Source organism: Primorskyibacter flagellatus (assembly GCF_014638275.1).
Classification (GTDB): Bacteria; Pseudomonadota; Alphaproteobacteria; order Rhodobacterales; family Rhodobacteraceae; genus Pseudooceanicola; species Pseudooceanicola flagellatus_A.
On the sequence record NZ_BMFJ01000002.1, the window covers coordinates 56513 to 112478 of the forward strand.

At 66.2% G+C, this 55966-nt stretch carries 53 protein-coding genes and 1 tRNA gene (2 of these 54 cut by a window edge); 28 read left to right on the plus strand and 26 right to left on the minus strand.

What is annotated here, in order from left to right; translation table 11 throughout:
* The 5 genes from IEV87_RS14505 to IEV87_RS14525 all read left to right on the plus strand — a co-directional run.
* A protein-coding gene (locus IEV87_RS14505; RefSeq protein ID WP_188478510.1) for a hypothetical protein crosses the window boundary here: on the plus strand, positions 1 to 2326 show its 3' portion. 1439 nt of this gene lie to the left of the window's left edge; only the last 2326 of its 3765 coding nucleotides appear in the window; its start codon lies beyond the left edge, outside the window; the stop codon is at positions 2324 to 2326.
* Positions 2327 to 2469: 143 nt separating this feature from the next.
* Positions 2470 to 2688, plus strand: coding sequence for a hypothetical protein (locus IEV87_RS14510; protein ID WP_188478511.1), 219 nt, complete (start codon positions 2470 to 2472; stop codon positions 2686 to 2688).
* The gene (locus IEV87_RS14515) at positions 2685 to 3185 is read left to right on the plus strand and encodes a DUF2924 domain-containing protein (protein ID WP_188478512.1); all 501 of its coding nucleotides are present in this window, start codon (positions 2685 to 2687) and stop codon (positions 3183 to 3185) included. Before IEV87_RS14510 ends, IEV87_RS14515 begins: the two co-directional genes overlap by 4 nt.
* A complete protein-coding gene (locus IEV87_RS14520) occupies positions 3182 to 4504 on the plus strand; it encodes a recombinase family protein (RefSeq protein WP_188478513.1) in 1323 nt (440 codons plus the stop codon). The genes IEV87_RS14515 and IEV87_RS14520 overlap by 4 nt, the downstream gene beginning before the upstream one ends.
* Entirely contained in the window at positions 4504 to 4884 is a 381-nt protein-coding gene (locus IEV87_RS14525) for a hypothetical protein (protein ID WP_188478514.1), read from the plus strand. Before IEV87_RS14520 ends, IEV87_RS14525 begins: the two co-directional genes overlap by 1 nt.
* Positions 4885 to 4936: 52 nt before the next feature.
* Here IEV87_RS14525 and IEV87_RS14530 read toward each other — a convergent pair whose 3' ends face one another.
* The 4 genes from IEV87_RS14530 to IEV87_RS14545 form a co-directional block, all read right to left on the minus strand.
* The gene (locus tag IEV87_RS14530) at positions 4937 to 5458 is read right to left on the minus strand and encodes a hypothetical protein (RefSeq protein WP_188478515.1); all 522 of its coding nucleotides are present in this window, start codon (positions 5456 to 5458) and stop codon (positions 4937 to 4939) included.
* Between the two features lie 5 nt (positions 5459 to 5463).
* Complete coding sequence (locus IEV87_RS14535; protein ID WP_188478516.1) at positions 5464 to 6957, minus strand: tetratricopeptide repeat protein; 1494 nt, start codon at positions 6955 to 6957, stop codon at positions 5464 to 5466.
* 490 nt (positions 6958 to 7447) lie between these two features.
* A tRNA-Ser gene (locus IEV87_RS14540) sits at positions 7448 to 7537 on the minus strand.
* A 95-nt stretch (positions 7538 to 7632) separates the two neighbouring features.
* Positions 7633 to 8592, minus strand: coding sequence for a GDP-L-fucose synthase family protein (locus tag IEV87_RS14545; protein ID WP_188478517.1), 960 nt, complete (start codon positions 8590 to 8592; stop codon positions 7633 to 7635).
* A gap of 146 nt (positions 8593 to 8738) precedes the next feature.
* On the opposite strand from IEV87_RS14545, the gene IEV87_RS14550 reads away from it, so the two are divergent.
* On the plus strand, positions 8739 to 9467 hold the full coding sequence (locus IEV87_RS14550; protein WP_188478518.1) for a hypothetical protein: 729 nt from the start codon (positions 8739 to 8741) through the stop codon (positions 9465 to 9467).
* A 12-nt stretch (positions 9468 to 9479) separates the two neighbouring features.
* On the opposite strand, the gene ychF is transcribed toward IEV87_RS14550, so the two are convergent.
* Together ychF and IEV87_RS14560 are read right to left on the minus strand one after the other, a co-directional pair.
* Positions 9480 to 10577 (minus strand): redox-regulated ATPase YchF, encoded by a 1098-nt coding sequence (gene ychF, locus IEV87_RS14555; protein WP_188478519.1) that lies wholly within the window; start codon positions 10575 to 10577, stop codon positions 9480 to 9482.
* Positions 10578 to 10663: 86 nt separating this feature from the next.
* A complete protein-coding gene (locus IEV87_RS14560; protein ID WP_188478520.1) occupies positions 10664 to 11011 on the minus strand; it encodes an H-type lectin domain-containing protein in 348 nt (115 codons plus the stop codon).
* 292 nt (positions 11012 to 11303) lie between these two features.
* Here IEV87_RS14560 and IEV87_RS14565 point away from each other — a divergent pair, with 292 nt between their 5' ends.
* From IEV87_RS14565 to IEV87_RS14580, 4 genes are all read left to right on the plus strand, one after another.
* Positions 11304 to 12404, plus strand: coding sequence for a C4-dicarboxylate TRAP transporter substrate-binding protein (locus IEV87_RS14565; protein WP_188478521.1), 1101 nt, complete (start codon positions 11304 to 11306; stop codon positions 12402 to 12404).
* A 69-nt stretch (positions 12405 to 12473) separates the two neighbouring features.
* A complete protein-coding gene (locus IEV87_RS14570; protein ID WP_188478522.1) occupies positions 12474 to 13097 on the plus strand; it encodes a TRAP transporter small permease in 624 nt (207 codons plus the stop codon).
* 54 nt (positions 13098 to 13151) lie between these two features.
* Complete coding sequence (locus IEV87_RS14575) at positions 13152 to 14465, plus strand: TRAP transporter large permease (protein ID WP_188478523.1); 1314 nt, start codon at positions 13152 to 13154, stop codon at positions 14463 to 14465.
* A gap of 68 nt (positions 14466 to 14533) precedes the next feature.
* Positions 14534 to 15526: an enoyl-CoA hydratase-related protein gene (locus IEV87_RS14580; protein WP_188478524.1), complete on the plus strand. Its 993-nt coding sequence runs from the start codon at positions 14534 to 14536 to the stop codon at positions 15524 to 15526.
* A 110-nt stretch (positions 15527 to 15636) separates the two neighbouring features.
* On the opposite strand, the gene IEV87_RS14585 is transcribed toward IEV87_RS14580, so the two are convergent.
* Genes IEV87_RS14585 through IEV87_RS14605 form a run of 5 tightly spaced genes read right to left on the minus strand, consistent with a single transcriptional unit; the run spans position 15637 to position 20497 of the window.
* A complete protein-coding gene (locus IEV87_RS14585; RefSeq protein ID WP_188478525.1) occupies positions 15637 to 16056 on the minus strand; it encodes a F0F1 ATP synthase subunit epsilon in 420 nt (139 codons plus the stop codon).
* A gap of 11 nt (positions 16057 to 16067) precedes the next feature.
* Positions 16068 to 17492: a F0F1 ATP synthase subunit beta gene (atpD, locus tag IEV87_RS14590; protein ID WP_188478526.1), complete on the minus strand. Its 1425-nt coding sequence runs from the start codon at positions 17490 to 17492 to the stop codon at positions 16068 to 16070.
* 18 nt (positions 17493 to 17510) lie between these two features.
* Complete coding sequence (locus IEV87_RS14595; protein WP_188478527.1) at positions 17511 to 18386, minus strand: F0F1 ATP synthase subunit gamma; 876 nt, start codon at positions 18384 to 18386, stop codon at positions 17511 to 17513.
* 12 nt (positions 18387 to 18398) lie between these two features.
* A complete protein-coding gene (gene atpA, locus IEV87_RS14600; protein ID WP_188478528.1) occupies positions 18399 to 19937 on the minus strand; it encodes a F0F1 ATP synthase subunit alpha in 1539 nt (512 codons plus the stop codon).
* Positions 19937 to 20497, minus strand: coding sequence for a F0F1 ATP synthase subunit delta (locus tag IEV87_RS14605; RefSeq protein WP_188478529.1), 561 nt, complete (start codon positions 20495 to 20497; stop codon positions 19937 to 19939). The genes atpA and IEV87_RS14605 overlap by 1 nt, the downstream gene beginning before the upstream one ends.
* A 537-nt stretch (positions 20498 to 21034) precedes the next feature.
* Between IEV87_RS14605 and IEV87_RS14610 the strand changes: the two genes are divergently transcribed.
* Both IEV87_RS14610 and IEV87_RS14615 read left to right on the plus strand, forming a co-directional pair.
* Complete coding sequence (locus IEV87_RS14610; RefSeq protein ID WP_188478530.1) at positions 21035 to 22459, plus strand: calcium-binding protein; 1425 nt, start codon at positions 21035 to 21037, stop codon at positions 22457 to 22459.
* A 77-nt stretch (positions 22460 to 22536) separates the two neighbouring features.
* Positions 22537 to 22968, plus strand: coding sequence for a hypothetical protein (locus tag IEV87_RS14615; protein WP_188478531.1), 432 nt, complete (start codon positions 22537 to 22539; stop codon positions 22966 to 22968).
* A gap of 92 nt (positions 22969 to 23060) precedes the next feature.
* On the opposite strand, the gene IEV87_RS14620 is transcribed toward IEV87_RS14615, so the two are convergent.
* The gene (locus IEV87_RS14620) at positions 23061 to 23822 is read right to left on the minus strand and encodes a methyltransferase domain-containing protein (RefSeq protein WP_188478532.1); all 762 of its coding nucleotides are present in this window, start codon (positions 23820 to 23822) and stop codon (positions 23061 to 23063) included.
* Between the two features lie 62 nt (positions 23823 to 23884).
* Here IEV87_RS14620 and gloB point away from each other — a divergent pair, with 62 nt between their 5' ends.
* The 3 genes from gloB (at position 23885) to IEV87_RS14635 (ending at position 28337) form a co-directional block, all read left to right on the plus strand.
* Positions 23885 to 24646 carry a hydroxyacylglutathione hydrolase gene (gene gloB / locus IEV87_RS14625; RefSeq protein WP_188478533.1) on the plus strand — a complete coding sequence of 254 codons (762 nt, stop codon included), beginning with the start codon at positions 23885 to 23887 and terminating at the stop codon, positions 24644 to 24646.
* 168 nt (positions 24647 to 24814) lie between these two features.
* On the plus strand, positions 24815 to 27148 hold the full coding sequence (clpA, locus tag IEV87_RS14630) for an ATP-dependent Clp protease ATP-binding subunit ClpA (protein WP_188478534.1): 2334 nt from the start codon (positions 24815 to 24817) through the stop codon (positions 27146 to 27148).
* A gap of 208 nt (positions 27149 to 27356) precedes the next feature.
* Positions 27357 to 28337, plus strand: a complete 981-nt coding sequence (locus IEV87_RS14635; protein WP_188478535.1) for a M23 family metallopeptidase — start codon at positions 27357 to 27359, stop codon at positions 28335 to 28337.
* 257 nt (positions 28338 to 28594) lie between these two features.
* On the opposite strand, the gene IEV87_RS14640 is transcribed toward IEV87_RS14635, so the two are convergent.
* The 3 genes from IEV87_RS14640 to IEV87_RS14650 are packed head-to-tail and all read right to left on the minus strand — an operon-like array spanning position 28595 to position 32983.
* Complete coding sequence (locus IEV87_RS14640) at positions 28595 to 31132, minus strand: peptidoglycan -binding protein (protein WP_188478536.1); 2538 nt, start codon at positions 31130 to 31132, stop codon at positions 28595 to 28597.
* Positions 31133 to 31135: 3 nt separating this feature from the next.
* The gene (locus IEV87_RS14645; RefSeq protein ID WP_188478537.1) at positions 31136 to 32371 is read right to left on the minus strand and encodes a biopolymer transporter ExbB; all 1236 of its coding nucleotides are present in this window, start codon (positions 32369 to 32371) and stop codon (positions 31136 to 31138) included.
* Between the two features lie 54 nt (positions 32372 to 32425).
* Positions 32426 to 32983, minus strand: a complete 558-nt coding sequence (locus tag IEV87_RS14650; RefSeq protein WP_188478538.1) for a gamma-glutamylcyclotransferase — start codon at positions 32981 to 32983, stop codon at positions 32426 to 32428.
* A 64-nt stretch (positions 32984 to 33047) separates the two neighbouring features.
* Between IEV87_RS14650 and IEV87_RS14655 the strand changes: the two genes are divergently transcribed.
* Positions 33048 to 34034, plus strand: coding sequence for a DUF2125 domain-containing protein (locus IEV87_RS14655; RefSeq protein WP_188478539.1), 987 nt, complete (start codon positions 33048 to 33050; stop codon positions 34032 to 34034).
* Here the strand turns inward: IEV87_RS14655 and IEV87_RS14660 are convergent.
* Genes IEV87_RS14660 through hisC form a run of 3 tightly spaced genes read right to left on the minus strand, consistent with a single transcriptional unit; the run spans position 34031 to position 36959 of the window.
* On the minus strand, positions 34031 to 34954 hold the full coding sequence (locus IEV87_RS14660) for an extensin-like domain-containing protein (protein ID WP_188478540.1): 924 nt from the start codon (positions 34952 to 34954) through the stop codon (positions 34031 to 34033). The genes IEV87_RS14655 and IEV87_RS14660 overlap by 4 nt on opposite strands.
* A complete protein-coding gene (locus tag IEV87_RS14665; RefSeq protein WP_188478541.1) occupies positions 34951 to 35874 on the minus strand; it encodes a prephenate/arogenate dehydrogenase family protein in 924 nt (307 codons plus the stop codon). Before IEV87_RS14665 ends, IEV87_RS14660 begins: the two co-directional genes overlap by 4 nt.
* Entirely contained in the window at positions 35871 to 36959 is a 1089-nt protein-coding gene (gene hisC / locus IEV87_RS14670) for a histidinol-phosphate transaminase (RefSeq protein ID WP_188478542.1), read from the minus strand. The genes IEV87_RS14665 and hisC overlap by 4 nt, the downstream gene beginning before the upstream one ends.
* 176 nt (positions 36960 to 37135) lie before the next feature.
* On the opposite strand from hisC, the gene IEV87_RS14675 reads away from it, so the two are divergent.
* The 5 genes from IEV87_RS14675 (at position 37136) to IEV87_RS14695 (ending at position 40183) form a co-directional block, all read left to right on the plus strand.
* Positions 37136 to 37435, plus strand: coding sequence for a putative quinol monooxygenase (locus tag IEV87_RS14675; protein ID WP_188478543.1), 300 nt, complete (start codon positions 37136 to 37138; stop codon positions 37433 to 37435).
* Between the two features lie 39 nt (positions 37436 to 37474).
* Entirely contained in the window at positions 37475 to 37864 is a 390-nt protein-coding gene (locus IEV87_RS14680) for an MAPEG family protein (protein ID WP_188478544.1), read from the plus strand.
* Positions 37861 to 38607, plus strand: coding sequence for an AraC family transcriptional regulator (locus IEV87_RS14685; protein ID WP_229737646.1), 747 nt, complete (start codon positions 37861 to 37863; stop codon positions 38605 to 38607). Before IEV87_RS14680 ends, IEV87_RS14685 begins: the two co-directional genes overlap by 4 nt.
* 98 nt (positions 38608 to 38705) lie before the next feature.
* Positions 38706 to 39596, plus strand: a complete 891-nt coding sequence (locus IEV87_RS14690; RefSeq protein WP_188478545.1) for an SDR family NAD(P)-dependent oxidoreductase — start codon at positions 38706 to 38708, stop codon at positions 39594 to 39596.
* Positions 39593 to 40183, plus strand: a complete 591-nt coding sequence (locus tag IEV87_RS14695) for a TetR/AcrR family transcriptional regulator (RefSeq protein WP_188478546.1) — start codon at positions 39593 to 39595, stop codon at positions 40181 to 40183. Before IEV87_RS14690 ends, IEV87_RS14695 begins: the two co-directional genes overlap by 4 nt.
* Before the next feature lie 4 nt (positions 40184 to 40187).
* On the opposite strand, the gene IEV87_RS14700 is transcribed toward IEV87_RS14695, so the two are convergent.
* Positions 40188 to 41606 carry a homospermidine synthase gene (locus IEV87_RS14700; RefSeq protein ID WP_188478547.1) on the minus strand — a complete coding sequence of 473 codons (1419 nt, stop codon included), beginning with the start codon at positions 41604 to 41606 and terminating at the stop codon, positions 40188 to 40190.
* A 195-nt stretch (positions 41607 to 41801) separates the two neighbouring features.
* Here IEV87_RS14700 and IEV87_RS14705 point away from each other — a divergent pair, with 195 nt between their 5' ends.
* The 5 genes from IEV87_RS14705 to IEV87_RS14725 all read left to right on the plus strand — a co-directional run bounded on the left by IEV87_RS14705 (position 41802) and on the right by IEV87_RS14725 (position 45851).
* The gene (locus IEV87_RS14705; protein WP_188478548.1) at positions 41802 to 43031 is read left to right on the plus strand and encodes a putative DNA modification/repair radical SAM protein; all 1230 of its coding nucleotides are present in this window, start codon (positions 41802 to 41804) and stop codon (positions 43029 to 43031) included.
* Between the two features lie 36 nt (positions 43032 to 43067).
* The gene (locus IEV87_RS14710) at positions 43068 to 44522 is read left to right on the plus strand and encodes a UdgX family uracil-DNA binding protein (RefSeq protein ID WP_188478549.1); all 1455 of its coding nucleotides are present in this window, start codon (positions 43068 to 43070) and stop codon (positions 44520 to 44522) included.
* A 66-nt stretch (positions 44523 to 44588) separates the two neighbouring features.
* A complete protein-coding gene (locus IEV87_RS14715) occupies positions 44589 to 45101 on the plus strand; it encodes a hypothetical protein (protein WP_188478550.1) in 513 nt (170 codons plus the stop codon).
* 55 nt (positions 45102 to 45156) lie between these two features.
* The gene (locus tag IEV87_RS14720; protein ID WP_188478551.1) at positions 45157 to 45552 is read left to right on the plus strand and encodes a helix-turn-helix domain-containing protein; all 396 of its coding nucleotides are present in this window, start codon (positions 45157 to 45159) and stop codon (positions 45550 to 45552) included.
* The gene (locus IEV87_RS14725; protein WP_188478552.1) at positions 45549 to 45851 is read left to right on the plus strand and encodes a hypothetical protein; all 303 of its coding nucleotides are present in this window, start codon (positions 45549 to 45551) and stop codon (positions 45849 to 45851) included. The genes IEV87_RS14720 and IEV87_RS14725 overlap by 4 nt, the downstream gene beginning before the upstream one ends.
* A gap of 76 nt (positions 45852 to 45927) precedes the next feature.
* Here the strand turns inward: IEV87_RS14725 and rpsD are convergent, their stop codons facing one another.
* From rpsD to speB, 5 genes are all read right to left on the minus strand, one after another.
* Positions 45928 to 46548, minus strand: a complete 621-nt coding sequence (gene rpsD / locus IEV87_RS14730; protein WP_188478553.1) for a 30S ribosomal protein S4 — start codon at positions 46546 to 46548, stop codon at positions 45928 to 45930.
* A 264-nt stretch (positions 46549 to 46812) separates the two neighbouring features.
* Positions 46813 to 47850, minus strand: coding sequence for a Hint domain-containing protein (locus IEV87_RS14735; RefSeq protein WP_188478554.1), 1038 nt, complete (start codon positions 47848 to 47850; stop codon positions 46813 to 46815).
* Positions 47851 to 48312: 462 nt separating this feature from the next.
* Positions 48313 to 49233, minus strand: coding sequence for a lipid A-modifier LpxR family protein (locus IEV87_RS14740; protein ID WP_188478555.1), 921 nt, complete (start codon positions 49231 to 49233; stop codon positions 48313 to 48315).
* Positions 49234 to 49926: 693 nt separating this feature from the next.
* Positions 49927 to 50490, minus strand: coding sequence for a carboxymuconolactone decarboxylase family protein (locus tag IEV87_RS14745; RefSeq protein WP_188478556.1), 564 nt, complete (start codon positions 50488 to 50490; stop codon positions 49927 to 49929).
* Between the two features lie 103 nt (positions 50491 to 50593).
* A complete protein-coding gene (gene speB, locus IEV87_RS14750) occupies positions 50594 to 51550 on the minus strand; it encodes an agmatinase (RefSeq protein ID WP_188478557.1) in 957 nt (318 codons plus the stop codon).
* Between the two features lie 468 nt (positions 51551 to 52018).
* On the opposite strand from speB, the gene IEV87_RS14755 reads away from it, so the two are divergent.
* A complete protein-coding gene (locus IEV87_RS14755; RefSeq protein WP_188478558.1) occupies positions 52019 to 52987 on the plus strand; it encodes a DUF808 domain-containing protein in 969 nt (322 codons plus the stop codon).
* Positions 52988 to 53165: 178 nt separating this feature from the next.
* On the opposite strand, the gene IEV87_RS14760 is transcribed toward IEV87_RS14755, so the two are convergent.
* The gene (locus IEV87_RS14760) at positions 53166 to 54773 is read right to left on the minus strand and encodes an SDR family oxidoreductase (protein ID WP_188478559.1); all 1608 of its coding nucleotides are present in this window, start codon (positions 54771 to 54773) and stop codon (positions 53166 to 53168) included.
* A complete protein-coding gene (locus IEV87_RS14765; RefSeq protein ID WP_188479477.1) occupies positions 54770 to 55219 on the minus strand; it encodes a thiol-disulfide oxidoreductase DCC family protein in 450 nt (149 codons plus the stop codon). Before IEV87_RS14765 ends, IEV87_RS14760 begins: the two co-directional genes overlap by 4 nt.
* Positions 55220 to 55396: 177 nt before the next feature.
* On the opposite strand from IEV87_RS14765, the gene IEV87_RS14770 reads away from it, so the two are divergent.
* Positions 55397 to 55966: the 5' portion of a YeiH family protein gene (locus IEV87_RS14770; RefSeq protein WP_188478560.1), read on the plus strand. The gene runs 423 nt beyond the window's last position; only the first 570 of its 993 coding nucleotides appear in the window; the start codon lies at positions 55397 to 55399; its stop codon lies off the right edge, out of view.

A 55966-nucleotide genomic window follows, 5' to 3' on the forward strand; every position in this document is an offset into this window, starting at 1 on the left:
TCATGCTCTCGCCAACCGCCTCGCCCGAAAGGCGCTGAGATCAATCCCGTTCCGGAATATCGCCGACGGCTTTGCCGACAAACCGCGCCTTCGCCGGTCACTTGCTCGACGGCTCTCTTACCTTCACGATTGCGATGAGGCTCGACGCATTGTGAACCGATGGATGGAGACTGGCGGACCGGTGCATGGTACCGCGCCGGATCTCCAGGTGCTCGAGGCAGTGTGCCATTTGGTCCCTGAAGATGCGCTCCACGTTGTCAATGCAATGGCCGCCGCTATTGCGGCGGCGCCGGAAGAATTTCTTCACCTTGACAGTTTGACCCGAATGATCGCGCGGATTGCACATTCTGAGGTCATGTTCCCTCAGGCCTGCGAAACCCTCGTTTCACTTGCTATTACTTTTGACGAGCAACGAGCCTCCAATGCAGATGACGTGCTGAGCAGTCTTTTTGGCCTGTACCTCTCAGGGACGTTGGCAAAGACTGAAGCCCGCGTACAGGTGGCAAGCCAGTATCTTCTTGCGAACAATGCGAACCAGAATTCGCGGGGGGTCAGCATGCTCAAGTCGGCCTTACGAACAGGCCACTGGTCTTCTTCGATCCTCTCATTCGATGACGCTCGTCCGGATTCCTTTGGCTGGGAACCGCGTGGGGCTGAGGTTGTAGACTGGTTCTCCCGGTGGTTGGAATTGGCAGCGCACACTGCCTTGGCAGGGCCGGTAGAAGTACGAGACAGCGTTAGAAAAGCACTCTCCGACGAGATTGACGGAATCTGGCGGCGCGTACCGACTCTTCGCTCGAAAATCGATGCTATTGCGCGTCAGTTGCACGAAGAGGCACCTTGGGTGGAGGGGTGGCATGCGCTCCGGCGAATGCGATACCTGTTAAATAAGCGTGGCTCGGAGCTTTCTGCGGAAGACTCGGCGCTGCTGCAAAAGCTCATCGACGATATGGCCCCCACGGACCTTTCCGCCCGAGTCCGCGCCGAAACCGTACGTGGTTGGGACCTCGATTCCGAAGACGACGATCACAGGGCCGCTGAGGCTAGGCGCACCGAACGGTTGGAGCTCCTTGGACAAGAATTGGCAGCTTCCCCAGATGTGCTCCAAGCGATCGGGAGAGACCTGTTCGAGCACAAAGGCCGGCCCCTCTACTCTCTCGGCATCGGGTTGGTTCAGGGAAATCGCGAACCGAGACGGACGTGGGAAATCCTACGCGATTTGTATTTGAGCGATCCCGACAAACCGCAACAGGTTGGCTTTCTCTCTGGACTACTGCACCAGCTGGACGAGAGCAGCCCAGCAGTTGCGGAATCTATTAGGGCTGAGTGTCGCGTAACGCCTGGCCTCCGACGCATTTATTCAGTCTTTCTTCCCAAAGGCGTTCTTTCCGAGGATGAACTTGAAAACGTTGTTGAGATCGCTGGCGAAGCAGAAACCGCCGCGTGGCTACTACACGATATAGCTTGGCGTGAAGAGCGTGAACTGAATGACGAGCAGCGTGTTCGGCTTCTTCGATCACTGTCGGGAAGAGAGGGCGGGGCACTTCTTGTGGTGGATGCACTCAGAATGCTGGGGTTTGTCGAGAAGAGTTCACGCGACGCTTGGCCAGAGGAGCTCAACGCTACAGGGGTGGATGCGGTGATCGCCATCATCACAAATGAAGAAATCAACTCGAACATCGATCATGACATGGCTGAAGCACTGTCGTACTGCATGCGAGATGAGAGTTCCGCTCTTGCAGAGCGGTGTATGGATGCGATCATCGCGCGGGCAGCGCGGCGCTATGGAAGCACATATGATGTTGAGCGTACGCTTGCTGAGTTGGCACGCAAATCGCCTCAGATCTTTCTTTCTAGACTGTTCCCCGATGGAAAGGACGGACCTTCAATCCGCCTTCGTAGCGGCTTAGATCGGGACTGTCTGATCCATGTGCCAGTGAACCCACTGATCGAATGGTGCCGCGAAGATCCCATTCGCTGGTCCAAGGTTGCGCCAAACATCTCGCCATTTGCGCGAGCCTCTCAGGACAACGATGAAGTAAGCGAGATTTCACCCCAAGCTTTGGGGTTTCTCAACGCCGCGCCTTGCCCCGAGCAAGTCGTGGAGGCCTATCTCGAATACCTCGCGCCGATGAGCTGGTCTGGCAGCAGAGCGGATATCATGGAAAGCCGCTTGAAGAGTGTTGAAACGCTAGTTGGCCATCCCGCTCCCGAGGTCCGGCATACCATCGCTCGTCTAGCTCCGGGGATTCGCGCGAAAATTGGTCGTATCCGCGAGGCCGAGCAGGAGGAAGAGCGCGAGCGAGACCAACGATTCGAGTGGTGATCTTCATGGTGCGATCGTCTACGCATCGCGTCCGCTCAGCTTCCTTGGTCTTCGCTTGGTTACGACAACCTATTGTTTTAACTTGAATTCCCCCGCCGCGACCGGCGAACACAGAGCAAACCGCCTCAGGAGGTTCGCTCCCCATGCAAGACGACATCGCCTTCGCGCCGCCGGCTGAGACGCTCACCACCGATGAGCGGCTGGCGGAACTGGCCGCCATGCTCGCCAGCGCCATCGCGCGCACCAACCCGCGGGAAACGAACGAGAATTCTCCGCTCGACGGAGACAGTTCGCTGGACATTCTCGCCCTCAGACGCCGTCGTCGGAGACATGTGCAAAACCGAGTTGGAGACGACGTATGAGGAAAAACACAAGGAAATCAGCTGCAAAGGCTGCGCTCGCGCGCCAGGCTGAGGGGATCGACGTCCTGGCCGAACTGGCAGCGCTGAAGGCGATGACAGTGGCCGAGTTGCAGGGCAAGTGGCGGATGATGTTCGGCGAGCACGCCCCCAACGCCAGCCGGGGGAACCTGGAACTGCGGATCGGCTACCGCATCCAGGAACTGGCCCTTGGCGGGGTCAAGCCCGCCACGCGGCGCACGCTGGACGCGCTGGCGGCCGAGGTCGCATCCGGCGCGCCGGGTCCGCTGATCGCGGATCCCCGCCGTCCGATCCCCGGCACCAAGCTGGTGCGCGAATGGCAGGGCGAGGAACAGGTTGTCACCGTCCTGACCGATGGCTTCGAATGGCAGGGGCGGCGCTTCAAGTCGCTCTCGGCCGCTGTGCGCGCGATCACCGGCAGTCACTGGAACGGGTGGAAGTTCTTCGGGCTGGCCCATGGTGCGGAGGCCCGCCCATGAGCCGCACCAAGCCCGAACCCGTCCGCCGCCTGCGCTGCGCCATCTACACCCGCAAGTCGAGCGAGGAAGGGCTCGACATGGAGTTCAACAGCCTCGACGCCCAGCGCGAGGCCTGCGAGGCCTACATCGCCAGCCAGCGCGCGGAGGGATGGGTGGCGCTCCGCGACCGCTACGATGATGGCGGCTTCTCTGGTGGGACGCTGGACCGCCCGGCGCTGTCGCGGCTGATCGCCGACATCGAGGCCGGGCTGATCGACGTGGTCGTGGTTTACAAGATCGACCGTCTGAGCCGCGCGCTGATGGACTTCTCGAAGCTCGTCGAGATCTTCGACCGTCACGGCGTCACCTTCGTCTCGGTCACGCAGTCCTTCAACACCACGACGTCCATGGGCCGGTTGACGCTGAACATCCTGCTCAGCTTCGCCCAGTTCGAACGCGAGGTGATCGGCGAGCGGATCCGCGACAAGTTTGCGGCCTCGCGTCGGAAGGGGATGTGGATGGGCGGTCCGGTGCCGCTCGGCTACGTGGTGAAGGACCGGAAGCTGGTCATCGAGCCCGCCGAAGCCGAGCAGGTCGGGACGATCTTCCGCCTCTATGCGCGCTCAAGTTCCACGGCGCAGGTGCTGAAGGAACTGCATGCGCGCGGGATCCGCACGGAGCGCGGAGCGGTCTTTGACCGGGGTTACCTGCTGAAGTTCCTGCACAACAAGGTCTATCTCGGCCTCGCGGTGCACAAGGACGAGGTCTATCCCGGCGAGCACGCGGCCATCATCGACCAGAAGCTGTGGGACGAGGTCCACGCGGTCATCGCCAACAACCGCGTCGCCCGCGGGGCGGTGGCGCGGGCGGCGCAACCGGCGCTCCTGCGCGGGCTGATCTTCACCGAGACGGGCGCCGCCATGACGCCCCACCACACCAAGCGGAAGGGCAAGCGTTACTGCTACTACACGTCCATGGACGTGATCCGGAAACGCCCGGCGGCTGAGCTGCGCGGGCCGCAGCGCCTGCCGGGTGCGATGGTCGAGGAGGCGGTGATCGGCGAAATCCGCCGCATGCTGCGCACGCCGGAGGTGGCGGCGCGCACCGCACGGGCGGTCCGGAAGGAGCGGCCCGATCTCAACGAGACCACCGTCGTCGCCGCTCTGGCGCAGTTCGACGACCTGTGGAAGGCGCTCATCCCGGCCGAGCAGGCGCGCATCGTCCAGCTGCTGGTCGCGCGCGTCACGGTAAGCGAGGCGGGCCTCGCCATTGACCTGCGCCACGACGGTCTCGGCGCCATCGCCGCGCTGATGGCCCCGCCGAAGAAGGAGGTGGCCTGATGCGCGAGCCCGAGACCCTGCGCGTCCACATTCCGCTCGAACTGCGCCGCCGCGGCGGCCGCCCCCGGATCCTGCCGCCCAAGCACGTCGAGGCCGCAATGGGCCGCGGGCAGGATCCCCACCTGCTGCGCGCCGTCGGCCGCGCATGGGCATGGCGGCAGCGCATGGAGCGCGGCGAGGTTACAACCATCGCCGATCTCGCCGCCGAGGAGGGCCTGTCCGACCGCTACGTCAGCCGCCTCCTGCGCCTCGCATGGCTGGCGCCGGACGTGCTCGAGCGACTTGTCTTGCGTCGCGAGCCCTGCGCGATCAGCCTTTACGACCTCTGCTTCGTCGCGTCGCTCCCATGGGACGAGCAGCCGGGACGAGCTTTCGACTGAAACTTTCATGGAGAAGACCGGCCAAAACAGGTCACTCTTCGGCGTTGTGAACCTAGATCCCAAGACCTGACTTTATAGCAGCGGTCGCCACACCCGTTCCGATTTTTGAGGCAATGTCGAGCGCCCAATTTCCAGCGTTGCGAAGGTGCTCAAGCGCTTTGGGGCCATCGCCGGAGGCCGCGGCCGCCTGCGCGGCCGCGATTTCTCCGATGGCGACGTCATGTTCGAGCTCTGTCGCCTCTGACCGCAACGCCTTCCGCAACGTTTCGAGTTCTGATGCGAGTGAGGTCAGGTCAAGGCTACCTTCATTTTCTTGCCAGATCTGTTGAAAAGTATTTCCCGTAGCTGAAGCATTTGGCCCCATCGCTCCAACTTGACCTCCCTTATATTGGTCACCCACAACAACCTCCTGTTGTTCCGCCGATTGAAAGTAGACATTACCTTCGATTTTATGGATTACTTGAAGCGCTTTCGCCTGCTGTTCTTCGGATATATTTCCAAAATAACTATCCTGCTTCTTTTCGATGATCTGAAGCATCTTCATGAAGATATCGAATTCATCATGCTCCGGCATGAAGATCAGCCCGGCTCAGATGCTGATCTGGATGACAGATCGCTAATTTTTGCGGCTATAACGTCACGATCTGGAGCGCCTAATTCTTCAGATATATTGAACGCGCGCTCCAAGAGTCGTCTTGCTGCGTCTCGGTCTCCAGCTTTAATTGAGATATCTGCTAGTGCTCCCCACGTCCTGGCAAGCCCACGCCTGTCTCCCAAACTCTCTTGGATCTCAGCTGCCTGACGCAACATAGTCGCTGCTTCGGCGATGTCTCCCCGTGCTTCTGCAACCTTCGCAAGGTTGAACAGAGACGCCGCGCGTCCAGAGCGATCCCCCAACCTATCCTTGATCTCCATGGAGCGCCTGAGGCTTGCCTCTGCTTGATCAAGGTCGCCTCGATCGATGAGCAGTGAAGCGATGTTGTGGAGCGTCCTTGCATAGCCATACTGGTCGCCATGGCGCTCTGATATCTCTATCGCTTGGCGAAGCGCACTCTCCGCCTCATCTAAGCGACCACTATGCTCATAAACAGCAGCCAAGTTTGAGAGTGTCGAAGTGTATGTTGGATGATCCTGTCCCAGAAATTGCGCCTGAACTCCAAGCGCTTCTTGAAATAGACTTTCTGCTTTTTCCAAGTCTCCCATCTGGCTCGACAGGTACCCAAGATTCGAGAGACCACTAGCCAGAAGGGTTTTCGAGTCGACTTGCCTCGCAACCTCTATTGCCCTCCTATAGAAATCCTCAGCTCTCTGTAGCTCGCCTTGCGCTTCAAAAACATTTGCAAGATTTATGTAGACTGACGCCTCAGCCTCAGGGTCGTCACTTCTCTTTAATATCTCCGCAGCCTCTTCAAGATTTCTTCTTGCTTTTTCATAGGAGCCTACCTGCTGGTACGTCGTCCCAAGCAGGTTATACGCTTCGGCATGTAAAGTAGAAGGTTTGGAGGGGCGAAGAATCGCCAAGCTATTTTCAAGCAACCTAATCGCCTCCTCAAGGCGACCAGATTTTCTAGATTTTATCGCCCGGCTTATCTCTTTCCTCGCTATTTCCTCGCCTTCTTTCTGATCTATCTGGCCAGGTTGATTGATGGATGCGTCACTCCACCTCTGTTCACTACGAATAGTAACCAACGTGTTGTGGATAGACTTTCGTAGAGATTTTAAGCCTTCCGAAGAATCCTGGAACCGAATGATATGCATGTGAGAAAGGTCGGAAGGAACATTAGAGTAGTCATCGGTGACAATGATCGTGCGTTTGCCCATTCCCTGCGCGATACCAAGTTCGTACAGAACGTTGGGATTGCTTCCAGATATATCAGCTAGAATTAGATCAGCTTTTTTGATGGCCGACCAGATGGCGGAGGCAAGTTGTTCTCCGAGCTTGACGTCGTCAGCAGAAATCGCAAAAAATCCAGCGCCTTCGACCGCTGGCCTAAGAACAGTTTCGCTCAGCCTTCGGGCTGCTCCAGTGCGCGAAGCTAAAATGAAGCAGTATTGATGGTCTTCTCTCGGCATCGTGTCCGAACTCTTTTGGTCTTGGCGATTAACTAGGATGGCTTCACCGATCATTGTCGAACTGCGGCCATCTCGCAATGGCAATGCGAGATTTGGGGCGAGTGCCGGGTCTTGGCCCGGTAGAGACCTGGGGTTGGAGAACTCTCGGCATGAACCGTACAGGCAAGCCACCGCCACGACTACGCGCTGGCCTGTTCCCGCCCGCCGGCCTGCGCCTCCTGCATGTTCGGTCTCCGTTCCGCTCGATAGCGATGGAAACAGGGCGCGCAGTTTTGGCGGGATTGCGAGTCAGGCCATTGGAAAAGCGCGAGAATTCTCGACCGAACCGAAATCGGAGCGGTTCGCCCGACCAGAGACGAGAGGCCATTCAGAGACAGAAATCGCTGTGTGCCCGCGTCTCAGCTGTTCGCACCCAGCCGGCAAACCCCTTTGAAAACAGGACAAAATTCGCCTCGGACGGGCGGCATGTACAGGTTCGAAAGGGTGATAGTGGCGGAGACGAAGGGATTCGAACCCTCGAGACGGTTTCCCGTCTGCACCCTTAGCAGGGGTGTGCCTTCGACCACTCGGCCACGTCTCCGCCGACCCGTTTAGTGGCCAAGCGGCGCCAGAACAAGGTTGAAATGATGAAGCGATGTGGTTTTCGCCCGCCCACGCCGCTGCTGCGGGGATGGGTCAGCCGGCGCGGCGCATCTCTTCGGAGCGGGAGAGGAACCAGTCGTAGGTTTCGCGGATGCCCTGCTCCAGCGGGATGCGGGGCTGCCAGCCGAGACGGCGCAGGCGGCTGGCGTCTGTCAGGCGGCGGGGCGCGCCGTCGGGGCGGGTCGTGTCCATCATCAGCCGGCCGGTAAAGCCGGTCACCTTTGCCACGACCTTCGCAAGATCGCGCACCATCAGGTCGGACCCGGACCCGATGTTGATGTGGCCCTGTTGTGCCGTCACTTCGCGCGCATGCACCTTCCGGTCGAGATCCAGAACGAACAGCGCCGCCTCCGCCAGATCGTCGACATGCAGGAATTCGCGCAGCGGCTTGCCGGTGCCCCAGACCGAGACCACCTCCCTCCCCGCCTGCACCGCTTCGTGGAAACGCAGGATCAGGCCCGGCAGGACGTGGGAATGTTCGGGGTGGAAGCTGTCCCCCGGCCCGTAGACATTGCTCGAAACGACCGAGCGGTAGTCGCGACCGTGCTGGCGGTTGTAGCTCTCGCACATCTTGATACCGGCGATCTTGGCGATTGCCTGCGGTTCCGTCGTCGGCTCCAGCCGGCCGCTCAACAACGCGGCCTCCTTCATCGGCTGTACCGCCATCTTCGGATAGACCCCGGAGTTGGCGAGGAACAGCAGGCGCTGCACGCCCGCGTCATGGGCCTGATGGATGACGTTCGCCTCGATCATCAGGTTTTCGTAGATGAAGTCGGCGGGAAAGTTGTCGTTGGCCTGGATGCCGCCGACCTTCGCCGCGGCGAGGACCACCACGTCGGGCCGTTCCGCGCGCATGAACTGGCGCACCGCAAGCTGGTTGGTCAGGTCCAGCTGCGCATGGGTCTGCGTCACGACGCGATCCCCGCGCGCCTGCAACCGTCGCAACAGCGCGCCGCCGACCATGCCCGTGTGCCCCGCCAGGAAAACCTTCATGACCCGTCCCGTTCCGATGACCTCTTCGGCAGACGGGTGTGACCTTGACCCGGCGCTGCCGCTTATTTTGACCGAACCCCTTGTTCCGGCACCGCCGCTGCGTCCAGACTGCCGTTCAGTGGATCGGCAGTAGGGGGTATCGGGCCATGATAGTGGCGGAATCGGTCGGATTTGCGGCAACGCACAGCCTGACGGAAATTCTTCGTGGCCTGCCCGGCTACGAGGTCGCGCACGGATCGCGACATTTCGAGGCAAAGACGCCGATCGGCCAGGACACCCAGACTCCGGAAGAATTCGTCGCCGCCATGCAGGCGTCTGCCGAGGCCGGCAACCGGCCCGTCGCCCTGCACACGCTGATGCCGCCGCATCAGCTCAAGTCCGCCTGCGAGGCCGCGGGCGCGGACTACTGGCTGCTGGTGCGCAACCCGGTGGATCAGGTCGACAGCTGCTTTGCCTGGGCCACCGCCCGCGTGATGGAGGGCAACTCCGGCGCCTTCCTGCAGGTGGTCAATGAATCGCTGGCCGATCTGGTGAACAAGGGGATCGAGGCGACGCTGCCCAACTGCCTCTACACCTTCGCGCTGAAGCATGTGCTGGGTTACAACTTCTTCGCCCTCGGGCTCGGCACATCCTTTCACAAGACAGAGGACCTTCTGGCCGACGAAGCCGCCTTCCGCACCGCCTTCGCCGTTCCCGAGGAAGCCGAAATCGCCCATTTCAACGGCGGCTCCGTGCATCGCCGGTCGCATCGTGCCGAAAGTCCCGCCCGCCACATGGCCGACCCCGACCGTGAGACACTGCGCGCGAACATCGCGGTCCGCCTGTCGGAGCGGGACTATTCCATTCAGGACATGAACCTGCTGCTCGGCTACTGAAGCAGCAGGACCTCAGGCGTTGAACAGGAAATGCAGGACGTCGCCGTCCTTCACGACATAGCTCTTGCCCTCGGCGCGCAGCTTGCCCGCGTCCCGCGCGCCCGTCTCGCCGTTGAAGGCGACGTAGTCGTCGTAGGCTACGGTCTCCGCCCGGATGAAGCCCTTTTCGAAATCTCCGTGGATCACGCCGGCCGCCTGCGGCGCGGGGGTGCCGCGACGGATGGTCCAGGCACGCGCCTCCTTGGGGCCGACGGTAAAATAGGTCTCAAGCTGGAGCAGCTCGTACCCCGCACGGATCAGCCGGTCGAGCCCGGGTTCTTCCAGCCCCATCTCGGACAGGAACATCTCTGCCTCCTCGGCGTCGAGCTGGCTGATCTCCTCCTCGATCCGGGCCGAGATGATGACATGCGCATTGCCCTGTGACGCGGCCATCTCCGCCACCGCGGCGGAATGGGCGTTGCCGGTCGCGCTTTCATCCTCTGCCACGTTGCAGACATAAAGCACCGGCTTGGTCGTCAGCAGTTGCAGCATGCGCCAGGCACGCGCGTCCTCCGCATCGACCTCGACCAGCCGCGCCGGCTTGCCCTCTTCCAGCATCGCCTGCGCAGCCGCCAGAAGACGGTCCTGCTGTGCGGCCTCCTTGTCATTGCCCTTCAGCTTTCGGACAAGGTTGGCGCGACGCTTTTCGATGCTCTCCAGGTCGGCCAGCATCAGCTCCGTCTCGATGGTCTCCGCATCCGCGACCGGATCGACGCGCCCCTCGACATGGGTCACGTCACCGTCCTCGAAGCAGCGCAGGACATGGGCAATCGCGTCGACCTCGCGAATGTTGGCGAGGAACTGGTTGCCCAGCCCCTCCCCCTTCGACGCGCCCTTTACGAGACCCGCAATATCCACAAAGGTCATGCGCGTCGGGATGATCTCTTTCGACTTCGCGATCCCGGCAAGCGTATCCAGCCGAGCATCGGGCACGGCAACCTCGCCCACGTTCGGTTCGATGGTACAGAACGGAAAGTTCGCCGCCTGCGCCGCCGCCGTCCGGGTCAGAGCATTGAAAAGTGTGGATTTGCCGACGTTCGGCAGGCCCACGATCCCCATCTTGAATCCCATGGGATCCCCCTAGCATCGCCTGTCCCGCGCCTCATACGCCGGGCCGGGTCACACTGCAAGGGAAGGGCCGGGCATCACAGGGTCGATCAGACGTCCCAGTCGTCGGTGCTCGCCAGTTCGCCGATGGCCATCCAGCCGATCCGCGCCCGTGCGATGCGGGTGTCGCCCCAGGTTCGGAAGACGATGTCGAAACCGCGGTCGTCCACATGTTCGGCCATGACGTCGGCACGCACGTTGGCGCTGCTGTCCACGTCCCACATGGAGACGGAGCAATGCACCACAGGCTTCTTGTGATAGGCCTCCGAGAAGGTGATGCGTTGACGACGTTCACGCTGCCCCTCGCCCGTCCACATCTGTCCGCCGTGCTGAAAATCGGAAAACAGGACGGCTTCGCCCTGGTCCACGCCGATCTTGCGGTTGCTCAGTTTTTCCATAGTCGCGGTCCTCTTCCACCCTTCATGTTTCGCCCCGGAATCCGGCGACAATCGGAGTGGAAAAAAGGAAATATCCGGGCAAGGCCGACAATTCTGCACCTGCATTACGACCGGCAACCAGGGGAATTTCCCATGAATTTTAGAAACTTAAGAGAAAATTAACCGACCGACGGAAACACTTGCTTACTCACAGGTCAAATAATAGACTGCGGAAACAGGAGCCGGGCAAACCGGCCCGATCCGCCCCGGCCGGAGGAGCCAGGGGGCACCATGTTCTAGGGAGGAACACCATATGACTACCCGATTTGCGCCCGCGGCGGCTCTTGCCGCCGGGCTCTCTCTGGTCGCCGGTGCGACCGCGGCAAAGGAACTGACCTACGGCAGCTACACCTCGCCCACGCACACCACCTACGTGAACGGCACCGTCCCCACGATGGAGCGGATCACCGAAGCGACCGGCGGTGAGATCACCTTCGAAACCTTCACCGGCGGCGCCATGGGCGGACCGAAGGAATTGCTTGGCAACGTCTCCAACAACATCCTCGACAGCGCCTCCGTGGTGGATATCTACGTCAAGGCGGCGCTGCCAGTATCCTCCATGCTCTCGGGCATGATCGTCGTCGGGGAAAACCCCAAGGTCATGGCCGCCGCGATGAACGAGATGCAGCTTCTGCACTGCCCCGACTGCGAGAAGGAACGTGAGAAGAACAACGTCGTCGGCCTGTCCTGGTCCGCGACCGGCGCCTACCACGTCATGTGCAAGAGCGACAAGAACGGCCTTGCCGACCTGCAGGGTCTGAAGATCCGCGCCACCTCCTCGGTCGGACGCGGCATGCAAGAGATCGGCGCCTCCCCCGTGTCGATTACCACGGCGGAGATGTACGAAGCCATGCAGCGCGGCCAGATCGAATGCGCCGTCGGCTCGACCGCCTGGCTGAACACCTACAACCTCAAGGACTTCACCAAGCTGGCCTGGTCCAATTCGCTCGGCTCCTATTTCGGCACGATGAACTTCGCGATCAACAAGGACAGCTGGGAAGACCTGTCGCCCGAACACCAGCAGGTCTTCAAGGACCAGATGGCCGGCAACGTGGCGGACATCATGTGGGCCTACATCGAGGAAAGCGAAGAGGGCCTGACCTGGCTCAGGGAAAACGGCGGCACGGTCAAAGAGGCCGATCAGGCCTTTGTCGATGCCTGGACCAAGGTACAGGCCTCTGCCGTCGATGAAACCATCGCGCAGGGCAAGGCGGACGGCGTCGAACACGCCGAGGAGATCATCACCACCTTCATGGGCCTCGTCGACAAGTGGACGAAGATCATGGCCGAGATCGGTGAAGACAAGGAAGCCTACAAGCAGAAGCTGCAGGAAGAGATCTTCTCCAAGATCTGATCCGGCAGGGGTCGCGGCGCTCCCGTTCCGCGGCCCTCCCCTACCCCCACTTTCCGAAGGACCACCGCCATGCGCGCGATCGAAGCCGTCGCAAGCCGTATTGCAGGGTTCGTCGCCCTGATCGGAGGCGTCGTCATCGTCCTGATGATGCTCCAGGTCTCGGCCGACGTGGCCATGAAGTACATCTTCCACAAGCCGATCACCGGCACGCTGGAAATCACCTCGGCCTATTACATGGTCGCGCTTGTCTGGCTGCCCCTTGGCGCCGTCACCCGCGATCACGAACATCTGGAGGTCGAACTCTTCACCCAGCACCTCGCGCCCGAACGGCTGGCCTGGTTCAAGCTGTTCGGCTGCGTGGTCGGCGGCATCTACGCCGGGATCATGTGCTTCCAGGGGGTCGAGGAAGCGCTGCATCAGACCGAAATCCGCGAGGTCTGGGAAACCGCGACCTTCGACATCCCGGTCTTCGGCGCGCGCTGGTTTATGCCGCTCGGCACCTTCCTCGCTGCCGTCTATCTGGCGATCTACGCGCTCGACAACCTCAGCTTCGCGACGCGCGGCACCCGGATCGTGCCCGACCACAGCCTGCATTCCTCGGTCGAGGCCGCGCTGGCCGAAGCCGAAAAGGCCAACCGCCTCGGCGACGACGGCAACATCGGTGTCGGTCGCGGCGGCGGCGCGGCGGACTGACCTACCCAACAACGACCGGGCGCGAACACCCGGCATCATCAGGGACACTGACAGATGGATTCTCTCTCGATCGGCTTCATGGGCATCGGCGCCATTCTTGTGCTGCTGGCAGTCCGCGTGCCCATTGCCTTCGCCCTCGGATCGGTCTCGCTGGTCGGGATCATCCTGGTCCGGAACGAACGCGCGGCCTTCGCGATGCTCGGCTCCCTGCCGCATGAGTTCTCGTCCAGCTGGGAACTGTCGGCGATCCCCATGTTCCTGCTCATGGGCGCCATCGCCTACAAGACCGGACTCACCTCCTCCCTCTACGCCGCCGCCCGTGTCTGGCTGAACGGCCTGCCCGGCGGCCTTGCCGTCGCCACCAACTTCACCGCGGCCGGGTTCGCCGCCGCCTCCGGATCCTCCGTCGCCACCTCCGCCGCTGTCGGGCGTCTCGCCATCCCCGAGATGCTGCGCTACGGCTACGACAAGGCGCTCGCCACCGGCACCGTCGCCGCCTCCGGCACGCTCGGAGCCCTCATCCCCCCCTCCATCGCCTTCGTGATCTACGGCTTCTTCACCGAACAGTCCGTCGGTCGCCTGCTGATTGCTGGCCTGATCCCCGGCCTGCTCACCGCCGGCGCCTACACGATCATGATCGTCGCCCGCTGCGCCATCTGGCCCCAGCTTGCCCCCCGCGTCGCGATCGAGGTGACCTGGGCCGATCGCATCCGCGTCCTCAAGGAGATCTGGCCCCTTCCCCTGCTGATCCTCGGCGTGATCGGCTCCATCTACGCCGGCGTCGCCACCCCGACCGAGGCCGGCGCGCTCGGCGCGGTCTTCGCTCTGGTCATCGGCCTCGCACAGGGCCGCGCCAACTGGGAGGTGCTGAAAAGCTCCGTCATGGACGCGCTGCGCACCACCTCCTCGCTGTTCTTCCTCGCCATCGGGGCGGTCCTGCTAACCCGCTTCCTCGCCATGGCGGGCGTGCCGACCTACATCGCCAACATCGTCGCCAGCTACAACCTCGGGGAAATCGAACTGGTGATCGCGCTTGCCGTCATTTACCTGATCCTCGGCATGTTCCTCGACCCGCTCGGCATCATGCTGCTGACCCTTCCGGTCTTCCTCCCCGCGTTCGAGGCGCTGGACGTCAACCTGATCTGGATCGGCGTCATCGTGGTCAAGATGATCGAGATCGGGCTGCTCACGCCACCCGTCGGCCTGAACGTCTATATCGTCAAGAACGTGGTCGGGGATGCCGTGCCCCTGTCAACGATCTTCAAGGGCGTCGGCTGGTTCCTCGTCTGCGAATTCTTCATCATGTGGGCACTGATCTACAACCAGGGCCTTTCGCTCTGGCTGCCCTCGCTGATGATGGACGGCTGACACATTTCCCTGTTAGCCTTCAACGGCCCGCCCCTCCCGGCGGGCCGTTTCCAATGAAAAGGTGTCCCATGTCCGATCTCGCCCCGCTTGACGCGGCCGGTCTGCGTGCGTCCGCGCGCGTCGTCCGCCACTGGCCCGAAACCGCAACCCTCTGGGACCTCGGAAATGGCTCCGCGGCGTTCGAGATCGCGCGCCCGGACAACCTCATCTCCCCCGCCGTCGTCGACGCCCTCGCCGACGCGCATGCTCATGCCTCCGCCGAAGCCGCACACCTGATCCTCACCTCCGACCACCCCGCCAGCTTTGCCCGTGGCGCTTCCGGCCCCTTCCGCGACGCCATCGTGACGGGGGAAACCGCCGAAACCCTCGCTTTCCTCCTCGACGGCCAGCGCATCCTGCACAGCCTCCGTGCCGACGCCCTGCCCGTGGTCTGCGCCATCCACGGCCTCGCCTTCTCCGGCGCCTGCGAGGTCGCACTCTTCGCCAACGGCCTCGTGGCGGAGGAGACGGCACCGATCGGGCTCAAGGAAATCTGGATGGGCTTCATCCCGGGCTGGGGCGGTTTCACCCAGCTCATGCTCCGCCATCAGATCGCCGGCGAAGACCCTCAGACCGCTGCAAAAACCGCGCTCACCCTCTGCGCCCGCGGACATATCGCGACCGGAGAGGACGAAGCCCGCGCCACCCTCCTCTTCCGCGACCGCGACCGCACCGTCCCGCACCGCGCCCTGCTGATCCCCGCCGCACAAACACTCGCCACGGACCTTGCCCGTACCCCCGATCCGCAGGTCCCTCTCCTCCGCCTGCCGGGGTCCCGCGACGCTGACGCGCTCCGCGCGCATGTCGACACGCTCGACGCCGACCTCACCTTCGCCGAAGCAGAGCGCAGCGCCATGATGACCCTGCTCGACCTCCTCACCGCAACCCCGGACGCGGTCCTCTCCGATCTCGACCACATGAGGAACGAGGCACACGCATTCCTCCCCCTCCTGCACCCCCGCGTCGGCCCCCGCGCCCGCCACTTCGCGGAAACTGGCCAGCGCGCGCCTGCGGACATCTGACCGGCCGCGCTTTCATCTTGCCCGAAATATCCCCGCCGGAGGCATCCCGCCCGCCAAACGAAAAGGCCCCGGATCATCTCCGGGGCCTCTTCAAACCGATGCGGGAAGGATCAGAGGTTCGCGACGTTCGGGTCCAGCCCGATATGCGTGCCGACCGCGACCATGTCCGCCAGCAGCTTGGCGGCACTGTCCGCCGCGTCGCCGGTGGCCGCGTCGCGGGCCTCTTTCGCCTCTTTCACCCAGTCGTTCATCACGTCCTGGGTCATCTCTTTCTGGTGCAGCGCGCGCTCGGCCAGAACGGTGACGCCCTCGGCGGAAATCTCCGCGAAGCCGCCGGTCACGACGTAATCGTCGCTGCCGTCCGGACCTTTCACGCTCAGCACGCCGGGCCGCAGGGTGGTGATGAGGGGCGCATGCCCCGCCATCGCCGTCAGGTCCCCGTCCGCACCCGGAATCTGCACCTCGGTCGCGGTGCCGGAGGCAAGGCTCCGTTCCGGCGACACAAGGCTGAAGGTGAGGGTTTCTGCCATCTGTCAGACCCTTACGCGGCTTCCGCGGCCAGACGCTCGGCCTTGGCTTTCACTTCCTCGATGCCGCCGACCATGTAGAAGGCCGCTTCGGGCAGGTGGTCGTATTCGCCGGCCACAACCGCCTTGAAGGAAGAAATCGTGTCTTCCAGCGGCACCTGCACACCGTCGGAGCCGGTGAAGACCTTTGCCACGTCGAACGGCTGGGACAGGAAGCGCTGGATCTTCCGGGCGCGGGCCACGGTCAGCTTGTCCTCTTCCGACAGTTCGTCCATCCCGAGGATCGCGATGATGTCCTGCAGCGACTTGTAGCGCTGGAGGATACCCTGCACGTCACGGGCCACCTGATAGTGTTCGTCGCCGATCACCTGCGGGTCCATCAGACGCGAGGTGGAGTCGAGCGGGTCCACCGCCGGATAGATGCCGAGTTCCGAGATGGCGCGGTTGAGAACCGTCGTCGCGTCGAGGTGCGCGAAGGTCGTCGCCGGTGCCGGGTCGGTAAGGTCGTCCGCAGGAACGTAGACGGCCTGGATCGAGGTGATCGACCCGTTCTTGGTCGAGGTGATCCGCTCCTGCATCGCGCCCATGTCGGTCGCCAGCGTCGGCTGGTAACCCACGGCCGAGGGGATACGGCCCAGAAGCGCGGACATCTCGGACCCCGCCTGCGTGAAGCGGAAGATGTTGTCCACGAAGAACAGAACGTCCGTCCCGGTTGCGTCGCGGAACTGTTCCGCCAGCGTCAGGCCGGTCAGGGCGATACGCGCACGCGCACCCGGCGGCTCGTTCATCTGGCCGTAGACCAGCGCGATCTTGGAATCCGGCAGGTTGTCCGGGGTCAGAACGCCCGACTCGATCATCTCGTGATAGAGGTCGTTGCCCTCGCGGGTCCGCTCACCCACGCCGGCGAACACGGACAGACCCGAGTGCACCTTTGCGATGTTGTTGATGAGTTCCTGGATGAGAACCGTCTTGCCCACCCCGGCGCCGCCGAACAGGCCGATCTTCCCGCCCTTCGCATAGGGCGCCAGCAGGTCGATCACCTTGATGCCGGTCACCAGCACCTCGGCCTCGGTCGCCTGATCGGCGAAGTCGGGCGCGGGGGCGTGGATCGGGCGGAACTCGGTCGCCTCGACCGGGCCCTTTTCATCGACCGGCTCGCCGATCACGTTCAGGATGCGGCCCAGGGTCGCCGTGCCGACGGGCACGGAGATCGGCGCGCCGGTGTCTTCCACCGCCTGACCGCGGACGAGCCCCTCGGTTGCGTCCATCGCGATGGCGCGGACGGTGTTTTCACCAAGGTGCTGCGCCACTTCCAGAACCAGCTTGCTGCCGTTGTTGTCGGTGGTCAGTGCGTTGAGGATCTCCGGCAGGTGATCGTCGAACTGCACGTCCACAACGGCGCCGATGACCTGAGTCACTTTGCCTTTTGCGTTTGCCATGTTTCGTCTCCGGTTCCGTTAGAGCGCTTCCGCGCCCGAAATAATCTCGATCAGTTCGTTGGTGATGACGGCCTGACGCGAACGGTTGAATTCGATCGTCAGCTTGTCGATCATCTCCCCCGCGTTGCGGGTCGCGTTGTCCATCGCCGACATCCGGGCACCCTGTTCGGACGCGCCGTTTTCCAGCAGCGCCGCGAATATCTGGGTCGCCACGCCGCGGGGCAGCAGGTCGGCCAGGATCGTTTCCTCGTCGGGCTCGTAGTCGTAGAGCGTCGCCGCCCCCTCGCCTTCCGTGGCCTCGAAGGATGCGGGAATGATCTGCTGTGCGGTCGGCACCTGGCTCACGACGTTCTCGAACTTCGCATAGAAGATCGTGGCAACGTCGAATTCGCCCGCATCGAACCGGCCCAGCAGGTCCCTGGCGATGTCCTGCGCGTTGGCATAGCCAAGCCGCTTGACCTCGCTCAGGTCCACATGGGCAACCAGCCTGTCGCCGAAGTCGCGGCGCAGCTGTTCCCGGCCCTTCTTGCCGACGGTGAGGATCTTCACCGTCTTGCCGGCCGCGATCAGCTCACGCGCCTTGGACTTCGCCAGCTTCACGATGTTGGAGTTGAAGCCGCCGCACAGCCCCCGCTCCGCCGTCATGACGACCAGCAGATGCACGTCGTCCTTGCCCGTGCCGCGCAGCAGCAGCGGGGCCGAATCCGACCCGCCGACCGACGACGCGAGCTGCCCCAGAACGGCGTTGAACCGTTCCGCGTAGGGACGCGCGCTTTCGGCCGCTTCCTGTGCCCGCCGCAGTTTCGCGGCGGCCACCATCTGCATGGCCTTGGTGATCTTGCGGGTCGACTTGATCGATTCGATCCGCAGTTTCAGGTCCTTCAGGGAAGGCATGGACTGTCCCCCTTACGCGAAGTCTTTGGCGAATTCTTCGATCGCAGCCTTCAGCTTGTCCGCATTGCCGTCCTTGATCTTCGGATCCTCGTTGGTGATCCAGTCAAGCACGTCCTGTTTCTGCGTCCGCATGAACTTCAGCAGGTCCGCTTCGAACCGCTTCACGTCCTTCATCGCGACGTTGTCGAGGAAGCCGTTGGTGCCCGCGAAGATGACCACGACGATTTCAGCGTTGGTCAGCGGCGAATACTGCGGCTGCTTCATCAGCTCGGTCAGGCGCGCGCCCCGCGCCAGCAGGCGCTGCGTGGAGGCGTCGAGGTCGGAGCCGAACTGCGCGAAGGCCGCCATCTCGCGATACTGGGCGAGCGACAGTTTCACCGGACCGGCGACCGAAGACATCGCCTTGGTCTGGGCCGACGAACCGACGCGCGACACTGACAGACCGGTGTTCACGGCGGGGCGGATGCCCTGGTAGAACAGTTCGGTTTCCAGGAAGATCTGGCCGTCGGTGATCGAAATCACGTTGGTCGGAATGAACGCGGACACGTCGCCGCCCTGGGTCTCGATCACCGGCAGCGCGGTGAGGGAGCCGGCACCGAAGTCGCCGTTCAGCTTCGCCGAACGCTCCAGCAGGCGGGAGTGGAGATAGAAAACGTCGCCCGGATAGGCTTCGCGGCCCGGCGGACGGCGCAGCAGCAGGGACATCTGGCGATACGCAACGGCCTGCTTGGACAGGTCATCGTAGATGATGAGCGCGTGCTTGCCGTTATCGCGGAAGTATTCGGCCATCGCGGTGGCGGAATAGGGCGCGAGGAACTGCATCGGTGCCGGGTCGGATGCGGTGGCCGCAACGACGATCGTGTATTCGATCGCGCCGGTTTCCTCGAGCTTCTTCACCAGCTGCGCCACGGTGGACCGCTTCTGCCCGACGGCGACGTAGATGCAGTAGAGCTTCTTGCTCTCGTCATCCCCGGCAGCGTCGTTGTAGGATTTCTGGTTCAGGATCGTGTCGAGCGCCACGGCGGTCTTGCCGGTCTGACGGTCGCCGATGATGAGTTCCCGCTGGCCACGGCCGATCGGGATCATGGCGTCGATGGCCTTGAGGCCGGTCGCCATCGGTTCATGCACGGATTTGCGCGGGATGATGCCCGGCGCCTTCACGTCGGCGATGCGACGTTCGGACGCGGCAATCGGGCCCTTTCCGTCCAGCGGGTTGCCCAGACCGTCGACGACGCGGCCCAGCAGGGCCTCACCGGCGGGGACGTCCACGATGGAGCTGGTGCGCTTGACGGTGTCGCCTTCCTTGATCTCGCGGTCGGAGCCGAAGATCACGACGCCGACGTTGTCGGCTTCGAGGTTCAGCGCCATGCCCCGGATACCGCCGGGGAATTCGACCATCTCGCCGGCCTGGACGCTGTCCAGACCGTGCACACGGGCAATCCCGTCACCGACCGAGAGCACGCGGCCCACTTCTGCAACTTCGACCTCCTGGCCGAAGTTCGAAATCTGCTCCTTAAGGATGGCAGAGATTTCGGCTGCTTGGATTCCCATTATCCGACCTCTTTCATAGCATTCTGAAGGGAAGCGAGCTTGGCCTTGACCGAGGTGTCGATCATCTTCGAGCCCACTTTGACAACCAATCCGCCGATGAGACTTTCATCGACGGATGAATTCAGTGTGACATCCTTTCCGACCTTTTCGGAAAGCGCCTTGATAAGCTTGGTTTCCTGCGTCTTCGTCAGGGCCTTGGCGCTGACGACATCCGCGGTGACCTCGCCCTTGTTCTCGGCGATCAGCGCCTGCAGCTGCCTGACCAGCTGCGGCAGCACGAACAGGCGGCGCTTGTCGGCCATCAGACCCAGACCGTTCTTCAGCACCTCGGGCAGACCCATCTTGGCGGCAATGGCGGCAATTGCCTTGCCCTGCGCCTCACGGGAATAGACCGGGGAAGAAATCAGGTCGCGCAGGTCCGCGCTGTCGTCAAGGGCGGAGCCCAGGTCCGCAACGCCGGATTCCAGCTTTGCGAGGTCTTTGTTGTCACGGGCAATTTCGAAAATCGCGGTGGCATAGCGCGCAGCGATGCCGGAGGAGATCGAAGCTGGTTCGGACACGTCCACCCTTCCGATGTCTTGGCCCCGTTTTGCGCGAGTGCGGCGCAGGCAGGGGGCGTTAGGCCTCGGCCAAGGCCAAAGCGTCAAAATCGGCGTGGGTGTAGCAGAGGGTTTCCGCCCTATCAACCCGCTTGCGAGTCCCGCCGGAAACCCCTGTTTTACTGGGCCGCCCGCATCCGCCACCACGCCGCCGCCCCGCCCCGCGCCGCTGTTTGCGCAAACGGGCGTTCACGAAACATTGCGATTCCCCCGTGCCGGAGCGGGCCCGACCCGGCGCCGGACATGGCAGCCCCCGCCGACCCGGGGGGACAGGCCCAAAAGTAAACCCGTTTGCCACCATTTCGCCGCATTTTGGCGCGCTGCGCCGGCGACCTGTATGCAACCACCCGTTTTCACGCCGGTTTTCAGGAAACAATGCGTTTCGGTACGTAAAGCACCTAGCCACATTCTCGCCCGAATTGTTAAGGTGACGCGAGTTCGTTCACTTCTTTGCACGTCGAGTATCGGCGGGCGCATACCGACAGTCCGGGGGCTGCCATGGGTTTTCTTGCACTTCTTCTTTTCGCGTCTTTCATCGGGCTGATCGCCGACTCCGGCGACGACGACACCGCCGCCACGCCCGAGGAACCCTCGGGCGATGATCTCGTCCCCGGCCAGCTGTTCTGGGACGGCACCGAAGGCGACGACACCTTCGAACACGACGGCACCGGCATCATCCGCGGCCTCGCGGGCAACGACACGCTCGAGGTCAGCAATTACACCCGTGCAGAGGGCGGCGCCGGAGAGGACAAGATCACCGTCAACGACACCTCCAAGGGCTATGGTGGCTCCGGCGACGACCAGATCACGGTCTACAACGCAGGGGTGGGCCATGGCGACGCCGGCGACGACCTGATCAACGCCTTCAACCAGTCCAAGGCCTATGGCGGCGCGGGCACCGACACCATGACCGGCAAGAACTTCGCCGAGATCACCGGCGGCAGCGGCGATGACATCCTCACCGTTTCCAACAAGGCCAAGGCCGGGGGCGGCGACGGCGACGACCTCATCACCACCCGCCAGACCGCCCGTGCCTGGGGCGGTGAGGGCAATGACACGATGAATGCCTTCGGCGACAGCTCCGTCGTCGGCGGGGCGGGCGACGACATGCTCACCGGCAGCGGCAACGCCTACCTGCGCGGTGTCAGCGGCGACGACACCCTGATGCTCAGCGGCAATGCCACCGGCTACGGCGAACTCGACGACGACACCCTCACCGCGACCGACACCGCGTCGGCCTACGGCGGGGCCGGCAACGACTCTCTCACGCTCACCGGCATGGCGAAGGGCTACGGCGGCGCGGGCAACGACGCCCTGACCGCGTCCGGAGACGCAACGGCCGAAGGCGGCGTGAACAACGACACGCTCACCGGCATGGACCGCGCGGTGCTGGACGGCGGCTCAGGCAAGGACACGCTGATCCTGACCCGCAGCCTCAAGGTCGATCCCGCCACCGGGGTCATCGACGGGGTCGAGGCCGGATCGCCCGAAATGATGAACATGACCGCCACCGGCGGCACCGGGGCGGACACTTTCCAGCTTGGCGCCGCCCTGTTCTTCCCGGATGTCGAATTCGTCGGCGGCGTCGAACCCGCGGCAGGCTCTGCGGCCGAGGCCGACTACCTCGCCACCGCCTTCCCGACCGCGGACGACATCGGCACCATCACCGATTTCAACCCCGCCGAGGACACGCTGGTGGTCGAGATCCCCGCCGCCTCGACCGGCTACGAGTTCGACGAACTCACCACCACGCCGGTTGCCGGTGCGACCGCCATCGACCTCTCCATCGTGATGAAGCACTCGACCGACGCGACCCAGCCCGACCTGGTGCGCACCATCCGGCTCAACGGCCTGACCACCTTCGACACCTCGACGGTGGTGATGTTGGACGCACCCCCCGCTGTGCCGGCCCCGGCGGTCTGATCGCCTTCGGAACGACAGAAGGCCCTGCCTGTTGGCGGGGCCTTTTTCGTTGGGGCGGTCGGGTCTGGGTGTGTGGGATGGGAAGGGTCAGTTTTGTGGACATTGCTCACATTGCCTGTTCGATCGATTTGCGGTTTTGTTCGGGGATGACCTCCACTCAGGACATACTTGCAATCGCACTCGCGCAGTTTCCTCTGCCATCAGAAATGTTCCCTCCGGATGGGACATTCTGGCTGACGCTTTATCTCGTTGGCGACCCTGCCCGCTATGTGATGGCCAGGCCCGCCATCGAAGTGAATGGCTGGAAAAATCTGTGCAATCACGATGATTTTGCCGGGTTCTCTTATCCGAAGAAAAAGGTGCGCAACGATGTTGCGGAGGTTCAAGATGTGCTGCAATCGGTGATCGGGACCTGCCACGATATGGACATGGGGATCACCCTGATTGACGCCGACACCGCGTTTGACCCGAAGAGATCAATTTTCAGGACGCTATACAAAGCAGGCTAGCGACCGCCCGCAATGGACCCCAAGCCGGCCTCCCCCCTCAGCCCGCGCCCAAACCAGCCGCAACGCCCACCACCCACCTCACCCGCTCCCCCTCAAACCCGCCGCGCTGGTTCCACCGCCGGGGGCTTCGACGTCAGCCCCTCCAGCACCCGCAGGCCTGATCTCTGCCGCTCCTTCACCCCCGGCCCGGCGGGCATGTGGACCCGCTTGGACGCCTCCACCATCAGCACCCCCCCGGACAGCACCATGGAGAAGGTCCGCCCGACCCGTTCCCAGAACGGCCCGGTCTTGCGCCAGAACCGGCGGTGTGAGGGCGGCTGGTACAACGTGTGCACATGCCGCTCCGGCAGGAAGGAGTGGCGTTTCAGTTGCGCCTCCAGCTGGCTCTGCGAATAGGGGCGGCCGTAGCCGAAGGGCGTCCGGTCCGACCGCGACCACATCCCCGACCGGTGCGGCACGATGAACACCGCCTTGCCACCAGGACCCAGCACGCGCCAGCATTCCTCCAGCAGGTCCGAGGGGTTCTCCGACGTCTCAAGCCCGTGCAATACCACCAGCCGGTCGACGTGCCCGGTGTCCAGCGGCCAGGCGGTCTCCTCGCTCAGCACCGATATGTTCGGCATCCCGGCCGGCCAGGGCATGACCCCCTGCGGTCCGGGCATCAGCGCGACCACCCGCTTGGCCTCCGCAAGGTAGGGGCGCAGCAGCGGCACGGCAAAGCCGAACCCCGCGACCGTCAGCCCCTGCGCCTCGGGCCAGAGCCGGAGGAGTTCGCCCCGCACATGCGTCTGCGCCGCGCGACCCAGGGTCGAACGGTAGTAGAAATTGCGCAGGTCCTGCACGTCCAGGTGCATTGCATCCCGTCCCGATAAGGGGTTCGATACGGAGGACCATAGCAACCGAAAGCCGTTTTGCCATGCCTCTCGACATCGTCACCGTGCCCTGCCGTTCCGACAACTACGCCTATCTCGTCAAGGGCCCCGACGGAGTCTGCATCATCGACGCCCCCGACGCCGCCCCGATCATCGCCGCTGCAGAGGCGCGCGGATGGACCCCCGGCGCGCTGCTCATCACCCATCACCACGGCGACCACACCGAAGGCACCGCCGCGTTGAAAGAGCGTTTCGGCCTTCAGGTCATGGGCCCCAGGGCGGAAGAGGCCAAGCTCCCCCCGCTCGACATGGCGCTGACCGAAGGCATGAACGGCGGCGAGGGCGAGGCCTATACCGTCCCGCTCGACGTGCCCGGCCACACGCTTGGCCACATGGCGTTCCACTTTCCGCGGGCGGGCGTAATCTTTACCGCCGACAGCCTGATGGCCTGGGGCTGCGGGCGGGTCTTCGAAGGCACGATGGAGATGATGCACGCCACGCTTCAGAAACTCGCCGCGCTGCCGCCGGAGACCTTGATTTACTCCGGCCACGAATACACATTGTCGAATATGAAGTTCGCGCTCAGCATCGAGCCGGACAACCCCGACTTGCTGGCGCGTGCCGAAAAGGTGAAGGCGCAGCGGGACCGGGGAGAAGCCACCGTCCCCGTCTCCCTGGCCGAGGAACTGGCGACCAACCCCTTCCTGCGCTGCCACGTTCCGGAGGTCGCGGAGGCCGTCGGACTGCCCGGCGCGACACCGAAGGTTGTGTTCGGCGAGGTCCGCAGCCGCAAGGATCGGTTCTGAAACGCCACAATCTCGGGCCGGAACCCTGTCAAGTCGATAAATGTGATCGGTCTCTCCAAGAAAACCCTTGAAGAACCGCCAGTATCGACCAAACTTTAATACTATGAGGCCATGGTTGACGCCGGGGCCCACCCCCGCGCTCCAACCCAGATCAAAAGGAGCATGCGAGTGCCCTCATTCTCGAATACGCTCGAACAGGCAATCCACGCTGCCCTGGCCCTGGCCAATGCGCGGCGACACGAATTCGCAACGCTGGAACATCTGCTTCTGGCCCTGATCGACGAACCCGACGCGGCCCGCGTGATGAAGGCCTGCTCGGTCGATGTCGAAGACCTCCGCAAGACCCTCCTCGAATTTGTCGAGGACGATCTGTCCAATCTCGTCACCGATGTCGACGGCTCCGAAGCCGTGCCGACAGCCGCGTTCCAGCGGGTGATCCAGCGCGCCGCGATCCACGTCCAGTCCTCCGGCCGGACCGAGGTGACTGGCGCCAACGTCCTGGTCGCCATCTTTGCCGAACGCGAAAGCAACGCCGCCTACTTCCTGCAGGAACAGGACATGACGCGTTACGATGCGGTGAACTTCATCGCCCATGGCGTCGCCAAGGATCCGGCCTACGGGGAAAGCCGCCCCGTCACCGGCGCCGAGAACCAGGAAGAAAACACCGCCCAGTCCAATGCCGCGGCGCCGGAAGGCGACAGCAAGGACTCCGCGCTCGCCAAGTACTGCGTCGACCTGAACGCCAAGTCGCGCCACGGCGATGTCGACCCTCTGATCGGCCGCGAGTCCGAGGTGGAGCGCTGCATCCAGGTGCTCTGCCGCCGCCGCAAGAACAACCCGCTGCTCGTCGGCGACCCCGGTGTCGGCAAGACCGCCATCGCCGAAGGTCTCGCGCGCAAGATCGTATCGGGCGAAACGCCCGAGGTTCTGTCGAACACCACCATCTTCTCGCTCGACATGGGCGCGCTGCTGGCCGGCACCCGCTATCGCGGCGACTTCGAGGAACGGCTCAAGGCCGTGGTGACGGAGCTTGAGGAACACGACGACGCCGTGCTCTTCATCGACGAAATACACACCGTGATCGGTGCCGGCGCGACCTCCGGCGGGGCGATGGACGCCTCAAACCTCCTGAAGCCCGCACTTCAGGGCGGCAAGCTGCGCTGCATGGGATCGACCACCTACAAGGAATTCCGCCAGCACTTCGAAAAGGACCGCGCGCTGAGCCGCCGGTTCCAGAAGATCGACGTGAACGAACCCTCGGTCGAGGACAGCATCAAGATCCTTCAGGGCCTCAAGCCCTATTTCGAGGATCACCACCACATCCGCTACACCGCCGACGCGATCAAGACGGCGGTTGAGCTTTCGGCGCGTTACATCAACGACCGCAAGCTGCCCGACAAGGCCATCGACGTGATCGACGAGGCCGGAGCGGCACAGCATCTGGTTGCGGAGTCCAAGCGCCGCAAGACCATCGGCACGAAGGAAATCGAAGCGGTTGTCGCCAAGATCGCCCGCATCCCGCCGAAGAACGTCACCAAGGACGATGCAGAGGTTCTCAAGGACCTCGAAGCCTCGCTCAAGCGCGTGGTCTTCGGTCAGGACGCGGCGATCGAAAGCCTCTCCTCCGCGATCAAGCTGGCCCGCGCGGGTCTGCGCGAGCCGGAAAAGCCGATCGGCAACTACCTCTTCGCGGGCCCGACCGGCGTCGGCAAGACGGAGGTTGCCAAGCAGCTCGCCGATACGCTCGGCGTGGAACTGCTTCGCTTCGACATGTCGGAATACATGGAGAAACATGCGGTCTCCCGCCTGATCGGCGCGCCTCCGGGCTATGTCGGTTTTGATCAGGGCGGTCTGCTGACCGATGGCGTGGACCAGCATCCGCACTGCGTGCTCCTCCTCGACGAGATCGAGAAGGCGCATCCGGACGTCTACAACATCCTGCTTCAGGTGATGGACAACGGCCAACTGACCGACCACAACGGCCGGACGGTGAACTTCCGCAACGTGATCCTCATCATGACATCCAACGCGGGCGCGTCGGAGCAGGCCAGGGCGGCCATCGGTTTCGGCCGCGACCGCCGCGAGGGCGAGGATACGGCAGCCATCGAACGCACCTTCACGCCTGAATTCCGCAACCGTCTGGACGCCGTGGTCTCCTTCGCGCCGCTCGGCAAGGAAGTCATCCTTCAGGTCGTCGAAAAGTTCGTGCTGCAACTGGAAGCCCAGCTTCTGGACCGCAACGTCACCATCGAACTGACCAAGCCGGCGGCCGAATGGCTGGCCGACAAGGGGTATGACGACAAGATGGGCGCGCGTCCTCTGGGCCGCGTGATTCAGGAAAACATCAAGAAGCCGCTGGCGGAGGAACTGCTGTTCGGCAAACTCGCCAAGGGCGGTGTGGTGAAGGTCGGGGTCAAGGACAGCAAGATCGACCTGCGCATCGACGGCATGGACCGCCCGCGCCTGTCGGGCAACAAGCCGCCGCTGCTGACCGCGGACTGATCCGACACGGCATCGGACATGCAGAAAGGCCCGGCCATCGCGCCGGGCCTTTTCCGTTGCGAGCCGGCAGGAACCGCGCCGCCGTTCCCCCGGTTGCGACCTCAGCCGCAACACGCGCCGCCCCGCGAACCGGCGCGTGACCGCCATCCGCCCCGAAACCACGGCGATGGCCCCTTGCCTTCCGCCCGCCGGACCGGAAGATGACCATATGCGCCCCCTCCTCGCCGCCCCGATCCTCTTCGCCCTCCCCCTCTTCGCCCTGCCCGCCACCCCGCAGGCGCAGCCAACCCTCGCCTTGCCGATCGACTGTACGCCGGGCGACACCTGTTTCCTGCAGAACTACGTCGACCATGACCCCGGGCCCGGTTCGCGCGATTTCACCTGCGCGGGACTCAGCTACGACGGACACAAGGGCACCGACTTCGGCCTACCCTCCCTCTCCGCGATGGAGCACGGAGTGAACGTCCTTGCCTCCGCCGCCGGCACGGTGCGCGGGGTCCGGAACGACATGATCGACCGCGCCTACACACCCGAGGAGGACGCCCGCATCGACGGAAAGGACTGCGGCAACGGCGTCGTGATCGACCACGGCGAAGGCTGGGAGACCCAGTATTGCCACATGCGCCGGGGCTCGGTCCGCGTCCGCAAGGGCCAGCAGGTCGAAGCCGGTGAGGTGCTGGGCCTCGTCGGACTGTCGGGCCGGACACAGTTCCCGCACGTCCATATCTCTGTCCGCCGGAACGGAGAGGTCGTGGACCCCTTCACCCCCGATGCCACACCCGACACCTGCGGAGCCGGGGCGGGCCGGACGCTCTGGCAGGACGATCTCGGCTACCAGTCCGGCGGCGTGATGTCCGCCGGTTTCGCAACCGCCATCCCGGACTATGACAGCGTCAAGGCCGGGACCGCCGGCGTCGCGGCACTGGCATCCGACGCCCCGGCGCTCGTGATCTGGGGCTTTGCGTTCGGCGGGCGGCAGGGCGATGTGCTCGACCTGCGGATCGACGGGCCCGGGGGCCGGGTTTTCGACACCCGGCAACTCATCAAGAAGGATCAGGCCCAGTTCTACCGCGCCGCCGGAAAGAAGCTGCGCGCCCCGCTCCCTGCCGGGCAGTACACCGGCACCGTCCTGCTGATCCGCGATGGCACGACGATTGGCGAGCGCAGGGTCGAGGCGGTGGTGCAGTAGCCCCACCCAACTCCCGCCGTCATCTTCGTGCTCGACCCGAGGCTCCCTCCCCCCGGGACCCTTAGGCCCACCCCGAAGGCGACACCGACCAGACGACAGGTCAACACAACCACCCGCGCTCCCCTCCCCCTGCAGGGGCGGGTCAGGGGGGCAAAGGGACAGTCGGCGAGAGGGTAATGGGAGAGTCGGCGAGGGGGTAATGGGAGAGTCGGCGAGGGGGTAATGGAAGGGTCAGGGAGCCGGTACGCCCCTCCCCCCTAACGCTCCGTAAACTTCAGCTCGATCCGCCGGTTTGCCGCGCGCGCCGCAGCCGTATCGCCCGCGGCAATCGGCTGATACTGCCCGAACCCGTTGGCCGACAGCCGCGCCGGCGGGAAGCCAAGGAAATCCGTCATGTAGCGCACGACCGACAGCGCACGGCCCTGGCTCAGCTCCCAGTTGTCGCGGAACTGACCGGAGCCCGAGAGCGGCACGTCGTCCGTATGTCCGTCGACCCGCAGCACCCAGTCCACGCTGTCCGGGATCTGCCCCGCAAGATCCCGCAGGGTCGCCGCGATGGAGGCGATCTGCTGCCGCCCCTCCTCCGACAGGTCCGCGCTGCCGGGCGCAAACAGCACCTCTGACGAAAACACGAACCGGTCGCCCACGACCTGCACGCCTTCCTGCCCGGCGAAGACGTCGCGCAACTGGCCGAAGAACTCGGATTTGTAGCGCTCCAGCCGGTCGCGCTCCTCTTCCAGCCGCTTGCGTTCGGCTTCCTCGAGCTGGCGCCGCCGCCGCTCCTCCGCCGCCTTCTGGGCAAGCGCCTGGTTCAGGTCGGAGCCGAGGTTCTGGATCTGCACCTGGTTCGCCGCATCCCGGTCCTTGTAGTCGTCAAGCAGCCCCTGAAGGCTGGCCAGCTGCGCCCGCATCTGGGCGACCTGCTGGTTCAGCAGCGTCGTCCGCCGCGCCGCCTCGGCCGAGGTCGCCTGCTCCGTCTCAAGCTGCTGGTTGGCCTGCCGCAGCAGGGTCGCACGCTGTTCCGCCGCGCTCATCTGGTCCTTGAGCGCCTGATCCGCCGCCACCTTCGCCGCGAGCGCCGCCGCCAGCTGGCGCCGCAATTCGTCACGGTCCACGGTCTGCGCCTCTGCCGCCTTCTGCGCCGCCAGCGCCACCGCCAGACGTTCGCGCAGATCCGCCAGCGCCTCTTCGGACTGCGCCCTGGCCGCATCGCGTTCGGCCGTGGTCCGTTCCACCAGCGCCTCCAGCGTCGCGATCCGCTGTTCCAGCGTGCCGTCGCGGGTCGCGGCGGCCTCGACCTCCGCGCGCGCCTCTTCCAGCGCGGTCTCCAGCGCGGCCTTGTCCTGTCGCAGCGCCTCTGCCGTTCCGGTGGCGTCCAGCGCCCCGGCCAGCCGGTCCTGCAATCCCTGCGTTTCCGCCTGCGACCGGGCCAGCGCGGCCTCCAGCGCGACGATCCGCAGTTCCGCCTGATCGACAGCGTCGAGCCGCCCGCCAAGCTCCGCCTGCGCAGCAGCCAGCGACGCACGCAGCGTCTCCTCCCTCTCTGCCGCCTCGGCCCGCGCGCTATCGAGATCGTCTTTCAGCCCGGCCTGCGCCTGCTCCGCCGCCTCCGCCCGCGCCTGCACGGCCGACGTCGCGGCCTTCGCATCCGACAGCGCCGCGTTCAGCGTGGCGATCTGCGCCGACAGGTCGCTCTGAAGCCCCTCCCGCTCCGCATCCGCCGTCGCCAGCGCCTTCTCCAGAACGCCGATCCGCGCGCCGAGCTCCGCCAGTTTAGCGTCGCGATCCTCCACATCCGACAGCGCCGCCGCGAGATCGGCCTCAAGCCGCGTCAACTGACCGGAGGAGGCCTCCTGCCCCGCCTCCACCTCTGCCAGACGGGTCCGCGACTGTTCCAGCGCCGCCGCCGTGTCGTCGGCCTTCAGCAGCGCCGCCGCCAGCCGCAGTTCCAGATCGTCGCCCGCCGTCTCCGCCGCTGCGAGAAGGGTCAGGGTTTCTTCCGCCTTCTTGCGCTGCGCTTCCAGCGCCATGGTCATCGCGGTCAGCTCGCTGTCCGCCGTTTTCAGCTTTTCCCGCAGGGCCTCCGCCGCCGCGGCCTCGGCAATGCGCGCCTTCTCCTCGTCCGATAGCGTCGTCTCAAGCTCCGCCACCCGGTCCGACAGGGCCCCGCGCGCTTCCTCGCCCTCCTCCGCCTGCCGGTTCAGGTCCGCGATCAGCGCCTCCAGCGCCTCCCGCCGGGCCGCTGCGAGACGCGCCGCCTCCGCGCCCGCGTCGATTTCCTCGCGCGCCTGCGCCAGCGCCAGTTCCAGCGCCTCCTTGTCCGACACCAGCGTATCCCGCTCCGTCGTCAGCGCCGCGACCGTGCCCTGCGCCTCGTTCCGCTGCGCGAGAAGCGACGCGACCTGCGATTCAAAATCCGTGATCTGCGCCTGCGCCGCCCTCAGCGCATCCTCCTGCGCCGCCCGTTCCTGCGTCAGCGACGCGATCAGCAGCGACTGCGCGTCGAGGTCCGACTGCGCCTGTTCCAGCGATCGTGACGCCGTGCCAAGCTGCCCCTCCAGCCGGTCCGCCCGTTCCCGCGACAGGCCCAGAGCCCGCGACAGGGACGCGACCTCGGAGCTCAGCTGGTCCAGCTCGCTCTCCTGCCCCGAGATCGTCTCGCGCAGGACGAACTGCACGACCATGAAGATCGTCAGCACGAAGGTCAGCACCATCAGCAGGCCGGTCACGGCGTCCACGTAGCCGGGCCAGATCGACCCCTGGAACCGGTTGCCTGATCTGCGGGACAGCGCCATGGATCAGCCGTCCCGGTCCGTCGGCTTGCGGGGGGAGGCAAAGGGCGCCAGCGGCCGCTTGTCGCGCGGTGCCGCCGTCGGCGCGGGCCGACCAAGCGCGCGGCCAAGTGCAGCGATGTCGGTGCGCAGTTCCGCCATGGTCTCCTGCCGCCCGGCCGAAACCTCCTCGAGCAGGCGCAGCATCTGCACGTCGATCGACCGCAGGCGCATCCGGCTTTCCGCGTCCAGCCCCTCGCCCGATGTCTTCTCCTGCAGCGCCTCGACCAGCGCCTCCTGCCCGCGCGCGACGCGCAACATGGTTTCGCCAAGCGGGCCGCTGTCGCCAAGCCGGTGGAAAAGACGCTCCACGTTGTCGACCAGATGACCCATTTTCTCGTCCAGCATGGCGCGGTTCATGTCCGACTGCTGGTACATGACCTGAAGCGCGTCGATCTGGTCGTTCAGCGTGTCCACCACGGCCGAGAGCACCTGCGTATCCGTGCCGCCATGCCCGTCGCCTTCGGCGCTGGACAGCCCGATGCGGGTGATGGTCGACAGCCATTCCTCAAGCTCCCGGTAGAACCGGTTCTGCCCGTGCCCGGCAAACAGCTCCAGCAGGCCCACGACCAGCGACCCAGTCAGGCCGAGGAGCGAGGATCCGAAGGCCACGCCCATCCCGCCAAGCTGGCTCTCCAGCCCCTTCATCAGCCGGTTGAACACGTCGAGGCTCTGCTCCCCCTCCTGCGGGGCAAGGCTGCGGATCGTGTCGACCACCGCCGGAACCGTCGTCGCCAGCCCGTAGAACGTACCCAGAAGACCAAGGAAGATCAGAAGGTTGACCAGATAGCGCGTGATCTCCCGCGCCTCGTCCACCCGCGTCGCCACCGACTCCAGGATCGAAGACGTGGAGGCCGAGGACAGGTGCATCCGCTTGGACCGTGACCTGAGCAGGGTCGCCAGCGGGGCCAGCAACTGCGGCGCGCTGCGCCCGTCCGCGTCCACGGTGCCCCGCGCGAAGGACTCGATCCACCGGACGGAGGCGACAAGCTGCGCCACCTGCCAGAAACAGGCCACCACGCCGACAAGGAAGACAAAGGCGATCAGCCCGTTGAGATACGGGTTCGATTCAAAGATCGGCATCACGCTCGGCGCGGCGAACACCGCGGCGGTCGCCGCCAGCCCCAGGGCGACGAGCATCAGCACGACCTGGCGGACGGGTTGTGAAAACTGCGGCTCGGCCTCGCGGTCCGGCTGGTCCATGCGGACAGCTCCCGACACTATTTTAACTGCGGGCAGGCTAGGGGTTTTGCCCCTTTAAGCCAAGCGTTTATCCACAATCTCGCGCACCAGTGCAGAGAGGTGATCCAGTTCCGCATCAGCGATCCCGAGCGCAGAGAGATGTGCCGCCGTCTGCCAGAGGTAATCGTGGTTCGGACCCTTCCCGCCATGCGCGCTTGCGATGATCCGCGCCTGATCCTCCAGCGTCAGCGACGCGCAATACTGTCGGTGGTCGCGGTCGATGACATAGGCCAGTGCCTCCACCTGCCGGCCGTCGTCCAGCCGCGCGGGCAGGCGCACCTCGCGATAGGCCGAAGACACCAGTTCCCGCTCCCTCAGCGCGGCGAGCACTGCCTCCTGCCCCGTATCGGGCAACCGGAACGCCACGCCCCGGCAGACGCCGCCCTCTGCCGCGTCCAGCGCCAGCACCAGACCCGGCTCCGCCTCGCTGCCCCGGTGGTGGATCGAGGACATGCAGAAGCTCCGCCGGTAGCCCTCCACCGTCGCGATCCCCCGGTCCGCCGGTTCGAACTCCGGGTTCCAGATCAGCGACCCGTATCCGAAGACCCATTCTGCCTTGCCGTTCCCCGACATCTCTCTGGTCCTTTTCCCTGCCGGACCTATAACCACCCCGGACCGCTGAAGGAAGGGACGCCCGTTGAAACGCCTGCTGATCGTGATCCTCGTCGCTTCGGGCCTCTGGTTCGGCTACTGGTTCGTCGGCGCCTATACCGCGCGCCAGGGTTTTGCCAACTGGTTCGAAACCCGCCGGGCCGAGGGCTGGGTCGCCGACTACGCCGACTTCGCCCTGCGCGGCTTCCCCAACCGTTTCGACGCGACCTGGACCGACCTGACCCTCGCCGACCCGGACACCGGGCTGGCCTGGGACCTGCCGCTGTTCCAGATCCTCGCCCTGTCCTACCGCCCCAACCACGTCATCGCCGTCTGGCCGCACGAGATGCAGATCGCGACGCCCGAGGAAAAGTTCACCCTGACCAGCGACGCCCTGCGCGCCTCTCTCCGCCTGTCCGGCAGTGCGCTGGAGCTTGAGCGCGCGGTGATGGAAGGGACGGCCCTGCGCCTCTCCGGTGCGGAAACGGCGGCGATGGAGGACCTCCACCTTGCCGCCGAACGCACCGGCGACGCCACCTACCGTTACGGCATCCGCGCCACCGGCATAACCCCGCCCGCCGCGCGCCTGTCGCAGCTGGTCGGGACAGAGGCGCTGCCGGAGACGATGCAGCTGCTCTCCCTCGACGCCCATGTCACCTTCGACAAGGCATGGGACCGGACCGCAATCGACATCGCCCGCCCGCAGCCCCGCCGGATCGACCTCACCGCGTTCGAGGCCGCCTGGGGTGTCATGCGCATCCGTCTCGCCGGAAAACTGGATGTGGACGAGGCAGGCCGCGCCACCGGCGACATCGCCCTGCGCGCCGAGCGCTGGCGGGACATGCTGCAGATCGCACAGGACTCCGGCGCCATCCCCGAAGCCGCTGCCAGCGCGATCACCGCCTTCCTGGGCATGGGCGCGCAGTCCTCCGGCAATCCCGACGCGCTGGACGTGACGGTCACGCTCAGGAACGGCACCGCCTTTCTGGGGTTCATCCCGCTTGGCCCGGTGCCGCCGATCCGGCTGCGTTAACGGCAGTAGCTGCCCGACCTGTACCGCGCCGTGTCGAAATGGAAATGGTCGCGGTGGAAGCTGTTGGCATTCGGGCCCAGCACCGTCCCGAAGGGCCCGCAGGCCGCCGCATGAATCTGCCGCAGCGGCTTGGCATCCGCCTTCGCGTTCCACCCGTCCAGCACCGAAATCCGGCTGCCGTCCTTCATCGTGAAACCCGCGACATCGATCGCCCGGCCCTTCCCGTGTTCGGAAATACGCTCACCCTTCTGGTTGTTGCGCGTCCGGCAGGCGTAATGCGCCACCACGCGGATCTGCGACACCCCGCCGCCGCGTTTCTTCAGCGCCGGTTTCGCCCCCTTGTCGACCCACCTTTTCAACGCCTTGGCGGTCGTGCAGTCCATCACCGCATGGGTCGACAGCCCGACGCCCGACACGGAACTGACCCGCACCGCATCCTCCACCCCGCAGCCCGCGATCGGCCCGGGCACGCGACCGATGGACACGCCCTGTATCTCCACGTCGCCGCAGACCGCACCGCGCGCCCGCGCCGCCGACTTCGCACGCCCCTGCTCCTCGATCTGCGGGGAGCGCGGCTTGGGACGCAGCGCGCCGAACAGGCGGAATTTCTTCTGGGGCGCGGCATCCGGCGCGACGCCCACATCCTGCGGCCGCGCCACCGCGCCCGGCACCGCAGGCGGCTGGATCACCGGACGTTCGGGCGGGCGGATCGCGGCGGCCCTGTAGGACGGCTGTGTCGAAGCGGCGGGGGCGGACGTATCCGTTCCGGCCGGTTCTGCCTGAACAGCCGGCGGCGCCACGCTGATCGACCCGTCGGGTTCCGCCCGTGCCACCGGTCTCAGCGACTTGGCCGGAGGCTTTGCCACCGCTGCCCCCGTCACCGCGACGAGGCACAGCAGAAGCGCAGCCAGCCGTCTCACCGGGTGCCTTTCGTACGTCCGAAATCCGGAGCCGAGGTATCCTGCCCCGCCTGGATGATCCCCCGCCGGATCGCGCGGGTTCGGGTGAAATAATCGTGCAGCAGATCGCCGTCACCCGTCCGGATCGCCCGCTGCAGCGCGAACAGCTCCTCGGTGAACCGGCCGAGGATCTCGAGCGTCGCGTCCTTGTTGGTCAGGAACACGTCGCGCCACATCGTCGGGTCGGAGGCCGCAATGCGGGTGAAGTCCCGGAACCCGGCGGCGGAGTACTTGATGACCTCGCTGTCCGTCACCCGCCGCAGGTCGTCCGCCACGCCCACCATCGTGTAGGCAATCAGGTGCGGCGTGTGCGAGGTCACGGCCAGCACGAGGTCGTGGTGATCCGGGTCCATCACGTCCACATTCGCGCCCATCCCCTCCCAGAGCGCGCGCAGACGCGCCACCGCTTCCGGATCGGCGTCCTCGGCGGCGGGGACGATCAGCAGCCAGCGGTTCTCGAACAGTTCCGCAAAACCCGATTCCGGCCCGGAATGTTCGGTGCCTGCAAGGGGATGCGCGGGGATGAAGTGGACGCCCTCGGGGATATGCGGCGCCACCGCCTCGATCACCGACTTCTTGACCGACCCGACATCCGACACCGTCGCACCCGGCTTGAGGTGCGCACGCATCTCCTCCGCCACCGGCCCCATGGCCCCGACCGGCACGCAGATTACGACGAGATCCGCGCCCTCCACCGCCTCGGCCACCGACTCGCAGACCCGGTCGCACAGCCCGATCTTCCGCGCGGTGTCCCGCGTTCCGGCCGACCGCGCATAGCCCGTGACCTCCCCGGCCAGACCCCCGCGCTTGATTGCCCAGAACATCGACGACGCGATCAGGCCCAGCCCGATCAGGGCAACCCTGTCGTAGACCACACTCATCGCGCGCCGCCCTTGAACTGGCCGATGGCATGGGCGACCCGGCGGCAGGCGCTTTCGTCGCCAACCGTGATGCGCAGGCATTTCGGCAGGCCATAACTCGACACGATCCGCACGATAAGCCCCTGGGATTTCAGGTAGGCATCGGCGGCCAGCGCCTCCTCCTCGCTTGCGAACCGGGCGAGGATGAAGTTCGCGCAGGACGTGTCGGACGGCACGCCATGCTCTGCCAGCGCCTCTGCCATCCAGGCGCGCAGGCGGGTGTTGTTCTCCCGCGATTTCGCCACATGCGCCTGGTCCTTCACCGCCGCCTCGGCCACCGCAAGTTGCGTGTTGGACAGGTTGAAGGGCTGGCGCACCCGGTTCAGCACATCGATGATCGGACGCGGCCCGTAGCCCCAGCCGATCCGCAGACCGCCCAGACCGTAGATCTTGGAAAACGTCCGAGTCATCACGACGTTCTGCCGCGCATCGACCAGCCGCGCGCCGCCGTCGTAACCCTCGACATACTCCGCATAGGCCCCGTCCAGAACGAGGATCGCCTGCGGCGGCAGGCCGTCCGCCAGCCGCGCGACCTCGTTCCCGCCGATCATCGTGCCGGTCGGGTTGTTCGGATTGGCCAGATAGACCAGCCGGGTCCTGTCGGTACAGGCGGCGAGGATCGCGTCGACATCGACCACACGCTCCCGTTCGGCCACCTTCACGGGCGTCGCGCCAACCATCTGCGCGATGATCGGGTAAAGCGTAAACCCATGTTCGGTATAGACAACCTCGTCGCCCACCCCGGCATAGGCCTGGGCGATCATGGTCAGGATCTCGTCCGATCCGACGCCGCAGATGATCCGGTCCGCATCCAGCCCGTACTGCGCCGCAAGGGCCAGCCGCAGCGCCGCATGGTCGGTCGAGGGATAGCGGTGCAGGTCGTGCACGGCGCGCTGGTACGCCTCACGCGCGGCTTCCCCTGCGCCATAGGGGTTTTCGTTCGAGGACAGCTTCACCACGTCGGACTGCCCGGCGATATGGCTCGCCCCGCCCTGGTAGAGCGCAATTTCCATGATGCCCGGCTGCGGCGTGATCTGGTCCGTCATGATATCCCCCGTGATCAGGTTCTCTTATCCCGCGCCTCGCCCCAAGACCAGACGTCCTTTCCCCTGCGCGCCCCCTCCCGGCCTGTCGGATACGCGCGCAACTTTGTCACACCGGCGCAGGACGGACGACCTGACTGTATCTTATACCCGTCCACACCACCGGACAGGAGATCCCCATGTACATCGCCCTCGTTGATTTCGGCGTCACCGACCCCGCCGCCGCCGAAGCCCTGCTGACCCGTGACTGCGCGCAGGCCCGCGCCATGCCCGGCAATATCAACTACCGCGCCCTGCGCGATGTCGAGGATCCCGCGCGCATGGTCATCCTGCACCGCTGGACCGACAAGGCGGCGTTCGCGGCCTACATGGCCTCCGACCTCTTCGCCGGCCTCGCGCCCGCCATGCGCGGCCTGATGAACGGTGCCCCGACCAGTCTCAGGATGACGGCGGAGGAGGACGTGACAGTCGCCGGATAGGTACTAAACTCCCGGTATCGCTGAAAAAGGATCGCCGCCATGCTTGTCACCCTCCTCGCGCTCGCCTGCCTTCTGGGCTTTGTCCACATCTCGGCCGCGATCATGGTCGAAACCCGCATACGGGGTGCCGACTGGAACGCGGGACCGCGGGACGAAACCGCGACCGACCTGCCGCCGATTGTCGGACGGCTGCAACGCGCGCAGGCCAACTTCCTGGAAACCTTCCCGTTTTTCGCCGCGCTCCTGCTGGCCTGCATGATCGCGGGCCAGCCAGACTGGCGCGCGGTGACGGGCGGATGGATTTACCTCATCGCCCGCGCCGTCTACCTGCCGCTCTACGCGAAGGGCACGCCGAAGGTCCGTTCGCTGGTCTGGATCGTGTCGATCCTTGGCATCCTGCTGATTGGCTGGGCTGCGGTCCTGCCGTGACCGACGCAGGTCAGGACCATGTTATTCATGGGAATTTCCCTGCCGGTGGTCCGATCGAATTCTGCTCGGACCACCACTACCTGCTCTACGCCCGCGAGGGTCTGCTGCATCTGGACGACGACGGTCGGCGGTGGAGCCTGCCGCCCGCCCGCGCCGCCCTGATCGCCGCCGGACGGACCATCACCTTTCGCCTGCCGCGCCCCGTCGTGGCGCTCTCGGTCCTCTTCACGCCGGACGGCAGGCCGCCCGCGTCCGCCCTGTCGGTCTTTGCGATGCCACCCCTCGCCCGCGCCCTGCTGGAGGAGCTGAGGCAGTGCACCGGCGGACCCGCGGACCCGCACGAAACCCTTCTGTTCCAGACACTTCGCAGCACGGTCTGGCGTCTTTCCCATGGCCCCGCCCCCTTGCATCGCCCCACGGGCCACAGTCCGCTGGTGCGCCGCGCGCTGGACCGGACGGAGGCGACGCTGGCCGAAGACCCCACCTTCGCCGCCCTCGCCCGCGACCTCTCCGTCACCGGACGCACGCTCGCCCGTCACATTCTTGCGGAAACCGGCATGACATGGCGGGCCAACCTGCGCCGGATGCGGGTGATGCGGGCGGTCGACCTGCTGGCCGCGGGACCCGGGAGCGTGACGGAGATTGCGCTGACCTGCGGCTACACGTCCCTCTCGGCCTTCAACGCGGCCTTCCGGGATCTGACCGGGATGACTCCCTCCGAATACCGCGACAGCCTCCGCTAGACCGGCGGCGGATCGCAGGTGTCCGCGGCCAAAAAATGACCAGATTGACGAATCTGGTCATTTGGTCATTTCTGGGCACACCCGGACAGGAGACCTCCATGACCCGACCCCTCACCGTGATGACCGGCGCGACCTCCGGTTTCGGCCGCCACACCGCGCATGCCCTGATCGCCGCCGGCGACCGCCTTGTCGCGACCACGCGGGGCGCGCCCGGACCGGAGGGGGCGGAGATGGTGATGCTGGACCTTGCCGATCTCTCCGCTGTCCGTCGCGCGGCAGAGGAGATCGGCACCCGCGCGGCGGGACAGCCAATCGCACGGCTGCTGCTGAACGCCGGGGGCAACCTGCGGATGGATCCGACCGTCGACGGGTACGAGGCCAATTTCGCTGTGAACCACCTGGCCCATTACCTGCTGCTCCGCCTGCTGCTGCCCCGCCTCGCGCCCGGTGCCGTGGTGATCCTGACGACCTCAGGCACCCATGACCCGGCGGAGGGCACGCCGATCCCCCCGCCCCGCCATGCCGACGCGATGCGGCTGGCACACCCCGACACCGACCCGGAGCGCGATGCCTCGGTCGGCAAGGCGACCGGCCGGGCCTATGCTGCCGCCAAGCTGGCCAACCTGATGACCGCCCGTGCCCTGGCTGACCGCCCCGAAGGCCGGGGCCTGCGGGTGATCGCCTATGCCCCCGGTCCCGTTCCCGGCACCGGGCTGGTAAGCGGGCGCGGCGGGCTGACGGGCGTGATCTGGCGGCGCTGCGGTCCGCTTCTTCGTCTTCTGCCGGGCACACACAGCCCGGAGCTGGCCGGTGAGACGCTGGCACGGCTTGCGCTTGGCGATGCCACCCCGCCCGAAGGCCGGGTCTATGCCCTGCTGGAGGGTGGACGGCTGACCTTTCCGGACCCGTCGGTGCTGGCACGCGATGATGACGCGACCCGCAAAATGTGGGAGGACTCGGCCCGTCTGACAGGATGGACCGACCCATGAGCGACGCGATCAGAGACACCGACACCGGAATCGGCAGCAAGCCCGACAAGCGCAGCGCGATCCTCGACGCTGCCGCCACCCAGTTCCTGACCTACGGGTTCCGCCGCACCAATGTCGGCGACATCGCGGACGAGGCCAAGCTGGCCAAGGGCACCATCTACCTGCACTTCCAGTCCAAGGAAGACCTGTTCGATGCACTGGCCCGGCACCTGATGGACCGTTTCCTCGTGACCGGGCGGACCGCCCTGCACGGCGAAGGCCCCCCGGCGCGCCGCCTGACCGCCTATCTCGACGCGGTGATCGGAGAGCCGGGCCGCCTGCTGGCCGCCAGCCCCCATGCCGCGGAACTGATGGAAAGCAAGCAGGCCCATATCGCGGAGCAGCTGCGCCGTTACGACCTGACCATCCAGCGCGACGTGCGCATGGTCCTGAACGCCGCGGGGTTGCCTGAGTCCGCCGCCGACCTTGTCATCGCCGCCGCCCATGGCCAGAAGAAACTGAGCCGCGACCCGCAGGCCTATCGCAGGCAGCTGGACCTGCATCTCTTCTTCCTGCTGGAAGGGCTGACGCGGCGGCCCCGCCCCTGATCGTTCAGGTCAGACGTTCCAGCACGTTCCGGAAGGCCCAGGGGTTCGCTTCGTCCAGATCCTCGGGGAACTGGGTCTGGCGGTCGGTCAGCGGGGTCCAGCTGGTATAGTGCCCCTCGACCGGGCCGAGGTAGGGGCGCTGCACCTCGAGACACCGGCGGTGGTCCATCTCGTCCGTCTCGACAATCCCGGCCTCGGGGTTTTCCAGCGCCCAGACCATCCCCGCCAGTACGGCGGAGGTGACCTGAAGGCCGGTGGCGTTCTGGTAGGGCGCGAGCGTCTTCGTCTCCTCGTTCGACAGGCGCGACCCGTACCAGAGCGCGTTCTTCTCATGCCCGTAGAGCAGCACGCCAAGTTCATCGATGCCGCTTTCGATCTCGTCCACGTCAAGGATGTGATGCGCCTGCTGGATCTGGTTCGATCCGAACATCTCGTGCAGGGACAACACGGCGGCGGCGCAGGGGTGATAGGCGTAGTGGCAGGTCGGGCGGAACTCCGGCGCGCCAGGATCGCCGACGGTGTAGTAGTCCGCGATGGAGATCGCCTCGTTATGCGTGACCAAGAAGCCGAACTGCGGCCCCTCTGTCGGGCACCAGGTCCGCACGCGGGTGTTCGCGCCGGGCTGTTCCATCCAGATCGCCGCGCGGCAGCCGGTGTCGTAGCCATGTGCATTGGCCGGCATCCAGTCCTCTGCCGTGCCCCAGCCCAGTTCGGCGGGCTGGAAGCCTTCGGCGATGAAGCCCTCAACCGACCATGTGTTGACGAATTGCCCGGGTTCGCGTGGCGCAAGCCGGACCTGGGTGTCGCGTTCGGCGATATGCACGCCCTTCACGCCAAGCCGCTGCATCAGTGCCGCCCAGTCCTGCCGCGACTGCGGATCCGCCGCGACGCCGATGTCGCGCGCCAGAACCAGAAGCGCCTCCTTCACGAACCACGAGACCATGCCGGGGTTCGCGCCGCAGCAGGAGACCGCCGTGGTTCCGCCCGGATTGGCGGCCTTCTCGTCCCGCACCGCCTGCCGCAGGGCATAGTTGGTGCGGGCGGCGTTGTCCTCAGTCCCGAAGTAGTAGCCTGCCCAGGGCTCCACCACCGTGTCGATGTAGAGCACGCCCATTTCGCGGCAGAAGCGGATGAGATCGAGCGATGAGGTATCCACCGACAGGTTGACCACGAAGCCCTTGCCCGGTTCGATCAGCGACCCGAGCAGATCGCGGTAATTGTCCTGCGTCACCGCCCGCGGTTCGTGGCGATAGCCGGTCGCGGCGATGTCACCGGCGAGATCCGGGTTCGGTTCGACGATCACCAGCCTGGACCGGTCGAAATCGAAATGACGCTCGATCAGCGGCAGGGTCCCCCGCCCGATGGAGCCGTAGCCGATCAGCACAACGGGGCCGTCGATCTTCGCATAAACGGGGTGGGTCATGGCGGGTCTCCTGTCGTTCCGGGCCGGGGGCGCGCGTAAGATATCCGACCGTTCCTGCAACGCCAGCCCCCGCCAGACAAGGGAGAAGCCGACGAAACCCCGCATTTCCCCGCCCGCGCGGCAAAATCGCGCGGAAGTCATCCAGGTCAACCGCCCCCGCTTGTCCCGGCAAGGGCGCGAACATATCATGAACACATGCCTCTGTCCCTGTCCGAAAAACTGGCGATCCTGTCCGACGCCGCCCGCTACGACGCCTCCTGTGCCTCCTCCGGCACGTCGCGCCGCGATTCCCGTTCCGGCGGGCTCGGCTCCACCGAGGGGTCCGGCATCTGCCATGCCTACGCGCCGGACGGGCGCTGCATATCGCTGCTCAAGATCCTGATGACCAACTTCTGCATCTACGACTGCGCCTATTGCGTGAACCGCGTGTCATCGAACACCCCGCGCGCCCGGTTCACGCCCGAGGAGGTCGTGACGCTGACGCTGGAATTCTACCGTCGCAACTATATCGAGGGGCTGTTCCTGTCTTCTGGCATCATCCGGTCTCCGGACGCGACGATGGAGGCGATGGTGCAGATCGCCCGGTCGCTGCGGGAGGAACACGGGTTCAAGGGGTACATCCACCTCAAGACCATTCCCGATGCCGCGCCCGAACTGATCGACGCCGCCGGGCTCTACGCCGACCGGCTGTCGATCAACGTGGAGCTGCCGACCGAACAGGCGGTGAAGACCTACGCGCCGGAAAAGTCGCCCGAAACCATCCGGTCCGCCATGGCGCGCGTGAAGACGGCGCGCACCGCCGCGAAGGACCGCACCGCCACCGGAAAGCGCCCGCCGAAATTCGCCCCCGCCGGCCAGTCCACCCAGGTCATCGTCGGCGCGGACGGATCGACCGACGCGACGATCCTTGGCCAGTCGACGCAGCTCTACGGGGATTACCGCCTGCGCCGCGTCTACTATTCCGCCTTCTCGCCGATCCCCGAAAGCTCTGCCCTGCTTCCGTTGATCAAGCCGCCGCTGATCCGCGAGCACCGGCTGTATCAGGCCGACTGGCTGATGCGGTTCTACGGGTTCGACGCGGCAGAGATCACCTCTGCCCGGCCTGACGGCAACCTCGATCTCGACCTCGATCCGAAGCTCGCCTGGGCGCTGGCCAACCGGCACCTGTTTCCGGTGCAGGTGCAGACGGCGGAGAAACCGCTGCTGCTGCGCGTTCCCGGTTTCGGCACGAAGACCGTGCAGCGCATCCTCACCGCGCGCCGACACCGGACGCTTGCCTGGGACGACCTGAAGCGGATCGGCGCGAATCTGAAATCCGCCGCCCCCTTCGTCACCCTGCGCCACTGGTCGCCGGGTGCGCTGACCGACAGCCTCGCCCTCCGCGCCCGCTTCGCCCCGCCGCCGGAACAGCTTTCGCTCTTCTGACTTCATCTTGCCCGAAATACTCAACCAAGACCCGCCATGAAGACCGTCCGCCTGCCCCTGACCGGAACCGACACCGCCTGGCGGGAGGCCGCGCGCGCGCATGTTGCCGCCGGGACGCCGCCGGCGGACCTGCTCTGGACCCGCGGAGAGGCGCCGCAGTCCGACCTTTTCGCCGCCCCCGACATGGCCCCCGTGAGCGGCGCCGACATCACCGTGCCCAGGGCCTTCGTTGACCTTGCCCGCACGGTCTGCTGGCATGCCGACCCGGAGCGCTTCGCCCGGCTCTACGCCTTCCTGTGGCGGCTGCGCGACCGCCCCGCCCTGATGCGCGACACCGCCGACCCGGACCTGACCCGCCTGCGGGGCATGGAAAAGAACGTGCGCCGCTGCGCCCACAAGATGAAGGCCTTCGTCCGGTTTCGCGACATCGCGCCAGGCGGAACGGGCCGCCGCCGCTTTGCCGCGTGGTTCGAACCCACCCATTTCACGCTGGAGCCGACCGCGCCCTTCTTTGCCCGCCGCTTTGCCGACATGGACTGGGTCATCGCCACGCCGGACCTGACCGCCAGGCACGAGGGCGGCCGCATCACCTTCGCCCCCGGCCAGCCGAAACCGGACCTGCCCGAGGATGCCGCAGAGGGGCTGTGGGAGACCTACTTCTGCAACATCTTCAACCCCGCGCGCGTGAAGGTGCAGGCGATGACGTCCGAGATGCCGCGCAAATACTGGAAGAACATGCCCGAGGCGAAGCATATCCCCGCCCTCATAGCCGGGGCGGAGGCCCGCGTGCGCGAGATGGCCGCCGCCGCCCCCGCGCTTGCCCCCGCCCATGCGGCGCGGGTGCTGGACCGGCTGCATGGCCCGGACACGCTGGAAGACCTAAGCTTTGCCGCCCTGCGCGCGCGGGCGGAGGACGAGAGCCGGACCCTGCGCGACGGGTATGGTCGCATCGTTCTGGGCGAGGGCCCGGAGGATGCCCCACTGATGATCGTCGGCGAACAGCCCGGTGACGAGGAGGACCGGCAGGGCCGCCCCTTCGTCGGCCCCGCCGGCCAGCTGTTCGACCGGGTCGCGGAAGGCGCAGGGCTGGACCGGCGCGACGCCTACGTGACCAATGCGGTCAAGCAGTTCAGGTACCGGATGAAGGGCAAGCGGCGGCTGCACATGCCGCCCAACCGGACGGAGATCGAACATGGCAGATGGTGGCTGGAGACGGAGATCCGGCTGGTGACGCCCCGCCTGATCCTGGCCATGGGGGCCACGGCGGCGCAGGCCCTGACCGGCACGCGCGAAGGGCTTCTGAAGCGGCGCGGCCAGGTGGAGGACACGCCCTACGGGCCGGTCTTCATCACGGTGCACCCGGCCTGGATCCTGCGGTTGCGGGACGCGGCGGAGCGGGAGGCGGGAGAGGCGACCCTTCGCGCGGACCTCTCGGCCGTCGCCCGGCTGCACGCGGCGGCCATCCAGCCGCCGCCGTCGCCGCGCCACTGATCCGATTGAACGGCGACGGCATTTGCCGATACGCTGGCCGGAGTTGTGAATTGGGACGAGTCGGGAATGAAACGGGTCTATCTGGTTTTCTCCAAGGAATTCAGCGATGAGCTGGCCGACCGCCCCGGCCGATCGAAATTGGAGAAGGAACGCGCCGCAATTCCGCGCATGGCGATGGAGCGAATTGCACTGCGCGCGCAATCCGACCTGTATTACAGACCCGGAACCTCCCATCTGCGCGCGGACCTGCTGGAGGAGCCCGTTTCCACCAGGCAACTGTATCGCCCCGCCAGCCTGTCCGCCCTGCTGATGAGCGTCGACCGGGTTGTCAGGATGCCCCCGGCCAGCCGGTTTCATCGCCTGTCGCCCGCCGGCTACCTCGCGCAGTTCACCTTTCCGCGCGTCGGATGGTCGGTGCTGGCGGGATATGACGAACCGAAGGAAAAGCCGGTGCTGGTCTTTCTCGACACCCATGTCACCGCGGGCATGGCGATGCAGACCGAAGCCGCGGCCCGGAGTCCTGTGGAGTTCGACCGCGCCTATGCCATTGCCCAGGCCATCGCCCGCCGCGTGCCTTGACTTCCGCCCTCCGCCGCTCTAGGTGTTGTTGCAGAGACCAACACCGAGGTGGAACATGAGTGCCCCCGAAGCAAGCCCGCGCGAAGCCGGACCGAAGGCCGGTGCCAGCCCCCGGAAGGACCGGCGCAGGAACTGGACATCGCCGGAGCAGCAGGAACCGGCGGACCTGAAGCGCCACGCGGTCGATGACCTGAGCCAGGACGCCCGCAAGGCCGTGCTGTCGATGGCCGGGAAGGAGATCGCGTCGCAGCTCGGATCGCGCATCCTGCTTGAGATGCTGGCGGAGTCGGGGAAATCCATGCGCGCGGTGGCCAAGGAGTCGGGCTTCGACGTGTCGGTTCTGTCCAACATCGCGAACGGCCGCCGGGCGAGCGGGCCGGACCTGTGGACGCTGGTGGCGCTGGCGGAATCCATGGGCCTTGACCTGCACCTGAGCTTCACCCGGCAATGACCACGACCGAGGGCGTGCTGCTGCTGTCGGCGGCGCTGGTCGCCCTGCCCTCGCTCCGCGGTGCGGGACGTGTCCTGTGGGCGCGCTGGAACGACAGGCGCGCGCTTCGCCTGGAGGCCGGGCTGGACCGGATGACCGGCCAGCCCCGGCGGATCGCGGAGGCCCGGATCGCGCATCTGCGAAACCACGCCCACGACCTGATCGAGTTCGGATCGCTTGTGCCGACCTGGGCGGTTCTGAGCGCCGTCGCGGGCATCGCGCTGAACCTTCTGGCCCGCGCCCTGCCCCTGTTCTGCTGATCCGACCTGACGGCCGACCAACGCAAAGGGGCCGCACCCTGCGGCGCGGCCCCTGCATGCAACCGATCCGGAAGGATCAGTTCTGTGCGTAGTATTCGATAACCAGGTTCGGTTCCATGATGACCGGGTACGGCACGTCCGACAGGCCCGGCGTGCGCACGAAGGTCGCGGTCATCTTGGAGTGGTCGACTTCCAGGTAATCCGGAACGTCACGCTCGGCCAGCTGGACGGCTTCGAGCAGGACGGCGAGCTGCTTGGACTTCTCGCGGACCTCGACCACATCGCCTTCCTTCACGCGGTAGGAGGGGATGTTGACGCGCTTGCCGTTCACCAGGACATGGCCGTGGTTCACGAACTGGCGGGCCGCGAAGACGGTCGCGACGAACTTGGCGCGGTAGACGACGGCGTCGAGGCGGCGCTCGAGCAGGCCGATCAGGTTTTCGCCGGTGTCACCCTTGAAGCGGGCGGCGTCGCCGTAGATGCGCTTGAACTGCTTTTCGGTCAGGTCGCCGTAGTAGCCCTTGAGCTTCTGCTTGGCGCGAAGCTGCAGGCCGAAGTCGGACATCTTGCCCTTGCGGCGCTGGCCGTGCTGGCCGGGGCCGTATTCGCGGCGGTTGACCGGGGACTTCGGGCGGCCCCAGATGTTTTCGCCCATGCGGCGGTCGATCTTGTACTTGGCAGACGTGCGTTTGGTCACGGCTGATCTCCTTTCAATTCTGGCTCCGCGACTTTTCCGAAAACCGGTGCCCACTTTTCGGGTCTCGGACGCCTCTGCGACGCCTTTGATCCCCGGTGCGCGGGTCCGGGCCGGATCAGCCTCGGATGGAAAGGGCGTTGTCCTCTGGGGCGAACCCCCGACAGGCATCCCCTTGCGGGGGCCACCAACACCAATGAAGCCGCGCTTATACGCCCCGCCGGGACGGAGTCAACCACCCGGTTTGCCCGCCGCGCAAATCCCGGCTCAGGCGGCGTGGCGCAGGATCGCGGCTTCGGGCCGCGTCAGGTTGCGGCGGACGAACTGGCCGTAGGAGAAGGGATCCGTCTCCAGCCCCGGCAGGCCGGAGAGCAGGCGGGCGCGGTCCCCCTCCGTCAGGGCGGAGAGCGCGGCGTTGGCGGGATGGAAGCTTTCGCATTCGACCCGGTTGGCCCAGATCACCTGATGCGCGGGCAGGAGCAGGTGGTGATAGGTCACCTCGCGCAGGGTCATGTCCTGCACCACCGCGCGCCCGTCGGTCAGGTCGCGCGCCCGCACCAGCACCTCGGGCGTGTTGAACAGCGCCAGCGCCGCCGCCCCCGTCACCAGCAGGCGGTGGCCCGGAGAGACCAGGAGCTCCCCGTCCGGGCAGTCCGTCCCGAAGGCACCGGCCCGGATGCGTACCGGGCGCAGGTCCGGCTCCGCGAACAGCCTTGCGCCGCTGACATGGCGCGCCCCGGCCCAGAGCACCGGCTGCGGACCGTTGTCGCGGGTCAGAATGTGGTCGCCCTCGGCCAGGTCCTCGACCGCGACGGGGCCGTAGGCGGTGGCGATGCGGGTGCCCGGCGTGAAGCAGATCATGCCCGCCCCGGTGTCGGGACGCGCCCGCGCCGCCCGGTGACGCACGATCCAGAGGTCCCGACCCTGCGGCGGCAGATCGTCGAGGAACATCACCAGCGGCGCCGCACCGTCCAGCGCGATAAGCGTCGCGAGGAAGCGCTGCCGCCCGTCGGTCAGGACAAAGCTGCCATCGGTTTCGGCATCCTCCTCCGGTTCCGGCGCGGGGGTGCCGTGCCCGGTTCCGATCAGCCGCCGGACCTTGCGCGCGGCGCGGCGGTGCAGGTCGCGCTCCGCCTCCGCCCGGTCGAGCCTGAGCACGCCGCTTGGCCCGTCGACCTGCACCGCCTCGCCGTGCCAGGCCCAGGTGGAACCGTTGCGGATCGACTCCGGCCCCGCGCCCGAAAGCCCGTCCAGTTCCGTCTGCGACCATGAGAGTACGAACGTGCCCAGAAAGCCCGTTGCCATGCCTGTGATTGCCTTCCCGCTCGGTGCCCGTGTTGTCCGGCTCTTGTGGCCGGTTGATTGTTGCCGGGAAGGATAGCAGAGATGCGGCCCTGCGGAAAGGGTCCGGGATCGCGGGGGATTGGTGCCGGCGCCCCGGTGATCCGGGGAGGATGAACTGGGGAGGTCGCCCCCGGAGCCGGCACGTCGCCCTTGGCCTCGCCCCGTCGTCAGACCCGCAGGCGCGGCCTCGGCCTCGCGGCGTCATCCGCGGATTTGATCCGGGGATTTCTCCCGGCGGCGGAAGATCCTCGGATCAAGTCCGAGGATGACGGGCCGCAGGATGACAGACCGCAGGGTGACGGGCCGCAGGATGACGGGCCGAAGGATGGCGGGGTGCAGGGTGACGGGGTGCAGAAAGACGGGCCGCCTGCGGGCGGGGGAGGTCGCGGTACCGGCGCCTCCCGGCCCCGCCACGCCCCCTGCTCAGAACCGGAAGTCGATCCGCAGGGCGCCGACGAACTGCCCCTCGCGCTGGCCCTGGAACTCCGGTCCCAGCCAGGTAAGGCCGTAGAAGCCGCGGAACCGGTCGCCCTGCCAGTGCACCCCGGCCCGCGCCCGCGTCCGAAAATCGGTGAGCCGGTTGGTCGTGGCGGGCAGGTAGAGGCTGTCCCAGACCTTCGCCACATCCGCGCCGACGACAAAGCTCCACCCGTTGCCGGCCCCGTCGAGCACGCGGTAGCGATGCCCGGTCACCGGATCGCGCACCAGCAGCTCCCCCCGCCCCGCCGGTCCGGTCGACAGGTCGAAGCCGAGCCGCGCCATGTTCTCCACCCCCGTCCGGATTTCGGCGAAGGGGCGCAGCACGGCGGGGCCAAGTGCGTATTCGCGCGCCGCCTCGATCACGCCGGAGGCATGGATGCCGTTGCCGACCTGCCCCGCCAGCACCTGCGGCGAGGCCTCGTGGTCGAAGAAGGTGATGTCGTGCAGGAAGGCCTGGATGTCCGACAGCCCGGTCTGCGGCCCGGTGATGACCGCATCCGCGCCGAGCGCCATCTGCCAGCCCGCCCGTTCGAAATGCGTGTGCAGGCCAAGCGACCAGGCCCCGACATAGGGCCGGTCCCCCGCATAGGGCAGGTCGAGCCGGATCGGCGCGATCACCTCTGCCATGATGCGGAATTCCAGCAGCTCCCCCGCCGTGACGGGCAACTGGCCGGTCCAGTCGGGGCCGAAGACATAGCTGCCCACGACCGACCCGGTCCGCCAGCGGTCGTAGCGATCCCCGAAGACGTCGTTCACCACCAGCCGCCCGTGCCCGAGATAGCGGTAGGGCCCGCCGGGGCCGCGGTCCTCCGCGAGGGTGGCGGCGGGCAAGACCAGCATCAGGAGAAGGGCGATAAGGCGCATGGGCGGGTCCGGGGATAGGGCGTTTGATCCTGAATAACGCCGCCGCGGCTTCCGCGCCAAGAGGCCGGGCGACACGCGGCGGGGAGTGTCGCAAATAGGGCGCGCCGGCGGACGGGACGCGGGGAGTGAGGGCGCCGGAGCAGGATGGCCCGGTCCGGAGGGTGTGGGAACGCGGTGTCAGGTGTCGGGCGACCCTCGGGTAGAGCCCGAGGATGACGGGTCGCGGGCGGCGGAGCGGGTGCCGGGGGGATTAGGGAGCGCGCTTGCGCAGGTATCTACAGGGAGCCTGTCTGGCTAATCCGCCCCCGAAAAGAACGCCGCCACCTTCGGGCTTGGCCCAAGGGCCATCCACGACGGAGCGACGCGGCAGAAGATCCTCGGGTCAGGCCCGAGGATGACGCGGAGACCAGGGAGGCGGGTTTGTCGCGGGAAAGGGAGCGCGTTTAAGCGACCGTCTGCAGGGTGTCCCCCTGGCAGGTCGCCGCACTCACCAAATAACGCCGTCACCCTCGGGTTTGCCCCGAGGGTCTCCCCGGACGGTGTGACACGGCGGGCGATCCTCGGGTCGAGCCCGAGGGTGGCGGGTGGAGAAGGACGAGCCCGGGAGCCCCGACCCGAACAGCGCTCCACGCACGACGGCAACCGGAGACCGCCACGGCGTTTCCGGCCGGGACAGTCCGTCCGTTCCGGCGGTCAGCCTAACTGCCGGTCCGCCTCCTCCGGCGGGAGGATGTGGAAGGTGTTCAGGGTCAGGGACACAAAGCTGTAATACCCCGTCACCCCGACCAGATCGACCAGCCGGTCCTTGCCGAGCACCTTGATCGTCCGGTCATAGAGCGCGTCCGACACCGCCCGTGCGGTCTGCGCCTCCAGCACGAATTCATGCACGGCGCGCTCGTCCTCCTCTTCGTAGGGCGGCGGGGTGCCGGTGCGCACGGCCTCGATCACCGCGCCCGAAAGTCCGGCGGCCTCGGCCATCGGCTTGTGGGCGTACCATTCGAATTCCGATTTCCAGACCTTCGCCGTGGTCAGGATCGCAAGCTCCGTCAGCTTGGGGCGAAGCGAGGTGCCGAAGCGGATGTAGGTGCCGAGGTCCTGCACCGCGCTTGCCAGTTCCGGCCGGTGGATCCAGAGCGCCAGAGGCCCCCGGACCGCCTTGCGCGGGCTGTTGAGAAAGGCGTTGTGGGCCTTCTGCTGTGCCTCGGAATACTCTGCCGGATCAGGCGGCATCAGCCGCTGTGCGGGCCAGTCTGTCATGGTCTCCTCCCTCCGTGATCTGGGGCGGAGGATGCACCCGGCCCGAGGCGGGGTCAACCACGCAGTAAAGACACTGTCCGACGAGTAGAATTCAGGTTTCCCGTCAGGCTTCCCGGTAATGCAGCACCCGTCCGATCACGTTCATCAGCAGCTGCGCGGCGAGGATCGAGGTCACGCCGGCGGGGTCGTGATCGGGCGCGACCTCGACCAGGTCCATGCCAACGATCTCTCCCTGCTGCGCGAGACCGTCGATCAGTTCGAGCACCTCGTAATAGAGGAACCCGCCATGGCTCGGCGTGCCGGTGCCGGGCGCGATGGAGGGGTCGAAGGCGTCTATGTCGATGGTCAGGTAGTACCGCTCTCCGGCCGGGATGCGGGACAGCAGTCCGGCGACGCCGAGCGCCCGCGCCTGCCGCACCGACAGGATGTCCGATCCCATCCCCCGCGCCGCCTCGTACCCGTCCCGCGCGGTGGAGGAGACGTTGCGGATCCCGATCTGCGTCAGCCCCGACACCCAGGGTTTCTCTGCCGCGCGCCGCATCGGGTTGCCGTGGCCGTAGCGCACCCCGTGGCGTTCGTCGACGAAGTCGAGATGCGCGTCGATCTGGATCAGGTGGACCGGTTCCTCCCCGTCGAAGGCGTTGATGCAGGGAATGTTGACCGAATGATCCCCGCCGATCACCACCGGCAGCGCCCCCGCGGCGAGGATCTTGCGCACACCGTGTTCGATGTTGTCGTGGCTTTTCACCATGTCCGTATGGATGATGTCCGCATCCCCGATGTCCACGATGGTCACGCGGTGCGGTTCGAGGTAGGTCACGTCGTCCTCGTGATCATAGGCCCCGGCGTGACCGAAGGAAAACAGGGTCGAGGCCTCGCGCACCGCCCTCGGCCCCATGCGCGCGCCCGACCGCCACTGTGTCCCCATGTCGAGCGGCGCGCCGAGGATCGCGACATCGGCGTCGATGCTGTCCCAGTCCTCCACATGCGGGTACTTGCCGAAGGTGCAGATGCCGACGAAGGGCAGGTTGAGCCGTCCGCCGTCGTAGCCGTGTTTCATGGTCCCGTCCCGGTTTCTTGTGGTTTTGGGGTATTAGGGCACGGATTGCGGGATTTGTCGCGGGCGGAGTGGTGTGGACCGGTTCAGGGGGGGCCGTCATCCCGGACCTGATCCGAGGATCTCCGGTTCAGGGAAGTGTGGTGACAAGAGATCCTCGGATCAAGTCCGAGGATGACACCACAACGTGGAGCATGACCTTGGCCCTCTGCGGACGCGCAATGTCCCGGGCAGCGCCCGTCCGCCCCCCCGGACGGGCGCTTCGTCAACGTCAGCGCGACGATTGATCTGACGGCTTCAACGAGACGATGCAGTGACGACCGTAAACAGAGGAGCGCCCCTCCGCGGACGTGCCCCGCCTTCCGTCCATTGCCCCGCCGCAGCGGCGGTGACATCTGCCGACCTTGTCTCCCCCCTTCCCTCCGGCCCCGAAACCCCTAAGTTGGTCCCCGTAGACGGATAGGAGAGACCATGAGCGGACTGATCGCCCTGCTGGACGATGTGGCGGCCATTGCAAAGGTGGCGGCGGCCTCTGTCGACGATGTGGTGGGACAGGCGGTCAAGGCCTCCTCCAAGGCGGCGGGGGCGGTCATCGACGATGCCGCGGTGACCCCGAAATACGTCCACGGTTTCGACGCCAGCCGCGAACTGCCGATCGTCTGGAAGATCGCCCGCGGGTCGATCTTCAACAAGCTGGTGATCCTGCTGCCCGTCGCCCTGGCGCTGTCGGCCTTTGCCCCCTTCCTGATCTATCCCCTGCTGATGCTGGGCGGCGGCTACCTCTGTTACGAGGGGGCGGAGAAGGTCTGGCACGCCATATCGCCCGCCCATCACGACCAGGCGGAGGCCGTGGCCAAGAAAGAAGCCACCGGCGCGCACCTGGAGGAGCAGAAGGTCAAGGGCGCCATCAAGACCGACTTCATCCTCTCGGCCGAGATCATGACGATCGTGCTCTCCTCACTCCCCGAGGGTCAGCCGGTCTGGATCGAGGCCGCCGCGCTGGCCGTCGCCGGGCTGCTGATCACCGTGGCGGTCTATGGTGCGGTGGCGCTGATCGTGAAGGCCGACGACCTTGGCCTCGCCATGGCGGATCACGGGCGGCTTGGCCTGACCCGCCGGCTCGGGCGGTTCATCGTCAACGCGATGCCCTATTTCCTGCAGCTGCTGATCATCGTCGGCACCGCCGCGATGATCTGGGTCGGCGGCTCGATCCTCGTGCACGGGCTGGAGGTGCTGGGATGGCCCCTGCCCTACGACACGATCCACCACATCGCCGTCGACGTCGCGCATCGCGTACCGGAACGGCTTGAGGGGGCGGTCGAATGGCTGGTGACAGCCGGGCTGGACGGCGTGATCGGGCTGATCGTCGGCGCGGTGCTGATCCCGCTGGTCTCCGCCGCGTCGGGACTGTTCGGCGGATCGAAGGAAGAGGCGCACTAGGGCCCGATCGCTCCTCAACCGTATCGGCATGTATCGTTTGTCTGGCTCACGATCCGGAACAGGCACGACGCAGCCGCACCGGGCGGGACGGGTCATCGGCGTCATGGACGACACCTGTGTGCGTCGTTGAGCAGAGCCCGCGCCTGATCGGCCCCAGGCTCCGAGGCACACGCACGGATCAGCGAACCGCCGGGTCCTCCCCCGTGTCCTCTGCCAGCCACCCCCGGTAGTGCACCATCCTCTGTCCGGTAAGCGGCGCGTGCAGGTCAACGTCGAAACGGAAAACCCCGTCCGCCGCCTGTTCCCGCGCCACCGAAACCGGCAGCAGCCAGCGCGGCAACGGCAGCGGCCCGATCCGGCCCGCCGTGACCGGGTAGTGCAGCGCGTGCTCGGTCACGTGGAGGGCAAGGGCGAAGGAGAACGGGCCGAACCGCTCCTCCATCCCGCCCCGCCGGACGGAGAGGCGGGAGCGGAACCGGCGCCGCCCGAACTGCCGCAACCATGTTTCGCCCGCCGCCGTCGCCGTCTTGACGACCTCGACCGGCTGGTCCCGCCCTTCAGGCGGGAAGCCGAACAGCGCGCAGAGCAGGCGCGGCCACAGCCCGGTTCCCCGCGTGACATCGCAGGTCCCGCTCCAGTGACTGCACTCGGCGGTGAGGTGGGTCCGGCGGACGACATCCGGCAGCCGGTCGAAGGCGTCGCCCAGCACCCGCCGGAATATCGGATCGACCGGGGCGGAGACGCGCTCCGTCACCACGCGCAGGTCGGACATGGCGGCCTCCGCCTCGGCCAGCGTCACGACCGCCACGGCAGGCCCGGCACCCGGTGGCAGCACATCGCGCCGCAGCAGCGCCCGCGCGGCGACACCGGGAATGAAGGGCCCGTCCCCGTCTTCGGCCAGCAGACGCCAGCTCCGCCGCTCCGTTTCGGTGGTCACGGTGACCGACATCCCCCCGCGCCCGCTGCCGAAGGGGGCCAGTGCCCCGGCGGCGACCTGTGCGACGCGCACCAGCCTCGGCGTCACGGGGAACGCCCAGATCCGCCGGAGCGCGGCGAACGCCGCCAGCCCGTAACGCATCACGCCCAGTTCGAGCCCGGCGCGGAAGATCACCGTCTCTGCCCCGAAATGCGCGGGGAAAAGCCGCTGGTCGGGCACCGCGATCTGCCACCCCTGTCGGATCAGGCCGCCGGGAAGGGTGTAGTCCTTCGGGTCGGACCACCCCGTCACCCGGCACCACCGGCCACCGCGCCAGACCGGCATCCCCCGCCCCGCCCCCTCCAGAATTGACCGCATGACCGACAGGCCGCGCGGTGCCCGGTTGCCCGGCAGGATCGCGGTATCGATGACACGCGGCCGCGCCCCCGCCGACAGGGCGACCACCGCGGCGGAGGAGAGCGCGGGCACCGACGACAGACCCGACAGCGCGCAGAGCCCGGCCTGCCGTGCCATGGGGTCGAGTTCGGTCAGACCCGCGCAGAAGCCCGCGTCGTCCGAGAGGTCAAGGTAATGCGCCTCCGCCGCCAGTGCCGCCCGTGCCAGCCGGTAGCGATCCGCGCCGTAGCTGTGGAACGGCCCGGCGGCATCGACCACCACGTCCTGCCCCGCCAGCGCGTCCAGCGGTCCCTCCCGGTCCAGCACCATCGCCCGGCAGCCGAGCCGGTTCGCCAGCGCCTGCGCGGCCCCCGCGCTGCGCCCGGCAACGGTGACGTCATGGCCATCGCGCACCAGAAGCTCGGCCAGTCGCGACCCGAAGACCCCGTAACCGCCAAGCAGCAGGATCCTCATCCGATGAGACGCCGCCTGAACGCCGGGTCGGGCAGCGCGCACATGTCCGCCCGCCCGCATATCGCATAGCGGTTCCGCGCCAGCCGCCGGTAGAGCCAGTCGCGCAGCGGTCTCGGACAGGCGTGGAGCACGAAGGCCAGCCGCCCCCACCCCCTGAAGCGACGGCAGGCGTGCAGCACCGCTTCGAAATCCTTGTGCGCGACACCCTGATCGATGAACAGCCAGCTTTCGGGATCGTCGGGACGCAGCCCGTAATGCCGCATCAGCGCCGCGCCGAGCGGGGACTGCACCGGGCAGATGCGCACCGTGCCGCTGCCGTCAAGCCGGTGGATCATCCGCGCGCCCCAGCTGCACACCGCACAATCCGCATCCATGACGGCCAGCGGGCCCGCATCGTCGAAGGGCGGCACCTGCGGGTCGCTGCGGAAGGAATGGGGCGCATGCATCATGGCGCGATCCTCCGCCAGCCGCGCGGCCGGTGCAAGGCGGCACGGTGACGCCACCGCGACACCATGGGGGCCACGCGATCCGCGTGTCCTGCCCCCTTGCGCCCCGCGCCGAAGATCCGTTCTATCCGCCCCGGCGGAAGCGCGGCGCGGAGACCACGGCAGAAGGACGCGGGCATGAGCGACACAACCGGACCCTCGGTCCGCGACAGGCTGGCCCGCATTGCGCCGGGACTGGCGCTCTGCATGGTCGTTGCCGCTGCCGCGCGGTTCCTCTCGGAACATTACGGCGCCCCGCAGATGCTGTTCGCGCTGCTGCTTGGCATGGCGCTGCACTTCCTGACGGAGGACGCGCGGAGTGCCGCCGGGATAGACTTTGCCGCCCGCGTCCTGCTCCGCCTCGGCGTCGCACTGCTTGGCGTGCGCATCACCTTCGACGAAGTCGGGCACCTTGGCGCGGGGGCGGTGGTCTGGATGGCCGCCGGAGTCGCGCTGACCATCGCGGTCGGAGCGCTGGCCGTGCGGCTGACCGGGCTGGACCGCCGGTTCGGCATCCTGTCGGGCGGCGCCGTGGCGATCTGCGGGGCCTCTGCCGCCATGGCGATTGCCGCCGTGCTGCCCCGCGACGAACGCAGCGAACGCGACACCATCCTCGTCGTGGTCACGGTGACGGCGCTGTCGACGCTGGCGATGATCCTCTACCCGATGATTACCGCGACGCTCGGCCTTGGCGACCGGGCGGCAGGG

What these genes read in the sequence shown, in the direction of transcription:
- IEV87_RS14735 (WP_188478554.1), bottom strand. Translation starts at nt 47,850, where the DNA reads ATGGCAACGGGCTTTCTGGGCACGTTCGTACTCTCATGGTCGCAGACG.
- IEV87_RS14550 (WP_188478518.1), top strand. Translation starts at nt 8,739, where the DNA reads ATGATAGTGGCGGAATCGGTCGGATTTGCGGCAACGCACAGCCTGACG.
- IEV87_RS14650 (WP_188478538.1), bottom strand. Translation starts at nt 32,983, where the DNA reads ATGTCGGGGAACGGCAAGGCAGAATGGGTCTTCGGATACGGGTCGCTG.
- IEV87_RS14560 (WP_188478520.1), bottom strand. Translation starts at nt 11,011, where the DNA reads ATGGAAAAACTGAGCAACCGCAAGATCGGCGTGGACCAGGGCGAAGCC.
- IEV87_RS14570 (WP_188478522.1), top strand. Translation starts at nt 12,474, where the DNA reads ATGCGCGCGATCGAAGCCGTCGCAAGCCGTATTGCAGGGTTCGTCGCC.
- IEV87_RS14530 (WP_188478515.1), bottom strand. Translation starts at nt 5,458, where the DNA reads ATGCCGGAGCATGATGAATTCGATATCTTCATGAAGATGCTTCAGATC.
- IEV87_RS14645 (WP_188478537.1), bottom strand. Translation starts at nt 32,371, where the DNA reads ATGGACCAGCCGGACCGCGAGGCCGAGCCGCAGTTTTCACAACCCGTC.
- IEV87_RS14510 (WP_188478511.1), top strand. Translation starts at nt 2,470, where the DNA reads ATGCAAGACGACATCGCCTTCGCGCCGCCGGCTGAGACGCTCACCACC.
- IEV87_RS14635 (WP_188478535.1), top strand. Translation starts at nt 27,357, where the DNA reads ATGCGCCCCCTCCTCGCCGCCCCGATCCTCTTCGCCCTCCCCCTCTTC.
- IEV87_RS14690 (WP_188478545.1), top strand. Translation starts at nt 38,706, where the DNA reads ATGACCCGACCCCTCACCGTGATGACCGGCGCGACCTCCGGTTTCGGC.
- IEV87_RS14720 (WP_188478551.1), top strand. Translation starts at nt 45,157, where the DNA reads ATGAGTGCCCCCGAAGCAAGCCCGCGCGAAGCCGGACCGAAGGCCGGT.
- IEV87_RS14640 (WP_188478536.1), bottom strand. Translation starts at nt 31,132, where the DNA reads ATGGCGCTGTCCCGCAGATCAGGCAACCGGTTCCAGGGGTCGATCTGG.
- IEV87_RS14615 (WP_188478531.1), top strand. Translation starts at nt 22,537, where the DNA reads ATGGGAAGGGTCAGTTTTGTGGACATTGCTCACATTGCCTGTTCGATC.
- IEV87_RS14705 (WP_188478548.1), top strand. Translation starts at nt 41,802, where the DNA reads ATGCCTCTGTCCCTGTCCGAAAAACTGGCGATCCTGTCCGACGCCGCC.
- IEV87_RS14725 (WP_188478552.1), top strand. Translation starts at nt 45,549, where the DNA reads ATGACCACGACCGAGGGCGTGCTGCTGCTGTCGGCGGCGCTGGTCGCC.
- hisC (WP_188478542.1), bottom strand. Translation starts at nt 36,959, where the DNA reads ATGACGGACCAGATCACGCCGCAGCCGGGCATCATGGAAATTGCGCTC.
- atpD (WP_188478526.1), bottom strand. Translation starts at nt 17,492, where the DNA reads ATGGCAAACGCAAAAGGCAAAGTGACTCAGGTCATCGGCGCCGTTGTG.
- IEV87_RS14575 (WP_188478523.1), top strand. Translation starts at nt 13,152, where the DNA reads ATGGATTCTCTCTCGATCGGCTTCATGGGCATCGGCGCCATTCTTGTG.
- gloB (WP_188478533.1), top strand. Translation starts at nt 23,885, where the DNA reads ATGCCTCTCGACATCGTCACCGTGCCCTGCCGTTCCGACAACTACGCC.
- IEV87_RS14740 (WP_188478555.1), bottom strand. Translation starts at nt 49,233, where the DNA reads ATGCGCCTTATCGCCCTTCTCCTGATGCTGGTCTTGCCCGCCGCCACC.
- IEV87_RS14755 (WP_188478558.1), top strand. Translation starts at nt 52,019, where the DNA reads ATGAGCGGACTGATCGCCCTGCTGGACGATGTGGCGGCCATTGCAAAG.
- IEV87_RS14715 (WP_188478550.1), top strand. Translation starts at nt 44,589, where the DNA reads ATGAAACGGGTCTATCTGGTTTTCTCCAAGGAATTCAGCGATGAGCTG.
- IEV87_RS14620 (WP_188478532.1), bottom strand. Translation starts at nt 23,822, where the DNA reads ATGCACCTGGACGTGCAGGACCTGCGCAATTTCTACTACCGTTCGACC.
- IEV87_RS14595 (WP_188478527.1), bottom strand. Translation starts at nt 18,386, where the DNA reads ATGCCTTCCCTGAAGGACCTGAAACTGCGGATCGAATCGATCAAGTCG.
- IEV87_RS14585 (WP_188478525.1), bottom strand. Translation starts at nt 16,056, where the DNA reads ATGGCAGAAACCCTCACCTTCAGCCTTGTGTCGCCGGAACGGAGCCTT.
- IEV87_RS14760 (WP_188478559.1), bottom strand. Translation starts at nt 54,773, where the DNA reads ATGAGGATCCTGCTGCTTGGCGGTTACGGGGTCTTCGGGTCGCGACTG.
- atpA (WP_188478528.1), bottom strand. Translation starts at nt 19,937, where the DNA reads ATGGGAATCCAAGCAGCCGAAATCTCTGCCATCCTTAAGGAGCAGATT.
- IEV87_RS14580 (WP_188478524.1), top strand. Translation starts at nt 14,534, where the DNA reads ATGTCCGATCTCGCCCCGCTTGACGCGGCCGGTCTGCGTGCGTCCGCG.
- ychF (WP_188478519.1), bottom strand. Translation starts at nt 10,577, where the DNA reads ATGGGATTCAAGATGGGGATCGTGGGCCTGCCGAACGTCGGCAAATCC.
- IEV87_RS14675 (WP_188478543.1), top strand. Translation starts at nt 37,136, where the DNA reads ATGTACATCGCCCTCGTTGATTTCGGCGTCACCGACCCCGCCGCCGCC.
- IEV87_RS14745 (WP_188478556.1), bottom strand. Translation starts at nt 50,490, where the DNA reads ATGACAGACTGGCCCGCACAGCGGCTGATGCCGCCTGATCCGGCAGAG.
- IEV87_RS14565 (WP_188478521.1), top strand. Translation starts at nt 11,304, where the DNA reads ATGACTACCCGATTTGCGCCCGCGGCGGCTCTTGCCGCCGGGCTCTCT.
- IEV87_RS14515 (WP_188478512.1), top strand. Translation starts at nt 2,685, where the DNA reads ATGAGGAAAAACACAAGGAAATCAGCTGCAAAGGCTGCGCTCGCGCGC.
- IEV87_RS14700 (WP_188478547.1), bottom strand. Translation starts at nt 41,606, where the DNA reads ATGACCCACCCCGTTTATGCGAAGATCGACGGCCCCGTTGTGCTGATC.
- IEV87_RS14665 (WP_188478541.1), bottom strand. Translation starts at nt 35,874, where the DNA reads ATGAGTGTGGTCTACGACAGGGTTGCCCTGATCGGGCTGGGCCTGATC.
- IEV87_RS14520 (WP_188478513.1), top strand. Translation starts at nt 3,182, where the DNA reads ATGAGCCGCACCAAGCCCGAACCCGTCCGCCGCCTGCGCTGCGCCATC.
- IEV87_RS14695 (WP_188478546.1), top strand. Translation starts at nt 39,593, where the DNA reads ATGAGCGACGCGATCAGAGACACCGACACCGGAATCGGCAGCAAGCCC.
- IEV87_RS14610 (WP_188478530.1), top strand. Translation starts at nt 21,035, where the DNA reads ATGGGTTTTCTTGCACTTCTTCTTTTCGCGTCTTTCATCGGGCTGATC.
- IEV87_RS14545 (WP_188478517.1), bottom strand. Translation starts at nt 8,592, where the DNA reads ATGAAGGTTTTCCTGGCGGGGCACACGGGCATGGTCGGCGGCGCGCTG.
- speB (WP_188478557.1), bottom strand. Translation starts at nt 51,550, where the DNA reads ATGAAACACGGCTACGACGGCGGACGGCTCAACCTGCCCTTCGTCGGC.
- IEV87_RS14765 (WP_188479477.1), bottom strand. Translation starts at nt 55,219, where the DNA reads ATGCATGCGCCCCATTCCTTCCGCAGCGACCCGCAGGTGCCGCCCTTC.
- IEV87_RS14710 (WP_188478549.1), top strand. Translation starts at nt 43,068, where the DNA reads ATGAAGACCGTCCGCCTGCCCCTGACCGGAACCGACACCGCCTGGCGG.
- IEV87_RS14680 (WP_188478544.1), top strand. Translation starts at nt 37,475, where the DNA reads ATGCTTGTCACCCTCCTCGCGCTCGCCTGCCTTCTGGGCTTTGTCCAC.
- IEV87_RS14535 (WP_188478516.1), bottom strand. Translation starts at nt 6,957, where the DNA reads ATGCCGAGAGAAGACCATCAATACTGCTTCATTTTAGCTTCGCGCACT.
- IEV87_RS14525 (WP_188478514.1), top strand. Translation starts at nt 4,504, where the DNA reads ATGCGCGAGCCCGAGACCCTGCGCGTCCACATTCCGCTCGAACTGCGC.